This is a genomic window from Priestia veravalensis (genome assembly GCF_001457055.1).
Lineage (GTDB): Bacteria > Bacillota > Bacilli > Bacillales > Bacillaceae_H > Priestia > Priestia flexa.
Genome location: NZ_KQ758658.1, coordinates 1 through 43608 on the forward strand (window position 1 = coordinate 1; position 43608 = coordinate 43608).

The 43608-nt window shown below is 37.6% G+C and carries 52 protein-coding genes and 1 other annotated feature; of the genes, 17 read left to right on the forward strand and 35 right to left on the reverse strand.

Annotated elements, in window-relative coordinates:
- The 3 genes from AS180_RS12910 to AS180_RS12920 all read right to left on the reverse strand — a co-directional run.
- The coding region (locus tag AS180_RS12910; protein WP_062686891.1) for an AAA family ATPase at window positions 1-389 on the reverse strand (389 nt) is incomplete at its 3' end.
- A gap of 309 nt (window positions 390-698) precedes the next feature.
- Complete coding sequence (locus tag AS180_RS12915) at window positions 699-1019, reverse strand: hypothetical protein (RefSeq protein ID WP_062686892.1); 321 nt, start codon at window positions 1017-1019, stop codon at window positions 699-701.
- A 2-nt stretch (window positions 1020-1021) separates the two neighbouring features.
- Window positions 1022-1216, reverse strand: coding sequence for a helix-turn-helix transcriptional regulator (locus AS180_RS12920; protein WP_078989520.1), 195 nt, complete (start codon window positions 1214-1216; stop codon window positions 1022-1024).
- Between the two features lie 154 nt (window positions 1217-1370).
- On the opposite strand from AS180_RS12920, the gene AS180_RS12925 reads away from it, so the two are divergent.
- Complete coding sequence (locus AS180_RS12925; protein WP_062686894.1) at window positions 1371-1898, forward strand: HAD-IIIA family hydrolase; 528 nt, start codon at window positions 1371-1373, stop codon at window positions 1896-1898.
- 223 nt (window positions 1899-2121) lie between these two features.
- On the opposite strand, the gene AS180_RS12930 is transcribed toward AS180_RS12925, so the two are convergent.
- The 5 genes from AS180_RS12930 to AS180_RS12945 all read right to left on the reverse strand — a co-directional run bounded on the left by AS180_RS12930 (window position 2122) and on the right by AS180_RS12945 (window position 8077).
- A complete protein-coding gene (locus AS180_RS12930; protein ID WP_061786349.1) occupies window positions 2122-3438 on the reverse strand; it encodes a hemolysin family protein in 1317 nt (438 codons plus the stop codon).
- Window positions 3439-3950: 512 nt separating this feature from the next.
- Window positions 3951-6032, reverse strand: coding sequence for a gamma-glutamyltransferase (ggt, locus tag AS180_RS12935; protein ID WP_061785962.1), 2082 nt, complete (start codon window positions 6030-6032; stop codon window positions 3951-3953).
- A gap of 192 nt (window positions 6033-6224) precedes the next feature.
- Window positions 6225-7211, reverse strand: a complete 987-nt coding sequence (locus AS180_RS12940) for an MFS transporter (RefSeq protein WP_226372965.1) — start codon at window positions 7209-7211, stop codon at window positions 6225-6227.
- Window positions 7208-7432: a hypothetical protein gene (locus AS180_RS23575; RefSeq protein WP_226372966.1), complete on the reverse strand. Its 225-nt coding sequence runs from the start codon at window positions 7430-7432 to the stop codon at window positions 7208-7210. The genes AS180_RS12940 and AS180_RS23575 overlap by 4 nt, the downstream gene beginning before the upstream one ends.
- 75 nt (window positions 7433-7507) lie before the next feature.
- Window positions 7508-8077, reverse strand: a complete 570-nt coding sequence (locus tag AS180_RS12945; RefSeq protein ID WP_025910893.1) for a DUF2087 domain-containing protein — start codon at window positions 8075-8077, stop codon at window positions 7508-7510.
- A gap of 154 nt (window positions 8078-8231) precedes the next feature.
- On the opposite strand from AS180_RS12945, the gene AS180_RS12950 reads away from it, so the two are divergent.
- Complete coding sequence (locus tag AS180_RS12950; RefSeq protein ID WP_062686895.1) at window positions 8232-8747, forward strand: GNAT family N-acetyltransferase; 516 nt, start codon at window positions 8232-8234, stop codon at window positions 8745-8747.
- Between the two features lie 61 nt (window positions 8748-8808).
- On the opposite strand, the gene AS180_RS12955 is transcribed toward AS180_RS12950, so the two are convergent.
- Window positions 8809-10341 (reverse strand): AbgT family transporter, encoded by a 1533-nt coding sequence (locus AS180_RS12955; protein WP_062686896.1) that lies wholly within the window; start codon window positions 10339-10341, stop codon window positions 8809-8811.
- 222 nt (window positions 10342-10563) lie between these two features.
- On the opposite strand from AS180_RS12955, the gene AS180_RS12960 reads away from it, so the two are divergent.
- Complete coding sequence (locus AS180_RS12960; protein WP_062686897.1) at window positions 10564-10932, forward strand: VOC family protein; 369 nt, start codon at window positions 10564-10566, stop codon at window positions 10930-10932.
- Between the two features lie 49 nt (window positions 10933-10981).
- Here the strand turns inward: AS180_RS12960 and AS180_RS22620 are convergent, their stop codons facing one another.
- The 4 genes from AS180_RS22620 to AS180_RS12975 all read right to left on the reverse strand — a co-directional run bounded on the left by AS180_RS22620 (window position 10982) and on the right by AS180_RS12975 (window position 15149).
- Entirely contained in the window at window positions 10982-11143 is a 162-nt protein-coding gene (locus tag AS180_RS22620; RefSeq protein ID WP_156413490.1) for a hypothetical protein, read from the reverse strand.
- A gap of 118 nt (window positions 11144-11261) precedes the next feature.
- Window positions 11262-12602, reverse strand: coding sequence for a branched-chain amino acid transport system II carrier protein (gene brnQ, locus AS180_RS12965; RefSeq protein ID WP_062686898.1), 1341 nt, complete (start codon window positions 12600-12602; stop codon window positions 11262-11264).
- 198 nt (window positions 12603-12800) lie between these two features.
- A complete protein-coding gene (gene megL, locus AS180_RS12970) occupies window positions 12801-13976 on the reverse strand; it encodes a methionine gamma-lyase (protein WP_061785956.1) in 1176 nt (391 codons plus the stop codon).
- Window positions 13977-14096: 120 nt separating this feature from the next.
- A complete protein-coding gene (locus AS180_RS12975) occupies window positions 14097-15149 on the reverse strand; it encodes an NAD(P)/FAD-dependent oxidoreductase (RefSeq protein ID WP_025910884.1) in 1053 nt (350 codons plus the stop codon).
- Window positions 15150-15335: 186 nt separating this feature from the next.
- Between AS180_RS12975 and AS180_RS12980 the strand changes: the two genes are divergently transcribed.
- From AS180_RS12980 to AS180_RS23240, 5 genes are all read left to right on the forward strand, one after another.
- A complete protein-coding gene (locus AS180_RS12980; RefSeq protein ID WP_025910882.1) occupies window positions 15336-16118 on the forward strand; it encodes an ABC transporter ATP-binding protein in 783 nt (260 codons plus the stop codon).
- 15 nt (window positions 16119-16133) lie between these two features.
- A complete protein-coding gene (locus AS180_RS12985) occupies window positions 16134-17051 on the forward strand; it encodes an iron-hydroxamate ABC transporter substrate-binding protein (RefSeq protein WP_061785954.1) in 918 nt (305 codons plus the stop codon).
- Window positions 17052-17125: 74 nt separating this feature from the next.
- Window positions 17126-18136 carry a FecCD family ABC transporter permease gene (locus tag AS180_RS12990; protein ID WP_025910880.1) on the forward strand — a complete coding sequence of 337 codons (1011 nt, stop codon included), beginning with the start codon at window positions 17126-17128 and terminating at the stop codon, window positions 18134-18136.
- Window positions 18133-19140 (forward strand): FecCD family ABC transporter permease, encoded by a 1008-nt coding sequence (locus AS180_RS12995; protein WP_025910879.1) that lies wholly within the window; start codon window positions 18133-18135, stop codon window positions 19138-19140. The genes AS180_RS12990 and AS180_RS12995 overlap by 4 nt, the downstream gene beginning before the upstream one ends.
- Window positions 19141-19232: 92 nt before the next feature.
- Window positions 19233-19373 (forward strand): hypothetical protein, encoded by a 141-nt coding sequence (locus AS180_RS23240; protein WP_167556118.1) that lies wholly within the window; start codon window positions 19233-19235, stop codon window positions 19371-19373.
- 47 nt (window positions 19374-19420) lie between these two features.
- Here AS180_RS23240 and AS180_RS21695 read toward each other — a convergent pair whose 3' ends face one another.
- Window positions 19421-19594, reverse strand: a complete 174-nt coding sequence (locus AS180_RS21695; RefSeq protein WP_100347106.1) for a YfhD family protein — start codon at window positions 19592-19594, stop codon at window positions 19421-19423.
- Window positions 19595-19665: 71 nt separating this feature from the next.
- Window positions 19666-19818 (reverse strand): YpzG family protein, encoded by a 153-nt coding sequence (locus tag AS180_RS21700; RefSeq protein ID WP_078989514.1) that lies wholly within the window; start codon window positions 19816-19818, stop codon window positions 19666-19668.
- A gap of 245 nt (window positions 19819-20063) precedes the next feature.
- Between AS180_RS21700 and rluF the strand changes: the two genes are divergently transcribed.
- Both rluF and AS180_RS13005 read left to right on the forward strand, forming a co-directional pair.
- A complete protein-coding gene (gene rluF / locus AS180_RS13000; protein ID WP_035321142.1) occupies window positions 20064-20771 on the forward strand; it encodes a 23S rRNA pseudouridine(2604) synthase RluF in 708 nt (235 codons plus the stop codon).
- A 284-nt stretch (window positions 20772-21055) separates the two neighbouring features.
- On the forward strand, window positions 21056-22132 hold the full coding sequence (locus AS180_RS13005; protein WP_062686899.1) for a DNA alkylation repair protein: 1077 nt from the start codon (window positions 21056-21058) through the stop codon (window positions 22130-22132).
- Here the strand turns inward: AS180_RS13005 and AS180_RS23245 are convergent.
- A complete protein-coding gene (locus AS180_RS23245; protein WP_197414242.1) occupies window positions 22086-22226 on the reverse strand; it encodes a hypothetical protein in 141 nt (46 codons plus the stop codon). The two genes, AS180_RS13005 and AS180_RS23245, sit on opposite strands and share 47 nt — an antisense overlap.
- Before the next feature lie 122 nt (window positions 22227-22348).
- The gene (locus tag AS180_RS13010; protein ID WP_025910875.1) at window positions 22349-23506 is read right to left on the reverse strand and encodes a CapA family protein; all 1158 of its coding nucleotides are present in this window, start codon (window positions 23504-23506) and stop codon (window positions 22349-22351) included.
- A gap of 298 nt (window positions 23507-23804) precedes the next feature.
- Between AS180_RS13010 and AS180_RS13015 the strand changes: the two genes are divergently transcribed.
- On the forward strand, window positions 23805-24212 hold the full coding sequence (locus AS180_RS13015) for a carboxymuconolactone decarboxylase family protein (RefSeq protein ID WP_035321122.1): 408 nt from the start codon (window positions 23805-23807) through the stop codon (window positions 24210-24212).
- Window positions 24213-24244: 32 nt separating this feature from the next.
- Here the strand turns inward: AS180_RS13015 and AS180_RS13020 are convergent, their stop codons facing one another.
- Window positions 24245-25261 carry a S66 family peptidase gene (locus tag AS180_RS13020; protein ID WP_025910874.1) on the reverse strand — a complete coding sequence of 339 codons (1017 nt, stop codon included), beginning with the start codon at window positions 25259-25261 and terminating at the stop codon, window positions 24245-24247.
- A 141-nt stretch (window positions 25262-25402) separates the two neighbouring features.
- Window positions 25403-25624: a binding site (T-box leader), on the forward strand.
- Between the two features lie 302 nt (window positions 25625-25926).
- Here AS180_RS13020 and thrS point away from each other — a divergent pair.
- Window positions 25927-27123, forward strand: a complete 1197-nt coding sequence (gene thrS, locus AS180_RS13025) for a threonine--tRNA ligase (protein ID WP_061785810.1) — start codon at window positions 25927-25929, stop codon at window positions 27121-27123.
- A 41-nt stretch (window positions 27124-27164) separates the two neighbouring features.
- Here thrS and AS180_RS13030 read toward each other — a convergent pair whose 3' ends face one another.
- On the reverse strand, window positions 27165-27647 hold the full coding sequence (locus AS180_RS13030) for a GNAT family N-acetyltransferase (protein ID WP_062686900.1): 483 nt from the start codon (window positions 27645-27647) through the stop codon (window positions 27165-27167).
- A gap of 111 nt (window positions 27648-27758) precedes the next feature.
- On the opposite strand from AS180_RS13030, the gene AS180_RS13035 reads away from it, so the two are divergent.
- The gene (locus AS180_RS13035; protein WP_062686901.1) at window positions 27759-28004 is read left to right on the forward strand and encodes a hypothetical protein; all 246 of its coding nucleotides are present in this window, start codon (window positions 27759-27761) and stop codon (window positions 28002-28004) included.
- Between the two features lie 44 nt (window positions 28005-28048).
- On the opposite strand, the gene AS180_RS13040 is transcribed toward AS180_RS13035, so the two are convergent.
- The 9 genes from AS180_RS13040 to fosB form a co-directional block, all read right to left on the reverse strand.
- Entirely contained in the window at window positions 28049-28327 is a 279-nt protein-coding gene (locus AS180_RS13040) for a hypothetical protein (RefSeq protein ID WP_062686902.1), read from the reverse strand.
- An 11-nt stretch (window positions 28328-28338) separates the two neighbouring features.
- The gene (locus tag AS180_RS13045; RefSeq protein ID WP_062686903.1) at window positions 28339-28581 is read right to left on the reverse strand and encodes an aldehyde dehydrogenase family protein; all 243 of its coding nucleotides are present in this window, start codon (window positions 28579-28581) and stop codon (window positions 28339-28341) included.
- A gap of 15 nt (window positions 28582-28596) precedes the next feature.
- A complete protein-coding gene (locus AS180_RS24065; protein WP_225002307.1) occupies window positions 28597-28698 on the reverse strand; it encodes a hypothetical protein in 102 nt (33 codons plus the stop codon).
- Window positions 28699-28727: 29 nt separating this feature from the next.
- Window positions 28728-29045 (reverse strand): hypothetical protein, encoded by a 318-nt coding sequence (locus AS180_RS23580; protein ID WP_062686904.1) that lies wholly within the window; start codon window positions 29043-29045, stop codon window positions 28728-28730.
- A complete protein-coding gene (locus tag AS180_RS23585; protein WP_062686905.1) occupies window positions 29039-29266 on the reverse strand; it encodes a hypothetical protein in 228 nt (75 codons plus the stop codon). Before AS180_RS23585 ends, AS180_RS23580 begins: the two co-directional genes overlap by 7 nt.
- Window positions 29241-29804, reverse strand: coding sequence for a DUF3267 domain-containing protein (locus AS180_RS13060; RefSeq protein ID WP_062686906.1), 564 nt, complete (start codon window positions 29802-29804; stop codon window positions 29241-29243). The genes AS180_RS23585 and AS180_RS13060 overlap by 26 nt, the downstream gene beginning before the upstream one ends.
- 326 nt (window positions 29805-30130) lie before the next feature.
- Window positions 30131-31222, reverse strand: coding sequence for a dipeptide epimerase (locus tag AS180_RS13065; protein WP_062686907.1), 1092 nt, complete (start codon window positions 31220-31222; stop codon window positions 30131-30133).
- 18 nt (window positions 31223-31240) lie between these two features.
- Complete coding sequence (locus tag AS180_RS13070; protein ID WP_156413491.1) at window positions 31241-31630, reverse strand: hypothetical protein; 390 nt, start codon at window positions 31628-31630, stop codon at window positions 31241-31243.
- A 35-nt stretch (window positions 31631-31665) separates the two neighbouring features.
- Window positions 31666-32100, reverse strand: coding sequence for a metallothiol transferase FosB (gene fosB / locus AS180_RS13075; RefSeq protein WP_062686909.1), 435 nt, complete (start codon window positions 32098-32100; stop codon window positions 31666-31668).
- Between the two features lie 145 nt (window positions 32101-32245).
- On the opposite strand from fosB, the gene AS180_RS13080 reads away from it, so the two are divergent.
- A complete protein-coding gene (locus tag AS180_RS13080; protein WP_062686910.1) occupies window positions 32246-33487 on the forward strand; it encodes an erythromycin esterase family protein in 1242 nt (413 codons plus the stop codon).
- 156 nt (window positions 33488-33643) lie between these two features.
- On the opposite strand, the gene AS180_RS13085 is transcribed toward AS180_RS13080, so the two are convergent.
- The 6 genes from AS180_RS13085 to AS180_RS13110 form a co-directional block, all read right to left on the reverse strand.
- On the reverse strand, window positions 33644-36049 hold the full coding sequence (locus AS180_RS13085; protein ID WP_062686911.1) for a heavy metal translocating P-type ATPase: 2406 nt from the start codon (window positions 36047-36049) through the stop codon (window positions 33644-33646).
- A 76-nt stretch (window positions 36050-36125) separates the two neighbouring features.
- Window positions 36126-36332, reverse strand: coding sequence for a copper chaperone CopZ (gene copZ, locus AS180_RS13090; RefSeq protein WP_061785820.1), 207 nt, complete (start codon window positions 36330-36332; stop codon window positions 36126-36128).
- Between the two features lie 16 nt (window positions 36333-36348).
- Window positions 36349-36678, reverse strand: coding sequence for a metal-sensitive transcriptional regulator (locus AS180_RS13095; RefSeq protein ID WP_061785821.1), 330 nt, complete (start codon window positions 36676-36678; stop codon window positions 36349-36351).
- Window positions 36679-36969: 291 nt separating this feature from the next.
- Window positions 36970-38265: an ABC transporter substrate-binding protein gene (locus AS180_RS13100; protein ID WP_025910861.1), complete on the reverse strand. Its 1296-nt coding sequence runs from the start codon at window positions 38263-38265 to the stop codon at window positions 36970-36972.
- A 68-nt stretch (window positions 38266-38333) separates the two neighbouring features.
- Window positions 38334-39161: a carbohydrate ABC transporter permease gene (locus AS180_RS13105; protein ID WP_025910860.1), complete on the reverse strand. Its 828-nt coding sequence runs from the start codon at window positions 39159-39161 to the stop codon at window positions 38334-38336.
- Window positions 39161-40123, reverse strand: a complete 963-nt coding sequence (locus tag AS180_RS13110; RefSeq protein WP_062686912.1) for a carbohydrate ABC transporter permease — start codon at window positions 40121-40123, stop codon at window positions 39161-39163. The genes AS180_RS13105 and AS180_RS13110 overlap by 1 nt, the downstream gene beginning before the upstream one ends.
- A 248-nt stretch (window positions 40124-40371) precedes the next feature.
- Between AS180_RS13110 and AS180_RS13115 the strand changes: the two genes are divergently transcribed.
- A complete protein-coding gene (locus tag AS180_RS13115) occupies window positions 40372-40560 on the forward strand; it encodes a hypothetical protein (protein ID WP_025910858.1) in 189 nt (62 codons plus the stop codon).
- 61 nt (window positions 40561-40621) lie between these two features.
- On the opposite strand, the gene AS180_RS13120 is transcribed toward AS180_RS13115, so the two are convergent.
- Complete coding sequence (locus AS180_RS13120; protein ID WP_062686913.1) at window positions 40622-42250, reverse strand: family 14 glycosylhydrolase; 1629 nt, start codon at window positions 42248-42250, stop codon at window positions 40622-40624.
- 251 nt (window positions 42251-42501) lie between these two features.
- Here AS180_RS13120 and AS180_RS13125 point away from each other — a divergent pair, with 251 nt between their 5' ends.
- Window positions 42502-43242 (forward strand): Cof-type HAD-IIB family hydrolase, encoded by a 741-nt coding sequence (locus tag AS180_RS13125; protein WP_025910856.1) that lies wholly within the window; start codon window positions 42502-42504, stop codon window positions 43240-43242.
- Between the two features lie 135 nt (window positions 43243-43377).
- The gene (locus AS180_RS22625) at window positions 43378-43578 is read left to right on the forward strand and encodes a hypothetical protein (protein ID WP_139109199.1); all 201 of its coding nucleotides are present in this window, start codon (window positions 43378-43380) and stop codon (window positions 43576-43578) included.
- Window positions 43579-43608 lie beyond the last annotated feature (30 nt).

Sequence of the window (43608 nt, forward strand, 5' to 3'; positions counted from 1 at the left end):
GGCTTATGTTCAAGTCTATTAGAACTTTTATTTCGCTCAAGTCTTTCTTCCAAATCAGCTTCAAGTTCTACAAAGTAAACAGTACCTCCTCTGGACTCAAACAACTGTGAAACTTTATTAACATAATCCCAGTCATCTTTCATATTAAATGCCCAAACGTAAGTGAAAATCATTCCATACAAATTGCTCTTTGATACTTCTTCAAATATCTCTTGACGAAACAGAGTGACTAATCTCTTTCCTTCTTTAGTGCCGTAGTCGAAGAAATTATTAACCAAATCAATCGTCATATGATTATGAAAAAGTTTCAAATCCGTTATTTTTGCTAATTCTTGTCCTACTGTCATTTTGCCAACCGCTTGAGGTCCGAATATAAGAACAAATTTCATAATCTCTCTCCTTCATTTTTTTAAATATCTTTTGGTTATTTTAACATAAATTTACAATGTTTCTTAAAAAAATAAAAAAGTTCGTCTGAAAATTATAGACGAACCTTACCTCATATAGACTATAAATTAGCACAGTAATTAACACCCATTTTGGCATTCTAATTTTCACTTTGACAACAGTTATTGTCACTCTGTTATTTAGTATGCGATTTCCTATGTTATTTTATATCTTTATTGAGTAAAAGCATTGATATACCAATAAAATTAAATGACCAAATCACTATGCGATTTGGTCTTAAAATTGATATGCTATTTCCATTGTTTCTCCACAAAAAATGAACTACTTAACTTTACAACAATTCGCTTTTTTTCTTTTTCAAATGCACATTCGGACATTACATTTGTGTATTCTATTCCCGATACGATATATCGAATAAATACATAGGCAACAAAGAGTATTATCGGTATTCCTGCCAACAACTGAATAGGTATATTCCATGCAGAAGACACCTGTGTTCCTATCAATAAAAATCCAAGTGAACCTAGCGCTCCTTCTCCTAGGAAGTAAACAATTCTTTGCGCTTTGTATTCATCATCTGGAAGTATACATGATAACCATGATTCTTTCACTATCATTCCTCCTCCCAAAACAAATCATTTAAAGTTTTGTCAAGCTCTTTTGCAATATTAACACAGAGCTGAAGTGTAGGATTATATTTACCTTTTTCGATTAACCCAATTGTTTGCCTTGTTACATTTACTTTTTGTGCGAGATCCGCCTGTGTTATGCCTTTTTCAATACGGGCAAATTTAACTTTATTTTTCAAACAACCACCTTTTCTAATTTGCAATATATACATTACTTTTGTTAATTATATATTACATTTTATAGTTAACATCGTCAACTTAATATTCCATTAATTGAACAATTATCCATATTCATATACATTAAAAATAATTTCATAGAAAAGAGGTTTCTTGATGGCTTCGTGTATTCAAGCAGTTTTTATTGATCGTGATGGCACAATAGGAGGCGACGATACAGTTCATTACCCAAAAGATTTTACGTTGTTTTCTTTTTCATTAAAAACCATTCATTTGTTAAAAGAGCACAATATTAAACTATTTGCTTTTACCAACCAGCCTGGAATTTCAAGCGGAGAAGCAACCAAAAATGAGTTTATAAACGAATTGACTTCATTTGGGTTTGACGATTTTTGCATTTGTCCCCATCATCATACTACGGGATGCACATGCAGAAAGCCGAGTATCGGCATGCTTATAGAAGCTGCCCGTAAGCATCAGTTAGACTTATCAAAATGCGTGATAATTGGAGATCGGTGGACGGACATTGAAGCTGGAAGGAAAGTAGGAGCAAAAACCATTTTAGTGCAAACAGGTGCAGGAAAAAAAGCTCTTGCTGAGAATAAGCATGAACAAACGAAAAATTCCCCTCATTATATTGCTACGAACTTAGAAGAAGCGGGAAAGTGGCTCCTCAAAGCTTAGTTCTATTTAAAAGGGAAAAAGAGAATGAAAGATAAAATGTTTTATGTTTGGTTGGCCGTTATTGCATTGTTCACAGGTGAAATCGTGTTATTTATGATGCTTTACTTAGTGTTAATGGCACTCCAGGGCATACACCAAACGTTGCTGCATTTTTATGAAGATTGGAAGCGCAGGAATAACATATAAAAAGCCAGCTTGACCATATGGCCAAGCTGGCTTTTTATTATACTTCAGCTGCGTTTTCTTGCAGTTTCCTTACTTCTACTTCTTTTATTTGCAATCCATCTACATCAGTCACCTTAAACTCATAACCTTCGTAAACGATACAATCGTGAAGCTCAATATCGGTTTTTTGTGTTAAAATCCAACCGCCAATCGTATCGACTTCTTCTTCTTCGATGTGAATTCCTAATAAGTCGTTCACCTCTTCAACTAGCACTTTGGCATTTAAAAGGTAATGATCGTCTGATACTTTACGAACCTCTTGAACTTCTTCGCCATCAAACTCGTCCTGGATTTCTCCAACGATTTCTTCAAGAATATCTTCAATCGTAACAAGTCCAGACGTCCCGCCATATTCATCAATTAAAGCAGCCATTTGCGTACGATTCTTCTGCATGGTTAACAGTAAATCGTGAATTGGAATTGATTCAATAACCTGGATAATTGGCTTCATATATCGCTCAACCTTCTCTTGCTTTAAGTGACTATGAATGACCACATCATTTAAAACTTCTTTTAGGTTAATTAAACCAATAATTTGATCTTTGTCACCTTCTGCTACAAACGGATAACGCGTATAGCGTTCTTCTACTGCTACTTTTAAGAACTCTTCTATTGTATCCTCATTTGATACCACAATCATTTCTGTTCTTGGCACCATAATTTCACGTGCAACGCGATTATCAAACTCAAATATGTTATTTACATACTTATATTCCGCTTGGTTAATTTCTCCACCTTCATAGCTTTCTGACAAAATAATACGAAGCTCTTCTTCACTATGAGCGATTTCATGCTCAGAAGCTGGCTTTAGCCCGAAAAGACCGACTAAAATACGTGCTGACCCGTTTAATAACCAGATGAATGGATACATTAAGCGATAAAACCAAATAAGAGCTGGCGCTAATAATAGTGTTACCGTTTCTGCTTTTTGAATAGCAACTGTTTTCGGAGCCAATTCCCCGACTACAACGTGTAGAAACGTAACAAGAGCAAAGGCAATAGCAAAGGATAATAAATGTGACAGCGTTGATGAAAAGCCAAAATCAGCAAAAATTGGATTTAAGATTTTCTCAACAGTCGGCTCACCTAACCAACCCAAGCCTAAAGCTGTAATTGTTATACCTAACTGACAGGCAGATAGATACTCGTCAAGATGTGTGGTTACCCTTTGAGCTGCAAGTGCCCCTCTTCTTCCTTCAGCAATCAGCTGATCAACCTTTGAACTACGAAGTTTTACAATGGCAAACTCAGCCGCTACGAAGAACGCGGTCAAACCAATTAAAAGCGCAACTAATATTAAATTAAGTGTAATCAATACGTTTTCTTATTCTGTCAAACGGCAGAATAAGAGAACACCTCCTGTTTTATAAAAGTATCGACTGGATTACACCTTTATGTATAAAGGTGATTCCAGGTGCATAAATGTAACTTTCAATCTCTTTTTAATGCACGCTACTTTTATTACATTAACCATACTTGCAAATCTGCTTCGTCTGCTATGTCTCCCTGCCCCATGGAATCACCCCCTTTTAAACTATCAGTTAATGGTTTTTTACTATATATATAGCAAAGATTAAGAATCATTATACATGATTTTTGGGAAACTTACAGATAAGTTCATGACGAATTTATGAACTTCATTTTAACGTTTAAATCTTTTACATTCCTGTAACAAAAGAGTTTGGGACATAACAAAATGATTGCTTCTAAAAGCCGAACAATAGCTGTTCCCATCTCTTTAGGTTAGCTGAACACGTTCGTTCCATTGCGCTTTCTACGGGGAGGAACCTGAACTACCTATGTCTCAGTCTCTTTTAATACTAAACTTTAGTTCGTGATAATGTCTCCATCTTCATCATCAATTGGATTATCAATTTCTACAGGGTCCCTCTCTAAAGAAAGCTCTTTTTTCTCTTCATCCCACTCTACTTCAAATCCTGCTCCTACTGCAGTAGTAGCAGCCGGTAAGTAGGAGTGTTTCGTTGGCTTATACATCTTCAAATCGCTCGTTTTTAAAAGCCCCAAACCAAGTAGCAGTTTATCAGCTTGTACATAAGGCTTTCCATCAATGAGCTTAAGCTGGTCATGCGTATATGGGTATTCGACATTATTCACTTTTACTGTGAACGGCCCCTCTTTTTGTTCTTGAATTGGCTTGGGCTGTTTTGCTTTATAGGAAAAGCGGTCTACTCCTAAAACCGTTCCTTCACGCGTATTATCAGCTCCACCGTACATCTTTCCAGTTTCTCGATTTAAAATAGCTGCTTGGACATTCCCAATATGCTGCGCTGTTTCTTCAAAAGCATGTCCTTTAGCCATTAGCTCTAATCGCGTATTTTGATCAATATCAGGCTCCCACCTAACAGTTGGATAAGCTGCTGAATAAATACGCGGTGTTAAAATTGCTTCTTGAATAGGCATGTCGTGATCTACAACATTCATAATTGTTTCAGCGACAGATGCAATAATTGTTGGTCCTCCTGGTGAACCAATCGCCATAAACGGCTTGCCATCTTTTCCTAAAAACGTTGGGGACATACTGCTTCGTGGTCGCTTACCTGGCTCTACTTCGTTAACTCCCCCTGGTGTTGCATCAAAGTCCGTCATTTCATTGTTAAGCATAAAGCCATACCCAGGAACCATAATACCTGACCCAAATACTTGTTCAATAGTAGTTGTATACGAAACCATATTCCCCCACTTATCTACTACTGAAAAATGGGTGGTTTGTCCGATTGGCGTTTCTTCTTTCACGACTTTTTTCTTTTCTTTCTCTCCTTCTTGATACTTCCAAGGATCTCCTTCTTTCACTTCAGGTATTGAACGATTTTTGTTAATAAGTTTACGACGTTCTTTCAGATATTCTTCGTTTAATAAGCCTTCTTTAGGTACGCTGTAAAAATCTTCGTCAGCCATATAAGCTGCGCGATCTGCGTACGCTAAGTGCATCGCTTCTGTTAAATAATGAAGGTACTGAGGAGAGTTTGCTCCCATTTTTTTAACATCATAACCTTCCATCAGCTTTAAAATTTGTAACACCGTTAATCCACCTGAGCTTGGCGGTGCTGCACTAATAACATCATAACCTCTGTATGTAGTAGCTACAGGCTCTCTTTTCTTAACTGTATAATTTTTTAAATCTTCTTCAGTCATCGTTCCTTCTTTAGCTTGTACTTCTTCAGCTAAAGCTTTCGCAATATCTCCTTCATAAAAAGCTGCAGGACCATCCTCTTGCAAAATTCTAAACGTTTTAGCAAGGTCTTTTTGTAGGAGTAAATCTCCTTCTTCAAGAGGTTCGCCATTTTGAAAGAAAATCTCGGATGCTGCTTTATTATTTTTCAACTTCGACTTATTTTCATTAATATACTGCGCCATCGACCAATTCACCTTAACGCCTTTATCCGCTTGTTTAATAGCTGGTTCAATTAGCTTTTCAAATGTCATTGTCCCATGATCTGCAAGGGCTTGTTCTAATACTTTTGCTGTACCAGGAACTCCAACTGCCTTTCCAGTTGTGTGTCTCTTGCTAAAAGGTACAGGCTTTCCTTTTTCATCTAAGAACAATTTCGATGTTACATTAGCTGGCGCCATTTCACGACCGTCAATCATTTCAATATCGTTTTCTTTCTCATCGTAAATCATCATAAATCCGCCGCCACCAATACCTGACATCATTGGCTCAACAACGTTTAAAGAAAGCTGAATAGCTACGGCTGCATCGACGGCGTTACCACCATTTTCTAACACTTCTTTCCCTACTTTAGCTGCTAAAGGGTGTGACACAGACACAAGGCCTTTCGTCGCTCCTTGCTTCATCGAGCGATTCACTCCTGGCACTTCTGCAGATCCTACTGGTGCAATAACACTAAAGACTAGCATAATAGCAAAAAAACTTTTTAACACCTTCATCTACTTCACGCTCCTTTTTAATAGGTGGAATGTATCCCTTCACATTCTATAATAAACTAAATTTTCATAATTTTTTACAAAATAAAGCAAAACAATACATTTTAACTATAAATAACAATATTTAGAAACTAATAGGTCCTAATTAACTAAAAAAGCTGCTAAAATAATTGAGCAGCCTTTCAACTCATTATGTTATATAAAAGGAGTTTTTTTTTGCTTAAGAGTCCTTATGATATAAATACATACTAACCCTACACTGATGATTACATATCCTATCCCACCAATTAATCCAAGTGTTCGACTATCTATTACTGTTAATAATAAGCCTGCTCCAAACATAGATAAACCCAGAGTTACGTTGGAAATGGTTGTAAACATACCAAATACCTTTCCTTGATGTTGTAAAGGCGTCACTCTCATAACAACTGAATCCAGACAAGCGTTGCTAATACCTGAAAAGAATGCTAGAACCAAATAAAAGCAAAACGCTAGCTGCCAGGAATAGGTGTTACTTATCATCATTAAGAAAATACCTTCTACTCCAAGAGAGACTAATCCACAAATCAACAGATATTTTCGGATTCGATTCGCCACAATAAAGCTAAGCATTAGCCCCATCCCAAGTCCTCCGTAAAACAAGCCTACCCCCCAGCTTTCTATGTTAAATTCTTGAACAGCATACACGCTAATGAGTACGTTATCAATTCCATTAAAGATAGGTACAAAAAGTTCAAAGCAAAAAACCAAAATTAAAGCTACCGAAGACGTAATAATTGAATAAACAGCAGAAATTGTAATGGATTCTGTTGGTTTCGAATTTACTTGTTGTCCACCTCTATCTACTAGTTTGTATACAATTAAACTGGCAAATAAAAAAGAACACGCATTTAATATAAACGTGACATCACTTCCTATATAAAAAGAAGCAAAGCCACCAATAAGAGAGCCACCAACTAATACAATTCCTAATAATACTTGCTCTAAACTATTAACCTGTACAATACGGTTCGAATGAATAACAGTAGGTATTAAAGCCTTTCTTGTAGGAGCATAGATAGCTTCTCCCGCTGCTAATACAAACGTACTTACATAAACAAGCCAAATCATTGAAGAATCGTTTACCCATATAAAAGCTAAAGCAAACGGAATTCGAATGAGGTCTGTAACAATTAAAATCATTGGCTTTGAAAAACGATCCGCAAGGCTCCTCCTAAGGGGCCAAAAAAAAGAAACGGAAGAACCCTAATGCCAAGTGCTGTACCTACTGCTAGGCCAGATTCCGTATATTCTAAAAGCAAAGCTAACAACGCTACTTGGCTGAAACGATCTCCTACTCCGTTCACAACCCCTGCTAAAAATAAACTTCGATATGCTTTCTCAACTTTTAATAAATAAATCATCTTTCTATCCCCTTTAACTAATTAGATAACCATCTAATTAGTTGTGTGAAATAAAAGCTAGTTGATTAAACTAGCTTACATCTTACCCCATAGCTCTTTAGGGTTCATTTCATATTGATTATCTTTTCGATACATATAATGATTCATGATTAATTCACGCCTTAACGTTGCGTAATCATCATGAAACTTTTTTAAATACTCATTCAGTTCTTTTTCTTCATAAACAATTCCATACTTAAGATCACTGATAATCTTTTCAAGCACAACCATACGCTTTTTACGCTGTGCTGGTAAATTTGTCAGCTTTCCATCAGCAGTAAAAAAGGGCTTTAAAATTTTAAAACGATCATTTTCTTCCACTGTTTCAATCACCTCTTCATTTACAATCGTTAAAATAGCCGTTGCGCTTGCTTCTAGTGCTTTGACATTCAGATAAAAATAAATCGTATTTTTGTCTCTTCGTTCTTTAATGAGTCCAATATCTCGAAGCTTTGCCATGTGGTGCGTAATCGTTGGCGGTTTTAGTCCTAGCTTGCCTGCAATTGCTTGCCCGTTCAGGGGTCCTGACTTTAGTAAACTTAGAATACGAATTCGCGTCGGATCGCCCATTGTTTTATGAAAGTCCACAATACGTTTCAACTGCATATAAACACTCCTAGTTAGATATTTATCTAATTAGACTATAATCTAATTTACAGAATATTAAAAGTTATTTTTCAGAAAACACCGATCTTTTTTACAAAGAAATGGTGTATACTCTCACCATACACGGAATTTTTTTAGTCTAAGGAGAAATTTTATGCTATCTACTGTCGCTATTAAGCAAGTCACCACTACAGACGCAAAACAAGTTGTTGCTTTTTTAGTTAAAATGCGCAGTCAACTGTTTCCCATGCTGAATAAGGATGTCCTTTCTCCAGATTTAGCAAACTTTGAAATGCACTACTTACATAAAGAAAAAACAGCTTTCTTCGCTGCTTTTTCACCTACCAATGAAGTAATTGGAACCATTTGTGTTTATCCATATGACCGTCGTTTTAGTCATCTGAACGACTTTTATCCAGAAAACACAGCTGAAATTGTTAAGTGTTATGTTGACGAAAAGTATCGCCGCTGTGGAATTGGTAAACAGCTCTTTCAACAAGCACTGTCTTTTAGTCAAGGGACGTATGATGTCTTAAGCTTACACACTCACCCATTCCTTCCTGGCGGCTTTGCATTTTGGCAATCAAGGGGCTTTCACACACGCTTCACTGAAAAAGATGGGGTATGGGATACGATTTTTATGGACATGAAGCTACTGCCAAGATCCTAATGGCATTATCTCCAAAATGCGGTGATGACAAATAAAAAAGTCGCTTTACACAGCGACTTTTTTATTTATTGATAAACATCTCAATCCCTGGCCCAATTGGAAGCCCAAGAAGATTCCAAATGAGAAAGAATAGAGTCCACGTAACCAAAATGACTACGCTATACGGCAGCATTAAGGAAATCAGTGAGCCAATCCCTGACCTTTTATCATAATCTTTCATTAATGCCAAGATAATTGGAAAATACGGATTTAATGGCGTAATAACATTAGTGGACGAATCGGCAATTCGGTAAGCCATTTGCACATATGCTGGATGATAATCAAGCAGCATTAACATGGGGATAAAGATAGGAGCCATTAAAGCCCACTGCGCAGACCCGCTAAAGATAAATAAATTCAATACTGCAGTCAAAAAGATGAATCCGATGATAACAGGCAGTCCTGTTAGCCCAATTCCCGTTAGTATCTCAGCTCCACTTACAGCAATCCACGTACCAATGTTCGTCCAGTTAAAGTACGCAATAAACTGAGAAGCCGCAAAAATTAAGACAATAAAGCCAGCCATATCTTTCATCGACTCTGCCATTAAGTTAGGAACATCGGAAATAGATTTTAGATTCCCTACCGTAAATCCATATGCCATTCCAATTAAAAGAAAGAAAATAAGCGTAATTGGTACAATACCATCTAAGAATGGACTTGGAATAATAGTTCCTTCATCGCTTCTTAGCAGTCCACTTTTTGGCACAGTCATCATAACAATCATTCCTATGTAAAGAAACCCTACAATACCAGCATTTCGAAGCCCTTTTGCTTCAAGGTTCGATACCTCTGACATCACGGATGCTTTATTCCCTTTGTACGTACCAAGTCTTGGCTCAATAATTTTTTCTGTTACAAGTCCACCGACAAGAACAACAAGCGCTACAGATGCCGCATTAAAAAACCAGTTATCAACGGGTGTTACCGTTGCCGTATCGCTTACCGTTTTCACTACTTCATTTGCAATTCCGGATAATAAAGCATCATTACCTGAAATGACCAAGTTAGCACTGAACCCTGCACCTACTCCCGCAAAGCCAGCTGCTAAACCAGCAAAGGGATGCCTTCCTAGCGTATAAAAAATGGTTGCCGCAAGCGGAGGAATAATGACAAACGCCGCATCTGCTGCTAAATTACCAAGCACTCCTGCAAAAACAATTGCGTATGTAATAACACTTTTAGGTGCATTTATAATAGTCTTTTTAATAAACGTTTCAATTAGTCCAACCTTATCAGCCACTCCGATACCAAGCATCATAGCTAGTACTAAACCAAGAGGCTGAAACTCTGTGAAATTGGATAGCATTGATGTAAAGATAAACTGAATCCCTTCTTTAGAAAACATATTTCGAATTGGAAGTTCTTCACCTGTTCCAGGATGAACGGTCGTTACGTCAAATACACTTACAATCCATGAAACAACCATAATGCTCATAGCAAAAATAACAAATAATACTGCGGGGTGTGGAAGTTTATTCCCAACCCTTTCAATTGAATCTAATACCCTTAGTATAACCCCTTTTTTCTCAACTTGATTCACTTCTGGATTCATAGCTGCCTTCCCCTCTATTGATGTTTTAGAAAAATTCCCATTTAAATTCCTTTTCAAAAGGGTAACACGACAAGAAAACAGAAATCAATAAATTTTCTAAAAAATTAATCTTTTTATAAGAATTTCTTATTATTGTGTGCTACTTTTTCTTTCTACTACTCGATAGAGCTACCCACTATACTAATATAGAAGAAAGAAGTGAATTCAGATGGAGGCGATTCATTGATGTATTCTCTTAAACGCATCGATCACGTTCAGCTGGCTGCTCCGCCTAATAGTGAACATAGAGCTAGACGCTTTTTTCATGAGCTTCTTGGTTTTCAGGAAGTTGAAAAGCCTGTCGTACTTCAGAAAAATGGTGGTTTGTGGTTTAAGATCAACGACTGTGAACTTCACATCGGAATTGACCAATCGTTTATACCTGCCAAAAAGGCACATCCTGCTTTTACAGTTGAAAATTTATCTGCTTTGAAAGAGCATCTTGCAGCTCATCACGTTGCTTTTATACAAGATGAAAAGTTACCAAACGCTAATCGTATTTATGTACATGATCCTTTTGGTAATCGGTTGGAGTTTTTGGAGTGGTTGTAACAAAAAGAGTTTGGGATATAACAAAATGATTGCTTCTAAAAGACGAACACTAGCTGTTCCAATCTTTTTGGTTTGTCTGAACACGTTCGCTCCATTGCGCTACGGCCACTCGCTTTCCGCGGGGAGGAACCTGAGCTTCCTCGCTGCGCTGCGGGATCTCAGTTTTCCCTCTCTTTCCCGCAGGAGTCGAGTGTCCAACGCTCCATTCCACCCTGTTTCCAACATTGTTTTCACAATCAACAAAAAACCTGAACGATTAAAAGTTATGAACTCTCAATCGTTCAGGTTTATCATTGGCTGAATTACTTATGTCCCAGCCTCTTTCACTTCTATTTACTTGGTCTATTTAAGACTGTTCCTGCTCGTAGCAATACAACAATATATCCCACGATTCCTCCAATAATGGCTGGAACAACCCATCCCAATCCAACAGAATATAGCGGTAACAATTGTGTAAAAGCTGAATCAACTGCCTGAATTTTCACCCCAGCAGCACCTAGTCCATCAAATAAACTTACGATGAATGTTAAAAGTAAACTTCCTTGGTATACGACAGGATGTCCTTTAAATAAAGGATGTAAAAATGTAAGCACAATAAGTACAATGGCAAGTGGATAAATAGCCGTTAGTACTGGTACAGAAACTGCAATTAGCTGTGTTAAACCGATATTAGCAACAAGTGCACTAAAGGCAGATAGAATAACAGCAATTGCTTTATAGCTAACTTTAGGAAATAGCTGGTGAAAGAAAGTAGAACAGGCAATAATTAACCCAATGCTTGTTGTTAAGCATGCCACGGTAATCATAATACCTAAAAACACGCCTCCAAATGAGCCAAAATAATAATTTGATACGCTCGCAAGCACGGCACCTCCATTATCTAAATAGCCTAGCTCAGATACGCTCGACGCTCCCATGTAAGCAAGAGCCGTATAAAAAACGCCTAATACTGTGGCTGTAATAAGAGTTGCCGCTCCGCATACCCCAATGATTTGCTTTCTAGTCGTAGCCCCTTTCTCACGGATAGCGTTAATAATCATAATACCGAATACAAATGAAGCTAGCGTATCCATTGTTAAGTATCCCTCTTGAAAGCCTTTGAAGAATGAATTGGTTTCGTACGCTTCCAAAGGAGCTTTAAATTCACCAATTGGAGCTACAACTGCTACAACAACTAAAATGCCAATAGACCCAATTTTAACAGGTGTTAACACCTTTCCAATAATATCAACAATCTTACCTGGCTTAAGGGAAAAGAAGCACGCAACTCCAAAGAAAATGATGGTGAAAATTAATAGAGGTAGACCTCCTACTCCTTCTGATAAAAACGGCTTGACGCCAATTTCATAAGAAACTGTTCCCGCTCGAGGAATTGCAAAAAGTGGACCGATTGCTAAGTAAAGAACAATCGTAAACACGATCCCAAAAACAGGATGTGCTCGACTAGCTAAAGACTGCAAATCATCTTTGCCTGAAAACCCAAGAGCCATTACCCCTATTAAAGGAAGTCCTACCCCTGTAAGTAAAAAGCCAGCGTTTGCAGACCATAAATTCGTACCGGCTGATTGACCAAGCATGGCTGGAAAGATTAAATTTCCTGCTCCAAAAAATAGAGCGAATAACATAAGACCAATTACAACAATAAATGAAAATGGTATTTTATTTGACACCTAAAACCCTCCGTCTTTCTTGGCTGAAATTACTTCCTAAAAAGATTTTTCAGAATAATTTAAAAACGTTCATTAGAAGCATGTACACCATTATAACTAGTGAATATGTATATTTCAACATAACTTTTTACTTTCAGAACAAAATTCTTGACAAAACAAAAAAGACCCTATTAAAAAGGTCTTTTCCTTCTTACATAATTAGCTAATTTTATCAAGTGCATTTTCTAAGTCTTTCCATATATCTTCCCAAAATTCTAAGCCTACAGATAGGCGCAATAGCTCGTTTGATATGCCCATTTCCTTTCTAATAGCTTCTGGAACAACCGCGTGCGTCATTGAAGCAGGGTGTTGGATTAAAGTTTCTGTATCACCTAAGCTAACTGCAATGGAGATTAAGCTTAGTTCATTCACAAACTTCTTCACAGATTCTTCTGATCCATTTAATTCAAAAGCTAACACCCCTCCACTTCTTTTCATTTGCTTTTCGAAGCTACTTTCTATTTCCGGGTAATAAACAGCTTTCACTTTTGGGTGTATTTTTAGCTTTTCAACAATTTTTTCTGCATTTTCACAATGACGATCCATCCTGACAGGCAGGGTTTTTAAGCCTCTAATTAATAACCACGCATCAAAAGGCGCAAGAATGCCACCGATATCTTTTTGAACAGTCTTTCTTATACCTTGAATAAGATTTGTACTTCCAACCATTACGCCTGCCACAACGTCACCATGCCCACCAATATATTTGGTTGCGCTGTGTATAACAAGATCACATCCAAGAGTTAACGGCTTTTGCAAATACGGCGTTAAAAATGTATTATCCACAATGACTGGAACTCCATGCTCTTTTGCTACTGCCACTACAAGAGGTAAATTAATGACGTGCATAGTAGGATTAATCGGTGTCTCAATATAAATGCATGCAGTTTTATCAGTAATGCTAGCTCTTATTTCTTCTACTGTTAGAAACGTTGAAAAAGAATGTGTAATGCTATATTTCTCATTTAATAGCTCCAATAAACCAAACGTACATCCGTAGAGACCTTTTGAACAAAGAATATGATCTCCAGCCTTTGTTAAACCAATTAAAGCTGCAGATACAGCAGCCATTCCCGAACCAAATGCTAGCGCTTCTTCGCCTTCTTCTAGCTCTGCCATTCGACTTTCAAATTCTGCTACGGTGGGGTTTGATAACCTTGAGTAAACATATCCACTCTCTTCTCCTGCAAAACGTCGTGCTCCTTGGTCTAAGCTTGAAAACGTAAAAGTAGATGTTTGATAAAGCGGTGTAACAAGGCTGTCGTGATGCATGCTTGATTTATACGTTCCGTGAACCGCTTTTGTTTCAAACCTATATTTCTCTGTATTCGTCATTCCCTTCATCCCCTTAAAATTTTGTAAGCGCTTACTTATAAAATTATATGAAATTCTCTAGTAGTTTGTCACGGTACAATTACACGATAAAAAGATGGCTACTATATCTGCAGCCACCTTCTATGCTTGTAACATTTGCTTTACTAGCTCTCTATTGCGTTTTTTAAACACTTCATTATGAGAAGAGACCATTGCAACTTTATTAGCATTAGGCTCAATAAACAGCTTTGCTCGATTTACGGCATTTGCTGCATCTTGAAACGCACCAGCAATTAGGTTTACTTTGCCTTCATGCTGCAGAATATCACCTGCTGCGTATAAGCCGGGCACAGTTGTTTCACTTGACGAGTTTCCCGCAATATAATAATCATGAATCATTTCAATTGAAAGCTCACTTTTTTGAAGTAATGATGTGTCTCGCTCATATCCATGGTTGATGATTACTTCGTCAATTGGTAGATATGTAATATCTCCAGTTAAATGGTTAGTAAGCTCTACTTTAGCAATTTTTTCACTGTTCCCATCAGCTATTAATTTACTAATTGACGTATTTAACATGCAAGTTGCAGAGCTATTTATTAGCTGCGTCACCTGTGACTCATGACCAGATAGACAGTCTTTTCGATATGTTAAATACACTTTTTTTGCAACAGGCTCTAATTCATTAGCCCAGTCGATGGCTGAATTGCCTCCTCCCGAAACAATTACGACTTTATCTTTAAAGCGTTGCAGTGACTTTACAGTATAATTTAAATTTGAAATCTCAAAGCGCTCTGCTCCTTCAATTTCTAGCTTTTGTGGATTCAAAATCCCTCCGCCTACCGCTATGATTACTGTTTTAGATCGATGTATTTCGCCCGAAGAACCCGTTAATAAAAAGTGTCCTTCATTATTTCGAGAAATAGATTCAATTTTCTCGTTTAATACAACTGTTGGATCAAACGTTAATCCTTGAGCTACAAGCTGCTCAATTAATTGAGCTCCAGGAGTCGGAGTTAAGCCCCCCACGTCCCATATCATTTTTTCGGGATAAACGTGCACTTTCCCCCCTAAACGAGGCTGAAATTCAATTAGTTTCGTTTTCATTTCACGAAGTCCGCTGTAAAAGGTCGAATATAGCCCTGCTGGTCCGCCACCAATTACGGTTACATCATAAAGCTCTGAATTTTTCACGATTCGCTCACTCCTAGTAATCATCATTGATTATCATTCTCATTTAAATATACATCTTTTTAATCAAATTGACAAACAAAAATAATGATTGACAGAATTCAAACAGACTATTATAGTAAAAATGAATCAGAAATGATAATCATTATCACCAATTCTAATTAACACTTTTGAACGGGAGGTTTCGCCATGGTTCGCCTACATACAGAAGATCTTAACATTGGATATGGTGAACGGGTAATCGTAAAAGATTTGAGTGTTCAAATTCCTGATAAAAAAATAACAACCATTATTGGTTCAAACGGATGTGGAAAATCAACGTTGCTAAAAGCTATTACACGCTTGATTTCTCATCAGTCCGGCACTGTATTATTGGACGGTTCTAGTATTGCAAAAGAAAACACCAAGGAACTTGCAAAGAAAATAGCAATCCTTCCTCAGTCCCCTGAAAGCGCAAACGGACTCACCGTAGGAGAGCTTGTATCTTATGGACGTTTTCCTTATCAAAAAGGATTTGGTCGCTTAACAAAAAAAGATTATGAAGTTATTGACTGGGCACTTGAAGTAACAGGAACAATAGACTATAAGTACCGTCCTGTTGATGCCTTATCGGGCGGTCAGCGACAGCGCGTGTGGATTGCAATGGCCCTAGCTCAAGAAACAGATATTATCTTTTTAGACGAGCCCACTACTTACCTGGATATGGCTCATCAGCTTGAAGTACTTGAGCTGTTACAAAAGCTTAACGAAGAGCAAGATCGCACTGTTATTATGGTTCTTCACGACTTAAATCAAGCCGCCCGCTTTGCAGATTATATTATCGCAATGAAAGATGGCGAAATTATAAAAGCCGGTACCTGTGAAGAAGTCATGCAGCAAGACGTTTTAAAAGAGGTCTTCCAGATCGATGCTGAAATTGGACGAGATCCTAGAACAAATAAACCGATGTGTATTACGTATAATTTACTATAGAAGGAGACTAGCAACATGAAAAAATTATTACTTCCCTTTGTGCTTTTACTACTGCTCATTATTAGTGCTTGCGGTAACTCAAACGAAAGTCAAGGTAATGAAGCAAAAGATAAAAAATCAGATACTGTTACATATGAATCTGAGAATGGACCAATTGAAGTTCCTGCTGATCCTAAGCGCGTAGTTGTTCTTGCTTCATTTGTCGGAAACGTTTTAGCTTTAGATACAAACGTAGTTGGCGTAGATTCATGGTCAAAAGACAACCCTCGCTTCAAAGACCAGCTAAAAGATGCGGAAGTTGTAACAGAAGACGACTTAGAAAAAATCATTGAATTAAACCCAGATTTAATCATTGGTTTATCGACAACAAAAAACATTGATAAATTACAAGAAATTGCTCCAACCGTTACGTATACATACGGTAAAGTAGATTATTTAACTCAGCACTTAGAAATTGGTAAAGCTTTAAACAAAGAAAAAGAAACACAAGCATGGATTGATGAATTCAAAGCTGATGCAAAAGTAGCTGGTGAAGACATCAAAGCAAAAATTGGTGAAGATGCAACCGTTTCAGTTATTGAAAACTTTGACAAACAACTCTATGTATTTGGTGACAATTGGGCACGTGGTACAGAAATTTTATATCAAGAGATGAAATTAAAAATGCCTGAAAAAGTAAAAGAAATGGCATTAAAAGATGGCTATTATGCAATTTCACCAGAGGTTCTTTCTGAGTATGCCGGTGACTACGTAATCTTCAGTAAAAATACAGATGGAGATACGTCATTCCAAGAAACGGATACGTACAAAAACATTCCTGCTGTAAAGAACAAGCAACTGTTTGAAGCAAATGCAAAAGAGTTTTATTTTAATGATCCAATTTCATTAGAATATCAATTAGACTTCTTTAAAGAGAAATTTTTACAGCAGTAATCCAATCATAAAAAGGAATTCTTAAAATAAGAATTCCTTTTGCTTTATTCTATAAAAGAAAAGATGAGAGGCTCATGACAACGAACAAAACACCATTTATTCCTTTTACACTTAAACTTATTCTTGGATTTTTAATCTTTATTGGAATGTTCATTATTTCAATGGTTTTTGGGGCAGCTAACATTTCTATAAAAGATGTTTGGTTAGCGCTTACCTCAACTAGTACAAATAATCAAATCTTAATTATTCGCGAACTTCGCCTTCCTCGAGAAGTAGCAGCTATTTTTGTAGGTATCGCTCTTTCAGTATCAGGTGGTATCATGCAAGGGATGACAAGGAATCCACTAGCAGACCCTGGTTTACTCGGATTAACAGCTGGTGCTAAAGCTGCTCTTGCTCTGACAATTGCTCTCATTCCATCTGCCAACTATTTTTGGATTATGATTGCATGCTTTATTGGAGCTGGTGTTGGCGCTGGGCTAGTATTTGGCATTGGCTCTCTAAAAAGAGGAGGTTTTTCCCCTCTCCGCATTGTATTAGCTGGTGCCGCAGTTTCTACTTTTCTATATGCAATCGCCGATGCCGTTGGCATTTACTTTAACATTTCAAAAGATGTGTCTATGTGGACTTCTGGAGGACTTACTTTAACATCTTGGAAACAATTATCCATTGTGATTCCATTTATTATAGTAGGCACATTGATTGCACTTACTCTTGCTAGACAGCTGACCATTCTTAGTTTAAGTGATGAGGTAGCAACGGGATTAGGACAGCATACGACTAAGATTAAAGTTATTTTGTTTGGAGTCATTGTGTTATTGGCGGGTGCATCGGTTGCTTTAGCCGGTAACCTTGTCTTTATTGGTCTGATGATTCCTCATATCGTAAGAGCGATTGTCGGAACGGATTACCGATTTATCATCCCAATGTCTGTACTTATCGGGTCATCGTTTATGTTGTTTGCGGATACGTTAGCACGCACAATTAACGCTCCGTACGAAACATCCATTATTGCAGTTGTAGCAATGATTGGCCTCCCTTTCTTTTTGTTTATTATTAAAAAAGGAGGTCACACAATCCGATGATTCATCCTACACTACGAAAAAAACAGCTATTTATTTTGCTTTTACTAACAGTTCTTATTTTGCTGACAATTACTGTTAGCATGGGATTAGGCTATGCGTCTTTATCCTTTGACCGCTTGCTTCCGACTCTATTTGGACAAGGAACGTTTAAAGAAGAATTTATCTTATTTTCAATCCGTCTGCCTCGTATCGTTATTACATTACTAGCTGGTATGGCTCTTGCTTTATCAGGAGCTATTTTACAGAGCATTACCCGAAATGATTTAGCAGAACCAGGCATTATTGGAATTAACTCAGGTGCTGGAGTAGGAGTCGCGGTATTTTTCTTATTCTTCCCAATTGACCCTGGCTCATTTGTGTATATGATTCCCTTTGTTGGATTTATTGGAGCCATTATAACTGCAGCCTTGATTTACACGTTTGCCTATGAAAGAAATATAGGCCTCGCCCCTACTAAGTTAGTACTAACTGGGGTTGGGTTTTCCATGGCTCTATCCGGAGTCATGATTGTCTTAATCTCTTCTGCTGAACGTCAAAAGGTGGACTTTATTGCAAAATGGTTAGCCGGAAACATTTGGGGTTCAGACTGGCCGTTTGTTTTAGCTCTTTTACCTTGGCTAATGGTATTAATTCCTTTTGTTTTATACAAAGCTAATAGACTTAATATTTTATCGCTCAATGAGCATACGGCTATCGGTGTTGGAATCTCCATTGAAAAAGAACGAATCACACTGTTACTTGCTGCTGTAGCCCTTGCAGCTTCTGCCGTATCTGTAAGCGGTGGAATTGCATTTATTGGATTAATTGCTCCTCACCTTGCAAAAAGCCTTGTAGGACCAAGAAACCAGCTATTTATTCCCGTAGCTATTTTAATGGGTGGCTTTTTCCTTTTAATAGCTGATACAATCGGACGTAACTTAATGACTTCTGAAGGAGTTCCGGCCGGAATTATTGTTGCGTTAATTGGTGCTCCCTATTTCATTTATCTACTTCTGAAAAAATAAAAGACTTCCAATTGGGAGTCTTTTTTATTTTAGGCTGATATTTTATTGAGTTTTAGAAAAGCTAAAAGTGTAATCGAAAGGCGGTGATTCTATTGTCTAAGAAAAAGCTAACTCCTTCACAAGAAGTGGATCAATCAAAGCTAGTTGATGACAAAGCAGCTAAGCTTAGAAAGAACGGAAATGAAGCGGAGCATGCTCACCAAAAAACGCTTGGTGGCGCACAAGGAGAATAATAACTATTGACTATCGAATAGCTGCCAAACGGCAGCTATTTTATTCATTAATGACTTTGACGTTCATCTGCAGCTTTTGCACGTTCTTGAGCTTTTAAATCAGCTTGATCAAGCTCACTTGAAAACTCTTCGTATACACCATCAGAATGACCTGGTTTTTTAACAATTTGAGACGAAAAATATTTCGCTTTTTCCGCTTCTACACGACTTTTTTGATTCATCATTTACCCCTCCATTTTCAATGAATTAACAAAAGGCGCTGTGCGCGCCTTTTGCATAGAGAATAGCATCCTTACCAACGATGCGCTTTCGCATTACTTCGCAAAATAATGTTTGTTTGTGACATTTGAGTATGTCCATTTACCTGCGATTTCGAGCGCTTCGGTCTTGTCCAGTTGTGGCTAAAAAGTTCTGAGTGCGGATCTAATTGATCTTTATAACTCATTCTTATCACCTCAAAGTTAGGATACTTACCTTTAACGAGAAAGCCTCGCTTGGCATCTCACTTATTAGCATGGCTAAATGCATACAAAGCATGCTAACAGTTTTCTCCATCCTTTTTTTACTGTTAAAAACAGATGAAATTTGTTAATAATAAAAAGAACAACTAATGACGGAATTCCCTTGGCATGATAAGATATTAAGGCATTACTTTAAAGTAAAATGAATGAAGATATGGATGTGATGAAACTGCGAGTTAATAAATTCATTAGCGAATCTGGAAAAGCTTCCAGACGCGGTGCAGATAAATTAATTAGCGAAGGTCGCGTAACCATTAATGGTAAGAAAGCAAAAATTGGTGACCAAGTATATCCTGGCGATGACGTTCGAGTAAGCGGAGAGCAGCTTCGTATCGCTCGTAACAACGTATATATTGCTTTAAATAAGCCAGTTGGCATTACAAGTACAAGTGAGAAGAAAGTAAAGGGAAATATCATTGACCTTGTCAATCATCCGTTACGTATTCACCACGTAGGACGATTGGATAAAGATTCAGACGGCCTTATTCTTTTAACAAATGATAATGACATTATAAACGAAATTCTACGTGCAGAAAATCAGCATGAAAAAGAGTATGTGGTATCTGTGGACAAGCCTATCACTCCAGAATTTGTTAAAAACATGTCAGAGGGTGTACATATTTTAGGAACAAAAACACTGCCGTGTAAAGTAACGCAGCTGTCGAAATACGAATTTCAAATCATTTTAACCCAAGGGCTTAACCGTCAAATTCGTCGTATGTGTGAAGTCCTAGGTTACCAGGTATTACGCCTACAGCGTACACGTATTATGAATATCCACTTAAATAATTTACCGGTTGGTCAATGGCGTGATTTAACAAAAAAAGAGCGTAACCAGCTGTTTAAAGAATTAAACTATGAACCAAAAGAGTGGTAATTAGCAGAGAAATTCTCTGCTTTTTTTATGCCCTCGACGGGATTCGAACCCGCACTCCTTTCGTAAGCTTAGGTTCGGGGGAACACGCTTCCCTACGGAGTTTCACCAACGGGAATTTCACCCGTTTCAGCTTATTTTGCTTTTCGGTGCTTCTGAAACCCTTACCTTGCGACCCGGTGGCTACAATGTTTTCCGGCGCTCTTCCCTTCTGAGCTACGAGGGCGTTTATCTTAAGAATACTGTCTCTACCTTACTTTATCAATTTATATAGAAGAGGTGTACCAATGGCTGAGCAAAGAAATATCTACAATAAACATTTTGTTAACAAGCTGGCCCATTCGATAAAAGCAGCTTATTCTTCATTTTCAAAAGATGCTTTTATATCAGGTGTTTTTCATAAAGAGTGGGACAATCAATCATTAAAAGACAGAATGAGGCACATTACTATAATGCTACATAAGCATTTAGCTTTAGATTATCACGGAGCACTTGCTGTTTTATATAAAGTCGCCCCTGAATTTAAGGGACAGCTTGCTGGAATTACTTTTCCAGACTATGTAGAACAATATGGTTTGAACGAATGGGAAATGTCTATGGATGCGCTTGCTTTTTTCACGACCTACTCTACTTCAGAGTTTGCGGTTCGACCTTTTTTACTCAAAGATCAAAAACGCATGATGGAACAATTTTTAACATGGTCTACTCATGAAAATGAACACGTTCGCCGCCTTGCCAGTGAAGGCTGTCGTCCTCGCCTTCCTTGGGGAATATCTATTCCATCATTTAAACAAGACCCAAGGCCGGTGTTTCCCGTGTTAAATAACTTACTTCAAGATTCATCTTTGTATGTACGTAAAAGCGTCGCAAATAATTTAAATGATATTTCTAAAACGCATTCTGATCTTCTTTTAACTTTTACTGAGGCTAACCTTAATAAGCACCCACACACAGATTGGATTTTAAAACATGCATGTCGCACGCTATTGAAAAATGGCCATCCAAAAGTTCTACAGCTTTTTGGCTTTGACCAGAATCACCAAGTGACAATCTCAAATTTTCAACTTTCAGCTCCCGAAACAGCAATTGGAGGCTCTTTAACTTTTCAATTTGATCTATATGGCGAAACAGAAGAGAAAATTCGTATTGAATATGCAGTAGATTATGTAAAATCACGGGGTAATCGCACAAGAAAAGTGTTTAAGCTAGCAGAGTTTCAAGTCAAAAAGCATTTATCTAAACACTATGAAAGAAAGCTTTCCTTTAAAGACTTATCTACGCGTAAACACTATAGCGGGGTACACACCTTAACGATACTCATAAATGGTATTGAGATGAAATCTCTTGATTTTCATCTACAATAAAGAGTTTGGGACATAACAAAATGATGGCTTCTAAAAGACGAACACTAGCTGTTCCCATCTCTTTCCCGCAGGAGTCGAGTGCCCTACGCTCCATTCCACCCTGTTTCCAACATTGTTTTCACAATCATCCAAAAAACCTGAACGATTAAAAGTTATGAACTCTCAATCATTCAGGTATAGTAAAGACTGAACTACTTATGTCTCAGTCTCTTTCTTTTATTCTCCGCCTTCATAAACAAGCCAGTTTGAATCTGTAATTTGGGCGGATAAATTAATAATTCTATTTTTCACTCGACTTGCTTCAGCTCCTTGTAAAGGCGCTGGCTGATAGTTATTTCTTGAAGCTACTGATGAAATGCTAAATGGAATAACCTGAATTTCTTTTTTATCTGTTAGCTCTTCACCTTTCAAATGAAACGTTTGCTGAAAAACAAACGTATCTTTATCACTTGGATTGCGATTTCCACCAAACATAAAGTTTCCTAGACTATATACAATGAACTTCCCTTTATACTCTTCAATGCCTTGAACAACATGTGGATGATGTCCTAGAATTAAGTCTGCACCGTTATCGATCGTGTAGCGAGCTAGCTCTTGCTGAGTTTGTGTTGGCACAGGACTTTTTTCAATACCCCAATGGTAATGTACAATAACAATCTCTGCACCTTCTTTGCGTAAACGCTTTATGCCAGCCTTGACTTCTTTTTTGGCTGTTTCCACATTTGAATCCCAACCTTCATACCCAAGTGCACCAATCTTAACACCCTTAACCTCTGTTATGTACTCGTTATCATAACCAAAGTAACCGATATCATTTTCATCTAATGTTTTCATCGTATCCTCATACCCTTGATCTAGATAATCAAAAATATGATTATTTGCCAAGTTCACAGCTTCAATATTTCCTAACTTTAAGATATTAACGTAGGAAGGGTCCCCTTTAAAACGAAAGGTTTTTGCTGCTTTTTGCGTCGAGTTAGTTAACGTTGTTTCAAGATTAACGGTCGTAAAGTCATCGTTTTCAAATAAATCTTTAATATGTTCTACAAAGTAAGGTAAGCCATTTTTATCTGCTTCATGCGGAAACGACTGTTGATATGGAAAGCTTTCGTCTGTACCAATTGTAAAGTCTCCCGCTGCGCTAATTTTAATCGTTGTTTCTTTTTCATTCTTGACGGCCGCTGCTTTTTTCTCTTTAGCTTCTTCCTTTTTAGGTTGTTCTTTTTCCGTTGAAGCAACGTTGTTACTTGTAGGTTCTGAACGATCCATATTGGCAACGACAAAATAGCCAATGAGAATCAAAGTTAGAATAGTAAAAATCCCTCTTTTTTTCATCCGCCGGTATTTCTGTTTTCTCCCTGTTCTTTCCTCCATCTGACCGATTCCCCTTTATACCATATTCCCCAAAAATATATCATTTTTTTACAAAAAATGAATCTTTCTACCAACAGGATACTATAACCTTTTAGAAAAAACTAGGAATATATCAAAAAATCTAAATAAATGACTTTTTCAGATAAACTGTTTCTAAAAATTGATAGTTTCTCAATTGAAAACCATCTATGCATTATTTGTTATATATATAAATAATTATTTTAAATTCTTTTTCAAACGAAAGGGTCTGTTTTATCCCATTACGCTATACTAGAAAAATGAAAGGAGGATGTAAAATATGCCAAGAATTGAACTTTCTAGGGTTGGATTCACGCCTTTTCAACGGCTATTAGGTCACAATGTAGATATTATGAATAAATGGTGTGATTTAGGTGATGAGTTAGAAAGAACTCTTAGTCTATCAGCACAGCTAAAGGAAGAAGTAAGGCGCGTATTAGCTGAAAAAAATGGCTGCGCTTATTGTAAAGCAAAAGGTGCGCCAAATCGGAAACAACAAGATGAGAAAACCATGCTGGCGATTGCCTTTGCAGACGTTTTTTTAAAAGAAAAAGGAAGCGTTCCAGATACTGTCTTTGCCGTTTTAAAAGAGGCCTTTAGCGATAAGGAGATTAGCGAGCTTTGTGCTTTTATTTGTTTCACAACCGCTTCTCAATATTATGGAGCTATGCTAGACTTACAGCCATAAAAACTAACAGAGGTTGCATAATGCAACCTCTGTTAGTTTTTAAATGTTTGTTTTATATAACCTTTTCCATTTTTAATTTCTACCTTGGCGAAAGCACCGTTCACAAGCGTAAGCTGAGGAGGCATATGCCCAAAGTCAAGATCATATGCAATAGGTACTTCAAGCTCTTTTAAAAGGGCTTCATACACATCTTCAGCTGTATAGCCTCCGACTGGATGGTTAGCAGTGCTTCGACCAAAAAGTATACCGCTACAATAATCAAACCAACCTGCTAGCTTCATTTGAACGAGTGTACGCCTAAGGTCTGTAACTGATAGCTCACAGTTTTCAAAATACCAAACGAGCTTTTCACCCTGTAAAAACCTCTGCTGAAAGCTTTTAACATCCCCACATGGTGTGCCAATTGCATGACGGATTACGTCGATACATCCACCAAGTAACCTTCCTTCAATCACAAGCTCTTTGTTCCCAACCATTTTCCACTCGGTAGGTTCGGTTAAATGAAAGACGCAAGGAGATGGATTACTGTGCTGCCATTCTTTTTGAAAATAAGTAGAAGAGTACTGCGTAATACTCTTTCCTTCTTCAAGTTGTAATACTCGTTCCCACATCTTGGTCGTCTCATCCCAGTACTCGCCTCGCAAATCGACTAAATTTGGACCATGAGCTGTTGCAATACCGGTGTTTATGGTTAACGCAAATAGGAATAAGCTTGTATCAGAATAGCCTAAAACCCACTTTGGCTTAATTTCTTGAAATAAAAAGTGCTCAAAAATTTCAATCAAAAGCTCCCCACCCCAAGGCGGAATAATTAAATTTATTTCTTCGTTTTTGAGCATACTCATCAATTCATAAGCTCGCACTTTACCTGAAGCAGACTTTGCTTTTACCTGCGTCCAAACAGTTTGACCGCATTGAACCTTGTACCCACGCTCCTCCATTTTGTCACAAGCTGATTGAAACATCTTATGTAAAGCGTCTGGAACCCCCGAAGAAGGAGCGGTTACACCTATGGTAGCGTCATGCTTTAAACGCGGAAATTGAATCATTACTAGCACTCCTTTATTTCTCTCAGCCGAATATGTATTGTTCATCATACCATAATTAACTTTAACTGGGTTATTTTATCTTTATTTTCCTTTTTTTAAAAATCCCTCTTGACTTAAGGAAAATCCATCCATTATAATCATCCGTAAGCATTGATAAGGACATGAATAACTTTTCATTTCTACTCAGAGACTAGGGCCTTTGGCTGCGAGCCCTTTAGAAACAAAGTTGATTTACCACCTTTGAGCTATTGCGGGGAAATGCTTTGCAGACTATCCGTAATCGGGAAATCCGTTATCGTTTTTGAGCACGACGTTTTTTTGTCGTGAAATTAGGGTGGTACCACGACCGCACTCGTCCCTTCTTTTGGGATGAGTGCGTTTTTTTATACAATTTTATAGATGGCGTTGATAAGAATACGAATCTTCTTTTACCTTTTATCCAGAGACTGGGGCCTTTGGCTGTGAGCCCTTTAAAAGCAAAGTTGATTTACCATCTTTGAGCTATTGCGGGGAAATGCTTTGCAAACTATCCGTAATCGGGAGATCCGTTATCACTTTTGAGCACGACGCTTATTTGTCGTGAAATTAGGGTGGTACCACGACCGCACTCGTCCCTTCTTTTGGGATGAGTGCGTTTTTTTATTTAATTATTGGGAGGAAAAAACATGAAAAACGCAAAACTTGAAAAACAAAACCATCAGCAGTTAGGAAAAGAGCTTGAACTCTTTTTGACTCTGGAAGAAGCACCCGGCATGCCATTTTTCTTACCAAACGGCATGTCTATTCGAAACGAACTCGTTAACGATTGGAAACAAAAGCATATTCAAGCTGAATATGCGGAGATTCAAACACCCATTATGATGAAGCAACATTTATGGGAACAATCTGGACACTGGGACCACTATCAAGAAAATATGTATTTTTCAAACGTAGATGAACAGAGCTATGCCCTAAAGCCAATGAACTGCCCCGGCGCAATTTTATTGTTTAACAGCAAACGTAGAAGCTACCGAGAGCTTCCGGTTCGTTATGCTGAACTTGGACTCGTACACAGACATGAACTATCTGGATCTTTAAACGGTTTGTTTCGCGTTCGCTCATTTACGCAGGATGACGCACACTTATTTGTTACGCCTGCTCAAATCGAAGCAGAGCTTAATGGTGTCTTGAAGCTAGTTCATGAATTTTATGAACAGTTCGACTTTGAATATAAAGTTGAACTTTCAACACGCCCTGAAAAATACATGGGAGATTTAAGCATGTGGGAACAAGCGGAAGCGTCTCTTGAAAATGTCTTAAAAGCACGAGGATTAGCTTACGAAATTAATAGAGGAGACGGAGCGTTCTACGGACCTAAAATTGATTTTCATATTTTAGACTCCCTTGGCCGAAGCTGGCAGTGTGGAACAGTTCAACTCGATTTTCAAATGCCTGAAAAATTTGACTGCACATATATCGGAGAAGATAACACCCCTCATCGCCCAGTAATGATTCATCGCGCAGTTTACGGTTCAATCGAACGATTTATGGGTATTTTAATCGAGCATTACGGTGGAGACTTCCCTCTTTGGCTTGCACCTGTTCAAGTGAAAATTCTGCCGATTGCTGATGCTCATATAGACTACGCAAATGAAGTTGCACAGCGCTTACGTCAGCATGGAAGACGGGTTGAAGTTGATAGCCGAAAAGAAAAGATTGGCCTTAAAATTAGGGAAGCCACGCTAAGAAAAGCTCCTTATATCGTAATTATTGGCGATCAAGAAGTAGCGAATAGCAGCCTTGCTATTCGAAAACGCACGGATAATAGTCAGCACTCCCTAAAATTTGATGATTTTTTACTGGAGCTTGCACAAAATAGATAAAATAAAAGCGCTCAATATAACCATACTGAGCGCTTCCTTTTTTAAAACAACAGTTCCATCTGACGACTTTTAGTAGTAAATCCTATATTTTCATAAAATTGAATCGCGCGATCATTGAATTCTAATACGTTTAGTTCAATAGCATCTACTGACTTTTCTCTGCCATATTTAACGATTTTATTCATTAATAACTTACCAATTCCTTTGCTTTGATGATCCTCACTAATACCGATGCTTCGAATGAATAAAGTGCACCGGTTTTTTAAAATGGGATTAGTATCTCCTGCCTTTTTAAAATCAAGGATCACATATCCAACGACAGACTTCTCTCGATCTCGTACGACTAGTAATTCTGTTTCAGCCGATTCAAGCCATTGTTGATATTCACCACGGGACAAGGTTGAATCCTTCTTCTCATATAAATCAGGCCTTCCTTTAATATGAAGCTTCTGCACTTGATTTTTCAGCTCTGAAAATGATAAAAAATCACTTTCAACTGCCTTCATTACGGAATATAGATTCATAGATTTTTCTCCTTTATTTTATTTTCAAAAAATAATGTACGTAAACGAGATTACTGCCCAAACGTTTTGTAGGCTGTTGCATATACTTCTAAAGAAAAAGGAGGTATTGTTATGTATCAAAACCAACACGTATACACTGAGCACGATTTTCGCAGACCTTATGGCAGACCAGGCGGCTTCGGTCGTCCATTTGGCAGACCATTCGGACGTCCTTTCGGAGGACCATTTATCTTTGGAGCTCCGTTCTTAGGAGGATTAGCTGGCGGATTACTTGCTAGCTCTTTTTACGGCGGAGGATTCGGACCATACCCTTATCCACCATACCCTTACTACCCACCATATGGCTACTATTATTAAGAAGACATGGCTTATGCCATGTCTTTTTTTACCTATTAGTAAATTTATACTCCTAAAAAAACCGTTCCCATAATCATATATACAATAGGAAACAAGAACATAGCTATATTTCCAACAATTGCTCCTTTAGCAAAGCCACTTTCTTTTCTCTTATAGATAGATAGGGCTAGCCAAAAGCCAATGAAACTTAAGACTAGAGGAAAAAAAATGACGACTCCTTGAAGTTTCTCAAAAGTAACAACTCCTAGAAAGAAGTTTATAATTATGAAAAGCGGAATAATAAATAATAGATACGAAACGAATAGAATGACTGGTTTATTCATAAGCCCTCCTCCTACAGTTCAACTACCTTCATTAATACCTCGTATCGCGTATATGGTGAAAATGAGGCTTTAAGTGCCTGCTTTGCTCCCTGAACTGCTTGATCAACGTGATGTTTTTCAGCAACTGATACCTTTGCAGCTGTTTCCTGCGTGTATTTATCAAGAACATTCATTTCCTTTTTGGTCTCAATCCATTCGCCATCTACATATAATCCATATTGCTTTACGCTTGCCGTATTTACTATGTCTCCCATTCACCCAAATGTTTATTATCTCGTTAATTCAATATCATAATGGTACTTATCACTACGAAACTTTGTGGTTGTAAATTCAATAGGCTTATCATCAAAACCAAAGCTCAACCTTGTCATTTCCAAGAGCGCTTCTCCCGCTCGAATGCCTAATAAATCAGCTTCGTAAATGATAAACGATAACCACCTGGTCTATGACTCACTCGGAAAATCGTTACTTCTCCAGCTTTTAAGCCAAAGTCCATTGCCAAGCCAATCTTTCTGTTAGGATGAACACCAGCTGTGGCTCCAGTATCTGGACGAGCTAACGAATAAGCACCAGCTCCACAGTGCCAAAATACAGCTGAATTTTTCTCTTCGTCAATGTGAACCAAGTCTCCCAAATACGGGGCGTTTCCTTTTGCTAATTCTCTTAAGATAAACATGGAAATTGATCCATCAATATCAGATTCACATGATGTTACCATTCCATCCTCTGTGAACTGAGACAGAGTTGAGCACGATCTACTTCTCCAACCCACTCTGACTTTGAAATAGTAATGCATTCTTTAAATGCTTTTTGCAAATCTATTTTCTTTAAAGTAACACCAAGTGCTTGATGCAGCTCATCTTCATCAGCTTGTGAGAAGAAGAAACCAGGTGGAATTCCTGCGCTTTTTAATCTATGTATTGATGTTTTTATTTTCATTCATTTCATTACAAAAATAAACCGTACATCCAATATTATCTTTATGATCTTTTACCAGCGTATCTTTAGAAAATGAGCGAATCGAACGATAAATGAGCCAATCTCCTGCACCACCACCAACCAATAATGTCGAGAGAGCTACAAGCATGCCGTTGCCAACTAGCATCCCTATAACGAGGGGTACAAATCCTGTTAGAATTACAGGCAGCAACAGTGCCATGCGAAAAGCACGCATTGAAATGGGGACCTTACAGTGTGCGTAACAAACCATATACTTCCAAATAAAACCAAACTTTAAATCTGTTAGCTTGACCTTCCCAAACCACAAAAAACCAACTCCATGAAGCAGTTCATGAAGAAAAATTAATAGAAAATAAAAACCGATAAACTTAAGCAGGGACATAAGAGTAATGGTAAACTCTAACCCCCAGAACCATGTGTAAACAACCGTACTAAGCAATACAATTCCTATTGTGTAATAAGAGGCTTTTCTATTAACACCCTTAGGATCTAAAACGATTGAAACTTCCTTCCCCAAAAAATTCACACCTTTCCATTTAACAACAATAAAAACGTATATAAGAACTTATTTTCAGCATAATGAATCCTTGGTGAAAGACTGCATATGATATAGCAAGTCCATATTAAGGAGGTGTCTCTAATAGAAAGTTGGTTAAACGTTATTGCCAATGTAGTTTTTCCAATTGCGGTCGCTTTTTATTTACTCATTAAAAGATTGATAATTTCACAAAGATTATCAACCGTATTGCCACTATCATTGAAGAGCAAAAAAAGGACGAGCAGTAAAACGTACAAGCTTTCCATTTTCAAATGTTCAAAGAAACTGCCAACTAGATTATGATACTAGGTGGCATCTTTTTTAATTCCTTGAAAAGTAGTTTGTACATCTCCAACCCCTGGAAGAGCAGATAAAATGACTTGATCTCTGTGATAGGTTAAAACATCTAAGTCGCCATCTAGCCATAGTGGAGCATCTAAGTCAAAGTAATGAATATTTGGATGTGCTGCTGCAAAGTGTGCTGCCGCTCCTACAGAAAAACAAGGTTCCATCATGCTACCAATCATACAACCCACACCGTTTGCTTCTGCAATACTCGCAATTTTCCATGCTTCGTTTATTCCCCCGCACTTCATAAGCTTAATATTTAATAAATCTACATAGCGCCCTGCGACAAGCTTTAACGCGTCCTTTACTGAAAACAAGCTTTCATCTGCCATAATAAGTGTAGAAACCCGATTAGTTACAAACTTTAGGCCATCTAAATCATAGGAAGGAACTGGCTGTTCAATAAACTCAATGTTAAAGTTTCTACTTTCCATCTCATGAATAATCTGCACTGCTTGTTTCGCACGCCAACCTTGATTTGCATCTAAACGAAGCTTTATGTATGAAGGAATAGCTTCGTGAATTTTCTGTATGCGTTCAATATCTAACTCTGGATTCGCCCCAACCTTTATTTTAAGTACTTGAAAGCCGTCAGCTACAGCTGATTTAGCAGCTTTCGTCATCTTCTCTGGAGTGTCTACACCAATGGTCATACAGGTGGAAAGTGTTTTTTTACCCCCTAAGTAAGTATGAAGCGGAACTTCTATTAATCTACTATATGCGTCATGAAGAGCAATATCAGCAGCAGCTTTAGCACTAGTATTTCCTACACAGCAAGACTGTACGCTTTGAAGTAACAGTTGAAATTCTTTAACATCTCTTCCAATTATCGCAGCTTTAATAGGCCCTTTAAGAGCTGCTAAAATGCTCTCTAACGAATCACCTGTAATCACATACGTTGGGGCAGCCGCTCCTCTACCCGTTATTCCATTTTCTAACGTAATAATCACTTCAACGCTTTCAATTTCTGTGGCTGTTCGGAGCGCTGTTTTAAATGGTACTTTTAACGGAATAGTTTCATGCTTTACTTCAAGGTTTTTAATAATCATTTGGCACACTCCCACTTTTTAATCCAAAATTATTACTTGTGTTTGCGTTTTTCCCACATACTTATAGGTAAGAGCTACTCGTTCAATTGGTTTGCTATGAGTAATTTTTAACATATATCTTTTACTGGAAGGCTCTATCTTCTTATGCACCTCTTGTAGCGTTAGCTGTTGATCAATCTGATCTGATAAGTTGATCACTTCGTTCGCTTTTATTTGCTCAAGTTCTAGCCCACTTGGATGTGCTTGATTATTTACTTGTATAGCTATGAGATAAACTGAGCTAATAGAGCTTTCATTATCTAACTCGATTGCCACTGTTTTTTTATTGTGAGGAAAAGTTGTAATGGTTCCTATTTGAAGAGATTCACCCTTTCTTATATATATGAACCCTATAACAACTCCTACCATTAGAAAAAAGATTCCGCTCAACATAAGCTACTTTTTCATTTCCCTTTCCCTTCTTCAACGAATACCATATGAGGTTCTGTTTCTTTATAATAGCGAAGTCTGTCTTCTAACGTGCCCGTACGTACTTCAAACTTATGCCCGTCTGGGTCCGTGAAATAAATTGACTCTCTATCACGCTCATCCCTTGTTCTTCCTTTTAAAATTGGTACATGATAAGCCGCTAGTTTTGCCTCAAAACATTTTAAATCTCCAGCTTTAATTGAAAACGCAAAATGGGTATAGGAATCGTGAATTTCATTTCTTTGAATATGTTTCTCTTCATTTAACGCTATCCATAAACCATTTAAATCCAAATAAGCTGTGGCTGTGCCAGTAACAAGAAGATTAGCACCTAGAACCTGCTTATAAAAACCGATTGACTGAGCTAAATTAGATACTGAAAAGCAGCAGTGATTTATTCCTTGAATCATGTTGTCCTCCACCTTTTGTCTAGATAGTAGAACCACTAACTATATACATATACTACCATATCATTTTCATTTTTATCTTATTATTTTAAATTTTCTTCCTATTTTTGTATACTAAATACGTAATTTATACAAAGGATGGTGTCTCATGTTTTTTAGTAAAGAGAGAGAAAAGGAAGTCATTAATTGGCTAGAAGCACATTCATATCGTCTAGCTGAGCCTATAGATTGTGCTTCTCAAGACTTTTCATTTTTAAAGTCAGTTATTCAAGATAAACGAATTGTCTGGCTTGGTGAAAATGGGCACTTCATTCGTGAACACACCATGTTAAAAGAAAAGATAATTTCATTCTTGCATAAAGAGATGGGTTTTAACGTATTGGCATTCGAAAGTGGCCTTGCTGAAGCATACGGAGCAAATGAATTGAAAGAAGCGTCAACACCAGAAGCTTTCATGAAAAATAGTATTTATTCTTTATGGGCAACAGAAGATACCGAGCCCCTTTTTCATCTATTAAAAAGACAAGATTTTCGTTTAGCTGGAATTGATATAAATCCTTCTTCAATCCCTGACACCTTTTTAAGATTTGTAGCAAAATTACAGCCATTCGTTACAGAAGAACAGCTACAAGCATTTGAATTTATTGAACGAGGTGCATATGAGTGGTACTACAAAATTGGTCAATATACAGCGGCACGAAAAAAAGTACCAAACGATGTGCTGCAGCTCTTTAAACATTTTAAAGAACAAGCAATCACAAAGGCTAACGATCTGATAAAATCAATTCAATTTCACCTTCTTAATGAACGAGAACAAGCTAAAGAAACTTATCTACACGTCATGCAGCGTTCGTTAGCTAACCGCTTATATTTTCTGAATCACCTGACAGAAGATCATCGCACTTATAAAAAAGTGCGTGAACAGCGACTTTGTGAAAATGTTGAATGGCTGTGCAATGAACTTTATCCAAATGAAAAAATCATCATTTGGGCTCATAACATGCATATTTTTAAAAATTTCCGTTCGTTCTTTTCAAAGTTTGAACCAATGGGCTCTAAGATATCAAAAACCCTTCAAAATGACTCTTACTATATGGGTCTGTTTATGTATGAAGGCGAAACTATAACAGATACGGGTCAAGCTTATAAACTAAGCAAGCCACCTAAAAAAAGTTTGGAAGACTACCTCTCTAAGGTGAATTCACCTACTACGTTTGTAGATTTTTCTCAACTACAAAAGCAACGGGAAAACGAATGGATATTCAAAAAAACAGTTTTCTTAGATAGCGGAACCATGCAAACATTAATTACGCCCCGCGAACAAATGGATGGAGCTCTTTTTGTGCAAAAAGTTTCACCTCCTCCATTCAAAAAAGAAGGTGAGAAATAACAAAGCAAATGTTCAAAAAGACAAAATCTCTTTACGTTGTCTGAACTCGTTCCCAACATTGTTTTCACAATTAAAACAACCTGAACGATTAAAGTTCCTTCCTTTTAATCGTTCAGGTTTATCATTAGCTGAATTCCTTATGTTCCACCCTATCTTCTAAATCTTCATTTTCTGCAAACGCAGCGCATTTAACACAACGGATACAGAGCTGAACGCCATAGCTGCTCCGGCTAACCACGGTGCCAAAAATCCGATTGCGGCAATTGGAATTCCAATGGTATTGTAGCCGAATGCCCAAAAGAGATTTTGTTTAATGTTACGCATTGTTGCTTTACTCATTTGCAAAGCATGAACGATACTTGTAAGGTCACCTCTCATAAGCGTTAAGTCTGCTGCTTCAATCGCGACGTCTGTGCCGGTTCCAATGGCCATTCCAACGTCCGCCACTGCTAGAGCCGGTGCATCGTTTAAGCCGTCACCAACCATTGCCACTTTTGCCCCTTGAGCCTGCAGCTTTTGAATTTCGGCTGCTTTTCCTTCTGGTAATACTTCAGCAAGCACATGATGAATTCCCACTTCATTAGCGATAGCATTCGCTGTTTGCTTATTATCACCTGTAATCATCACAACGTGAAGTCCCATTTCTTTTAGGTCCTTAATAGCTTTTGCTGACGTTTCTTTAACCGTATCAGCAACTGCTACAAACCCTGCATATTCACTGTTTAAAGCAATTAGCATAACCGTTTTCCCCTGAGACTCAATTTCTGAAATGAGTGATTCAACACCCGCAACTTCAATACCAGAATCAGACATAAGCTTTCTCGTACCAACTAAAATTTCCTCATCCTCTATAATCGCTTTTATACCATGCCCAGGTATTGCTTCAAAAGCTGAAATTTTTAGCAAACTAAGATTTTGTTCAGAAGCCTTTTTGACAATTGCGCGTGCTAATGGATGCTCAGACTGACTTTCAGCAGAGGCAACAAGCTGTAGAAGCTTTTCTTTATCTCCAGCATTTTCTGTCACAACATCCGTTACTTCTGGCTCACCCTTTGTCACGGTACCAGTTTTGTCTAACACGATGGTATCTACTTCATGAGCTGCTTCTAGATGCTCACCGCCTTTAAATAAAACACCTAGCTCGGCTGCTCGACCTGATCCCGCCATAATTGACGTTGGGGTAGCTAGACCTAATGCACAAGGGCAGGCAATTACAAGTACAGCAATCATTTTTTCAAGCGCTGAAGCAAAGTCACTAGGATCAAGCACCATATACCAAACAAAAAACGTAACGATTGCTATTGCTACAACAATGGGAACAAAAATACCTGAAATATGGTCAGCCACGCGTTGAATAGGGGCTTTAGAACCTTGTGCGCTTTCCACAACTCTTATAATTTGTGCAAGGGCTGTTTCTTTTCCCACTTTTGTTGCTTTTACTTTTAAAAAGCCATTTTTGTTCACTGTGGCTCCCGTCACATCATCACCAACCGATTTTTCAACTGGAATACTTTCTCCTGTTAGCATGGACTCATCAATTGCAGATTGTCCTTCTATTACCTCACCGTCTACTGGAATTTTTTCGCCTGGCTTCACATAAACAACGTCTCCATGCTTCACTTCTTCAATAGGGATTTCAACCTGTTGGCCTTTTCGCTCTACAACCGCTGTTTTTGCTTGTAAACTTAAAAGCGTTCGAATTGCCTCTGAAGAACGCCCTTTTGCTTTGGCTTCAAATAATTTCCCAAGTAAAACAAGCGTAATTAAGATTGCGCTTGTTTCATAATAAAGTTCAATCATATGGGCATTTGAACCAATGGACTGGATCGACAAATAAACGCTGTAAAAGTAAGCCGCACTCGTTCCTAAAGCCACAAGAACATCCATATTCGCACTTTTATTCCTTAGCGCTTTATAGGCTCCAACATAAAACTGTCCACCAATAAGAAATTGAACTGGCGTAGCAAGGGCCAGTTGAAACCATGGATTTAAAAACATTGGCGGTACAGGAATAAAGGCCGTAAAGGAAAAGTGACTAACCATCGCCCAAAGCAGCGGTATGCTTAATATTGCTGCAATTAAAAATTTGAGTTCTTGCTGATTGGTTACTTTTTCACGGATATTTTCGTTTTTTTCAGCCTTTAAAGACGCACCGTATCCTAATTTTTCAATTCTATTAATGATGGTAGATAGATCAATTTGTTCTTCATTATATTTTAGAGTTGCCGTTTCTAATGCAAGATTCACGTTTACATGAGCAATTCCCTGTTGCTTTCCTAATACCTTTTCGATTCTGCTTGAACAAGCTGCACAGGTCATCCCGGTTATGTCTAGTTCTTCTGTTTCATAAATGACATCATATCCTAGATTCTGCACTTTTTCTTCAAAAACGCGTGGCTGAACTACTTCAGGTGTATAGCGAATTGTTGCTTTTTCTAATGCAAGGTTAACAGCTGCATCTTCAACGCCATCTAGTTTCTTCAAACTTTTTTCAATACGGTTTGCACAAGCTGAACACGTCATACCTGCTATGCGTAGCGTAATGTCTTTTTGACTTTTCATAAAACCCCTCCTCATATACCATGTGTAGGTATATTACTTTTTAAAAGAGAACGTGCGAAGTTATTCGCACGCTTTCTTACGCTACGTCATAGCCTTGATCATCAATTGATTCTTTAATCGTTTCAAGGCTGACTTTACTTTCATCATATTCAACTTCAACCGTTGCTGATTCTAAATTAACCTGTACACTTTTTACACCTCTTAACTCTGATAGTGCACCTTCAACTGCTTTTACACAATGCCCACATGACATACCTTGTACTGATAATACTGTTTGTTCCATCTTTTCCAGCTCCTTTTTATTTCATTAAGCGTTTAATCGTTGTTAGTAATTCATCTAGTACTTCATCGTCACCTTCCTGCACTCTTTCGACCACACAGTGCTTCAAATGACCTTCTAATAAAATTTTGCTTACGCCATTTAAAGCTGATTGAACAGCTGATATTTGCGTAATGACATCATCACAATACGTATCCTTATCAATCAGACCCTTGATTCCTCGAATTTGACCTTCAATTCGATTAAGCCGACTCGTTAAGTTTTTCTTAACTTTTGGAGAATGATGACTTCGTCGTACAGTACCAGAATGACACTCTACCTTCATTTCAGACTCATGGCTTTCTTCCATTCAAAAACCACCTTTCATATTTCATATTATAATGTACCCCCCTACCCTATGTAAAGTGTTATGCAAAATGAAAAGGAACTGAGACATAACTAAATGATTCATTTCGGGAGACGAATCATGACGTTTCTAACCTAGTTAGGTTGTCTGAACACGTTCGTTCCATTTCACTCTTTTTTTTAAAAATTTTTCCGAATCAACAAAAAACCCAAACTATGAGAAGAGATAACTCTCAATAGTTCGGGTTTATAACTAGCTGAAATACTTATGTCCCAGCCTCTTTTATAAATAAGCTTATTTTTTTAGTTTATCCCAAGTGCTTTCAAATGATTTAAACAGTTCTTCTTCCGTTACTTGACCGCCCACATACTCTTGAAGTGAGGCACCAAATTCTTCTTTCACACCATCTGGGAACTTCATAAACTGCCACGGCATTGTTTTTCCTTCTTCAGAGTACTTTAAGATTTCTGCACCTAATGGACCAATATCTTTTGCATCTGCTTCAATTGTCTTAAATGCAGGTACATATTTAAATTCTTCTACAAGTGCACGCTTACCTTCCTCAGAAGTTACCATCCAGTTTAAGAAATCTTTTGCTGCTTCTTTATCTGCTTCTGGTGCACCGTTATGAACGACCCAGCTGCTTGGTACATCGACTGAAATTTTACCTTTCACACTTCCACCATCACCAAGAGGCATTGGCATAACGCCTAAATCTAAGTTTGGATTAATCTTATCAAGCATTGGCTGAATCCAGTTTCCTTGTTGAATAATTGCTGCTTCACCCGTTGCAAAGTTCGTTACCTGCGTATTGTAATCCGTTGTTAATGAGTTTTTATTTCCATACTTAATTGTTAAATCCAATAGTTTAACATATTCTTTAAACTGCTGGTTACCTGAAATTTTTCCAGTCCCCTCATTTAAGCTCTTAATAAACGCATCTGGGTCTTCTTGAGCTGAGAAAGGAATGTTTAAACCATGATTTCCTAATACCCACCATTCGCCGTATCCAATTGAAAACGGCGTGATTCCTGCTGCTTTTAGCTTCTTAGCTGCTGCTTCTAGTTCATCTAATGTTTGTGGTACTTCTTTAATACCCGCTTTCTTGAAAAGCTCTTTATTATACGCAAATCCATAGCCTTCCAGGTTCATTGGCTGACCATATACCTTACCGTCAATTGTCATTGGATCTAACGTGTTATCAAACGCATCCTTTATCCAAGGCTCACCAGATAAATCTTCAAGTTTATCTTTCCACGTAACAGCTTCTTGATAGCCACCATTTGAGAAGATATCAGGCTCATTTCCAGAAGCGAATTTCGCTTTTAGTGCTGCTGCACCATCTGCACCACCTCCAACCGTTTCAATGTTAAACGTTACGTTAGGATTTTCTTTTGTATATTGATCTGTTAATGCTTTTAGCTGATCTGCAATTTCAACTTTTCCTTGAAAAATATCAACAACAACTTGGTCACCTTTTGCGCCACCGCTTGCATTATCGCCAGATGAACTATCGCTGGAGCATGCTGCTGTAAATAAAAGAGATGCTGATAGTACACCTGCTGCTAAAGGAAATTTTTTTAGTTTCATGCTTGGTTCCTCCTATGATATGTTTGGCTCCTATGCTCACTCATCATGAGCATAGGCTTCCAAATTCATTATTTAATAGACCCACTTGTAATTCCTTTGATAATATGCTTTTGCATTGAGAAGAAAAAGATTAATAATGGAATGATACTTAACATTAATGCTGCTAGTGCTAAATCCCACTGCTTTGTATATTGTCCAAAGAAGAAGAACGTTGCTAATGGAATTGTACGCAATGACGGATCTTGCAGAACAAGTAACGGTAATAAGAAGTCATTCCAAATCCATAAGCTGTTTAAAATAATAATGGTCACTGTGATTGGCTTTAACAACGGGAATACAATTCTCCAAAACACTCCAAATGTAGAGCATCCATCAATAATTGCTGCTTCTTCTAACTCTACTGGAATCCCTTTAATAAACCCGTGATATAAGAAGATTGCTAATCCAGAACCAAATCCTAGATACATCACAACTAATCCCCAGATACTGTTCATTAATCCAAACGAACTTGCCGCTTTTACTAATGGAATCATGATAGATTGGAACGGAATAACCATCGCTGCTACAAAGAGTAAAAAGATAAAGTTACTGAACTTTGTTTTTGTACGTACAAGCATATAAGCACCCATTGAACAAAAGACTACAATCATTAGATTACTTGCTACTGTAATCATTAATGAGTTTTTAAATACTCGTAAGTAATCCATTCTTTCAAAAGCTGTTACGTAGTTTTGCCATTGAAATGCTGATGGTAAAGCTGATGTATTCGTTAAGATTTCTGCAAACGGCTTTAATGAGTTAGCGATAACATAGTAAAACGGAACAAGGAAGATTAGACCTAGTATTATCGCTAAGATTTCAATAATAAACGTCTTTCCTGTATACTTATTGCGCATTAAGATTCAACCTCCTTCTTCTTTGTATACATAACTTGAAGCGTTGTAATACCTGCTACGATTAAGAAGAAGATCAGTGCTTTTGCTTCTCCAATACCATAACGGTTGTTAACGAAAGCCTCTGTATAGATGTTAAGCGCTAACATTTCTGTTGATTTAAACGGTCCACCGTTTGTTAATGATAAGTTTACATCAAATATTTTAAATGAAGATGAAATGGTTAAGAATAAACAAATTGTAACGGCTGGCGCTACCATTGGTAGTGTAATATGACGAAGTGTTTGCCAGCGGTTCGCTCCATCAATTTTTGCTGCTTCAAGAAGCTCTTGAGGAACGTTTTGTAAAGCTGCTACATAAATAATCATGATATAACCGGCACCTTGCCATACGCTGACAATAACTATGCCCCAAAAAGCTGTATTTGCATCTCCCAACCAAGGAAGCTCAAATAGTGACCATCCTGTTAATTGACCAATTGATGAAAATCCTCGAATAAAAATGAATTGCCATACAAATCCAAGTAATAATCCACCAATTAAGTTAGGTAAAAAGAAGACTGTTCGTAGAATGTTTCTTGTCTTAAGCATCTGTGTAACAAGTAATGCAAGACCAAACCCAACGACATTTGTTAATAAGATTGCAACAACGGTGTACTTCGCGGTTAGAATGAAGGAAGCATGAAATTGCTTATCTTCAAAAAGTAAGTACTTAAAGTTGTCTAATCCTACCCACTCAATATTTCCTGTTACACCATTCCAATTGGTAAAGGCATAATAAACACCTGATAAAAACGGGTATAAAACAATCATGATAAATGCTAAAAGGACTGGTCCTACAAACAAGGTAAATATTCCTGCTTTTTTCCACTTTTTACGATTGCTTGTGCGAATTGATGACTTCGTTTGTCTTGGCTTATTTACTGACACAACCTCTTTTTCTTGCAATTTGCTTTGGCTCTCCATGTAACCGCACCTCCTATATGCTCTCATTTTAGTGCAGCATAAACTTTTTTGAAACCGATTACATTGACAAAGAGGGTGGAAAATATTGAACTCTTCCCCTAAAAGCAACAAAAATCGATGATTTTTCACCCCCTACCTTTTAACTAGAGAGAAAAATCTCCTCCACCTTCTTCTACCTTTTGTACCTTGTGAGAGGAAGGTACAAAAATTATAATGGGAATGAATTTATAAAAAAGGATGGTATCAAAATGCCTCTTCGTTATGTTTGTCCACACTGCCAAGGAAGCGGAACGAAATTTGGATTTGCGCTGCTTTCATTTATAAAGTGCAAAGTATGCGGTGGAGATGGCCATGTCGTCATGTCAAACATGATGTCTCCTAATCATGATAAACAAAATCCAAAAGAACATGCTGACAATCAAGACCAAGCAAAGTAAAAACGAAACATCTATCATACAAAACAGCCGCTTATTCGTATAAGCGGCTGTTTCAATTTTATTACCAAGTTGCTACGTAATGTCCTTTTCCCGTTGCTGGTGTGTTGTAGCTTTGATTTTCACCATCTTGCCAAATGATTTTCCCATTTTGATCTTTAATGTAGAACTTAAATTCATACTCACGATCAGCAGCTAAGTCAAATGTTCCCTCAAAGCTACCGTCTCGCTTTGGTTTTAACGTATAGTTATAGTTGCTTGCATTCCAACGACCTAGCTCTCCTCGATTACCTGTTACATGAAGCGTTTGACCTTTCTTTAGCTGTAAACCTTCCATTTTAAACGTAACTGGTAATGGCTTTAGCGCAAGCTTATCCTTCAACATCTTAAGTTCATTTGTCGGATGCCCAGCCTCGTCAAATAAATACGTCATACGAAGAAGCGTAAAACCATCAAAGTCATAGTTAAATACCATCTCAGATGCATTGTCAAATCCCCATTCATTATTAATAACAGGAAGCGCATTTTCTCCGTTTAACGAAAGATTACGCTCGTTTGCTAATGTAGCAATTTGAGTCACTAACGTTTTTGGAGCACTATAGTAAGGAGATGTTTGTGCATCTTGGTCTCCCATTTCTAAGCAAGTAAACGTTAACGCCATATTTGATTTTTTAAATTGGTCTAGAAGCTTAGCATAATTATAATATCCTGTGCTGTATTCAGCAGCATGTGGCATTTCAGGATCGTTCATCTTCCAGTGCACACCAGAAATTTTCGCACCAACTTCTACGCCAAACGTACGATCAAAGTATTTATGTGCTTGCTTTGAGATTGTCTGAAGATGATCTTCAAGAGCCCCTTGATACCACTTCATAAAATCTTTTCCATATATAGTTTTGTAAGCTTCACCGCTTGTAAAGAAAGTATCTCCGTCAGTTGGAGGTTCAATATCATTCCACTTCTTAAATGATGTTCCCCACGCCTTGTTAAGATTTTTAATATTTTTATATTGATTCTTCATTTCATCTCTAAAGTCTTCTTTTGCACCTTCTGTATATGCTTGTAGCTGACCGCGTTTTGGATAGTCCCATCCGTCTGCAAACTGATAAGATGGGTAGCGTAATTCTCCTGCTGGTCCGCCACTTAAATAAATTTTACTAATGATATCATCATAATTAGCAAAGTTTTTTGCAAACGAGCGATATAATTCCTCATACTGCTTTTCAATTCCGTTCCACCAAGGTGCTAATGCTTCTTTATTAACAAACCCAGTTTCACTTTTGAATGCCATGCTTTCTATGTCATCTTTTTCCCACAGCCAATTAGGTATTGGATAGTTACAATCATCTCCTACGTTACCACCACATTGATGTGTGGATAAAATAGGAACCCATTTCAGGCCTGAATTTTCAACAACGCTGGCATACTTTTTATAATAAGACCAATCAAATTGATTATCTCCCGTAGCTTCAACAATTCCCCACCAAATATCTGTTGTTAAGCCGTATACTCCATTCTTCTTCATTTGAACAAGCTGACGTTCAAACTGATCCCAATCCGTAATTTCTCCTAAAGGAGCCATAACGTACAGCTTGTAATCTGATTTGACTTCTGCGTGAGTACTTGTATAGCTTGTAAATATAATTGCTATACTCATTATGAATGCTAACAGCACTTTAAAACTTTTCCCCATCTCTTCTCCCCCTTATTATTGTTAGAAGCCTTCATCTTTCTTTTTATGCAACCGCTTGCAATTTTCTATAAAAGATGAATTTCCTTTCTATAAAATTATAGAAAAGCCCTTTCGTATTCGTCAATTAACTTTTTCATTTTTTTGAAAAATGAGTCATTTGATCTATCCTTTACTCAGCACCTTTCTTTTTTAAAAGGTTTGTTCATGCTATGCTTAAAGTAGAAAAAGCATTTTTGAAAGGGTGAAGCACTATGGATAAACCATCAATTAAGTTAATTGCTCTTGATATGGATGGCACACTATTAAATACAGAAGGTGAAATTTCACAAGGTAATCAAAAAGCTATAGCACAAGCAGAAGAAAAAGGAATACATGTGGTTTTAAGTACAGGACGGTCGCGCCCAACTAGTATTGAATTTGCTGAGTCGTTAAAGCTTTCCTCTTATATTATTAATGTAAATGGGAGTGAAATCTGGGACGGTGAAGGAAATTTAATTGAGCGCACGATTCTACAACCAGATTACATACAAGAAATGTGGGATTTAAAACAAAAGCATAAATTAACTTTTTGGGCTGTGACGAGTGAAAAGGTATGGAGGGACGAGTTTCCAACGGATATTACTAATCATGAATGGCTAAAGTTTGGCTATGATATTCATGATGATGATACGCGCAAATTAGTTTTAGATACATTAACTAAAAACAAAAATCTTGAAATTACAAATTCTAGCCCAACAAATCTTGAAATTAACGCTCTTGGCATCAATAAAGCAAAAGCACTTCGTACCGTTTGTGAACGCTTAAATCTGTCAATGAACGAAGTAATGGCTATGGGTGATAGCCTAAATGATATTGCAATGATTACAGAAGCTGGAGTAGGCGTAGCCATGGGTAACGCGCAAGATGTCGTAAAGGAAGCAGCTGACTGGATAACTAAAACCAATGACCAAGATGGTGTTGCTGAAGCTATTTATCACTGGGCTTTAAAGTAAGAGTTATATTTACACTTTCTCAAAAGAGACTGAGACATAAGTAATTCAGCCTCTACTATACCTGAACGATTGAGAGTTCATAACTTTTAATCGTTCAGGTTTTTTGTTGATTGTGAAAACAATGTTGGAAACAGGGTGGAATGGAGCGTAGGACACTCGACTCCTGCGGGAAAGAGAGGGAAAACGGAGATCCCGCAGCGCAGTGAGGAAGCTCAGGTTCCTCCCCGCGGAAAGCGAGTGGCCGTAGCGCAATGGAACGAACGTGTTGAGACAAATCAAAGAGATGGGAACAGCGAGTGTTCGTCTTTTAGAAGCAATCATTTTGTTATGTCCTAAACTCTTTACTTTTTTTCTCATTATTCATAA

What these genes read in the sequence shown, in the direction of transcription:
- AS180_RS12925 (WP_062686894.1), top strand. Translation starts at nt 1,371, where the DNA reads ATGGCTTCGTGTATTCAAGCAGTTTTTATTGATCGTGATGGCACAATA.
- ggt (WP_061785962.1), bottom strand. Translation starts at nt 6,032, where the DNA reads ATGAAGGTGTTAAAAAGTTTTTTTGCTATTATGCTAGTCTTTAGTGTT.
- AS180_RS12940 (WP_226372965.1), bottom strand. Translation starts at nt 7,211, where the DNA reads ATGATTTTAATTGTTACAGACCTCATTCGAATTCCGTTTGCTTTAGCT.
- AS180_RS23575 (WP_226372966.1), bottom strand. Translation starts at nt 7,432, where the DNA reads ATGATTTATTTATTAAAAGTTGAGAAAGCATATCGAAGTTTATTTTTA.
- AS180_RS12945 (WP_025910893.1), bottom strand. Translation starts at nt 8,077, where the DNA reads ATGCAGTTGAAACGTATTGTGGACTTTCATAAAACAATGGGCGATCCG.
- AS180_RS12950 (WP_062686895.1), top strand. Translation starts at nt 8,232, where the DNA reads ATGCTATCTACTGTCGCTATTAAGCAAGTCACCACTACAGACGCAAAA.
- AS180_RS12955 (WP_062686896.1), bottom strand. Translation starts at nt 10,341, where the DNA reads ATGAATCCAGAAGTGAATCAAGTTGAGAAAAAAGGGGTTATACTAAGG.
- megL (WP_061785956.1), bottom strand. Translation starts at nt 13,976, where the DNA reads ATGACGAATACAGAGAAATATAGGTTTGAAACAAAAGCGGTTCACGGA.
- AS180_RS12980 (WP_025910882.1), top strand. Translation starts at nt 15,336, where the DNA reads ATGGTTCGCCTACATACAGAAGATCTTAACATTGGATATGGTGAACGG.
- AS180_RS12985 (WP_061785954.1), top strand. Translation starts at nt 16,134, where the DNA reads ATGAAAAAATTATTACTTCCCTTTGTGCTTTTACTACTGCTCATTATT.
- AS180_RS12990 (WP_025910880.1), top strand. Translation starts at nt 17,126, where the DNA reads ATGACAACGAACAAAACACCATTTATTCCTTTTACACTTAAACTTATT.
- AS180_RS12995 (WP_025910879.1), top strand. Translation starts at nt 18,133, where the DNA reads ATGATTCATCCTACACTACGAAAAAAACAGCTATTTATTTTGCTTTTA.
- AS180_RS21695 (WP_100347106.1), bottom strand. Translation starts at nt 19,594, where the DNA reads ATGAATCAAAAAAGTCGTGTAGAAGCGGAAAAAGCGAAATATTTTTCG.
- AS180_RS21700 (WP_078989514.1), bottom strand. Translation starts at nt 19,818, where the DNA reads ATGAGTTATAAAGATCAATTAGATCCGCACTCAGAACTTTTTAGCCAC.
- AS180_RS13005 (WP_062686899.1), top strand. Translation starts at nt 21,056, where the DNA reads ATGGCTGAGCAAAGAAATATCTACAATAAACATTTTGTTAACAAGCTG.
- AS180_RS23245 (WP_197414242.1), bottom strand. Translation starts at nt 22,226, where the DNA reads ATGGAGCGTAGGGCACTCGACTCCTGCGGGAAAGAGATGGGAACAGCT.
- AS180_RS13010 (WP_025910875.1), bottom strand. Translation starts at nt 23,506, where the DNA reads ATGGAGGAAAGAACAGGGAGAAAACAGAAATACCGGCGGATGAAAAAA.
- AS180_RS13015 (WP_035321122.1), top strand. Translation starts at nt 23,805, where the DNA reads ATGCCAAGAATTGAACTTTCTAGGGTTGGATTCACGCCTTTTCAACGG.
- AS180_RS13020 (WP_025910874.1), bottom strand. Translation starts at nt 25,261, where the DNA reads ATGATTCAATTTCCGCGTTTAAAGCATGACGCTACCATAGGTGTAACC.
- thrS (WP_061785810.1), top strand. Translation starts at nt 25,927, where the DNA reads ATGAAAAACGCAAAACTTGAAAAACAAAACCATCAGCAGTTAGGAAAA.
- AS180_RS13030 (WP_062686900.1), bottom strand. Translation starts at nt 27,647, where the DNA reads ATGAATCTATATTCCGTAATGAAGGCAGTTGAAAGTGATTTTTTATCA.
- AS180_RS13035 (WP_062686901.1), top strand. Translation starts at nt 27,759, where the DNA reads ATGTATCAAAACCAACACGTATACACTGAGCACGATTTTCGCAGACCT.
- AS180_RS13040 (WP_062686902.1), bottom strand. Translation starts at nt 28,327, where the DNA reads ATGAATAAACCAGTCATTCTATTCGTTTCGTATCTATTATTTATTATT.
- AS180_RS13045 (WP_062686903.1), bottom strand. Translation starts at nt 28,581, where the DNA reads ATGGGAGACATAGTAAATACGGCAAGCGTAAAGCAATATGGATTATAT.
- AS180_RS24065 (WP_225002307.1), bottom strand. Translation starts at nt 28,698, where the DNA reads ATGACAAGGTTGAGCTTTGGTTTTGATGATAAGCCTATTGAATTTACA.
- AS180_RS23580 (WP_062686904.1), bottom strand. Translation starts at nt 29,045, where the DNA reads ATGGTAACATCATGTGAATCTGATATTGATGGATCAATTTCCATGTTT.
- AS180_RS23585 (WP_062686905.1), bottom strand. Translation starts at nt 29,266, where the DNA reads ATGAAAATAAAAACATCAATACATAGATTAAAAAGCGCAGGAATTCCA.
- AS180_RS13065 (WP_062686907.1), bottom strand. Translation starts at nt 31,222, where the DNA reads ATGATTATTAAAAACCTTGAAGTAAAGCATGAAACTATTCCGTTAAAA.
- AS180_RS13070 (WP_156413491.1), bottom strand. Translation starts at nt 31,630, where the DNA reads ATGGTAGGAGTTGTTATAGGGTTCATATATATAAGAAAGGGTGAATCT.
- fosB (WP_062686909.1), bottom strand. Translation starts at nt 32,100, where the DNA reads ATGATTCAAGGAATAAATCACTGCTGCTTTTCAGTATCTAATTTAGCT.
- AS180_RS13080 (WP_062686910.1), top strand. Translation starts at nt 32,246, where the DNA reads ATGTTTTTTAGTAAAGAGAGAGAAAAGGAAGTCATTAATTGGCTAGAA.
- AS180_RS13085 (WP_062686911.1), bottom strand. Translation starts at nt 36,049, where the DNA reads ATGAAAAGTCAAAAAGACATTACGCTACGCATAGCAGGTATGACGTGT.
- copZ (WP_061785820.1), bottom strand. Translation starts at nt 36,332, where the DNA reads ATGGAACAAACAGTATTATCAGTACAAGGTATGTCATGTGGGCATTGT.
- AS180_RS13095 (WP_061785821.1), bottom strand. Translation starts at nt 36,678, where the DNA reads ATGGAAGAAAGCCATGAGTCTGAAATGAAGGTAGAGTGTCATTCTGGT.
- AS180_RS13100 (WP_025910861.1), bottom strand. Translation starts at nt 38,265, where the DNA reads ATGAAACTAAAAAAATTTCCTTTAGCAGCAGGTGTACTATCAGCATCT.
- AS180_RS13105 (WP_025910860.1), bottom strand. Translation starts at nt 39,161, where the DNA reads ATGCGCAATAAGTATACAGGAAAGACGTTTATTATTGAAATCTTAGCG.
- AS180_RS13110 (WP_062686912.1), bottom strand. Translation starts at nt 40,123, where the DNA reads ATGGAGAGCCAAAGCAAATTGCAAGAAAAAGAGGTTGTGTCAGTAAAT.
- AS180_RS13115 (WP_025910858.1), top strand. Translation starts at nt 40,372, where the DNA reads ATGCCTCTTCGTTATGTTTGTCCACACTGCCAAGGAAGCGGAACGAAA.
- AS180_RS13120 (WP_062686913.1), bottom strand. Translation starts at nt 42,250, where the DNA reads ATGGGGAAAAGTTTTAAAGTGCTGTTAGCATTCATAATGAGTATAGCA.
- AS180_RS13125 (WP_025910856.1), top strand. Translation starts at nt 42,502, where the DNA reads ATGGATAAACCATCAATTAAGTTAATTGCTCTTGATATGGATGGCACA.